Origin of the sequence: Acinetobacter oleivorans DR1 (assembly GCF_000196795.1) — a bacterium.
In the GTDB taxonomy this organism is placed as follows: Bacteria; Pseudomonadota; Gammaproteobacteria; order Pseudomonadales; family Moraxellaceae; genus Acinetobacter; species Acinetobacter oleivorans.
Genome location: NC_014259.1, coordinates 1,960,270 through 2,017,940, shown reverse-complemented (window position 1 = coordinate 2,017,940; position 57,671 = coordinate 1,960,270). Strand labels below are relative to the sequence as shown.

Annotated in this window: 57 protein-coding genes and 1 pseudogene (2 of these 58 only partly in view); 20 read left to right on the top strand and 38 right to left on the bottom strand. The window is 37.6% G+C overall.

Annotated elements, in window-relative coordinates; translation table 11 throughout:
• Positions 1–437: the start of a type II toxin-antitoxin system HipA family toxin gene (locus AOLE_RS09485; RefSeq protein ID WP_013197855.1), read on the bottom strand. Its footprint begins 895 nt before the window's first position; only the first 437 of its 1,332 coding nucleotides appear in the window; its start codon is at positions 435–437; its stop codon lies beyond the left edge, outside the window.
• A gap of 245 nt (positions 438–682) precedes the next feature.
• On the opposite strand from AOLE_RS09485, the gene adeT1 reads away from it, so the two are divergent.
• Positions 683–1,678, top strand: coding sequence for a putative multidrug efflux protein AdeT1 (adeT1, locus tag AOLE_RS09480; protein ID WP_013197854.1), 996 nt, complete (start codon positions 683–685; stop codon positions 1,676–1,678).
• A gap of 148 nt (positions 1,679–1,826) precedes the next feature.
• Here the strand turns inward: adeT1 and AOLE_RS09475 are convergent, their stop codons facing one another.
• Together AOLE_RS09475 and AOLE_RS09470 are read right to left on the bottom strand one after the other, a co-directional pair.
• The gene (locus AOLE_RS09475) at positions 1,827–3,020 is read right to left on the bottom strand and encodes a CaiB/BaiF CoA transferase family protein (RefSeq protein ID WP_013197853.1); all 1,194 of its coding nucleotides are present in this window, start codon (positions 3,018–3,020) and stop codon (positions 1,827–1,829) included.
• 1 nt (position 3,021) lies between these two features.
• Positions 3,022–3,960, bottom strand: coding sequence for a hydroxymethylglutaryl-CoA lyase (locus tag AOLE_RS09470; RefSeq protein ID WP_013197852.1), 939 nt, complete (start codon positions 3,958–3,960; stop codon positions 3,022–3,024).
• A gap of 217 nt (positions 3,961–4,177) precedes the next feature.
• On the opposite strand from AOLE_RS09470, the gene AOLE_RS20375 reads away from it, so the two are divergent.
• The 3 genes from AOLE_RS20375 to AOLE_RS09460 all read left to right on the top strand — a co-directional run bounded on the left by AOLE_RS20375 (position 4,178) and on the right by AOLE_RS09460 (position 6,582).
• Positions 4,178–4,330: a hypothetical protein gene (locus AOLE_RS20375; protein WP_013197851.1), complete on the top strand. Its 153-nt coding sequence runs from the start codon at positions 4,178–4,180 to the stop codon at positions 4,328–4,330.
• 44 nt (positions 4,331–4,374) lie between these two features.
• On the top strand, positions 4,375–5,646 hold the full coding sequence (locus AOLE_RS09465) for a CitMHS family transporter (RefSeq protein ID WP_013197850.1): 1,272 nt from the start codon (positions 4,375–4,377) through the stop codon (positions 5,644–5,646).
• Between the two features lie 165 nt (positions 5,647–5,811).
• Positions 5,812–6,582, top strand: coding sequence for an IclR family transcriptional regulator (locus AOLE_RS09460; protein WP_013197849.1), 771 nt, complete (start codon positions 5,812–5,814; stop codon positions 6,580–6,582).
• Between the two features lie 158 nt (positions 6,583–6,740).
• Here AOLE_RS09460 and AOLE_RS09455 read toward each other — a convergent pair whose 3' ends face one another.
• The gene (locus AOLE_RS09455) at positions 6,741–7,115 is read right to left on the bottom strand and encodes a hypothetical protein (protein ID WP_013197848.1); all 375 of its coding nucleotides are present in this window, start codon (positions 7,113–7,115) and stop codon (positions 6,741–6,743) included.
• Between the two features lie 155 nt (positions 7,116–7,270).
• Here AOLE_RS09455 and AOLE_RS09450 point away from each other — a divergent pair, with 155 nt between their 5' ends.
• Together AOLE_RS09450 and AOLE_RS09445 are read left to right on the top strand one after the other, a co-directional pair.
• Positions 7,271–8,110: a PAAR domain-containing protein gene (locus AOLE_RS09450; protein WP_023274233.1), complete on the top strand. Its 840-nt coding sequence runs from the start codon at positions 7,271–7,273 to the stop codon at positions 8,108–8,110.
• Positions 8,107–8,808: a hypothetical protein gene (locus AOLE_RS09445; RefSeq protein ID WP_013197846.1), complete on the top strand. Its 702-nt coding sequence runs from the start codon at positions 8,107–8,109 to the stop codon at positions 8,806–8,808. The genes AOLE_RS09450 and AOLE_RS09445 overlap by 4 nt, the downstream gene beginning before the upstream one ends.
• A 278-nt stretch (positions 8,809–9,086) precedes the next feature.
• Here the strand turns inward: AOLE_RS09445 and AOLE_RS09440 are convergent, their stop codons facing one another.
• Both AOLE_RS09440 and AOLE_RS09435 read right to left on the bottom strand, forming a co-directional pair.
• Positions 9,087–9,575 (bottom strand): hypothetical protein, encoded by a 489-nt coding sequence (locus AOLE_RS09440; protein WP_013197845.1) that lies wholly within the window; start codon positions 9,573–9,575, stop codon positions 9,087–9,089.
• Between the two features lie 10 nt (positions 9,576–9,585).
• Entirely contained in the window at positions 9,586–10,029 is a 444-nt protein-coding gene (locus AOLE_RS09435) for an Sbal_3080 family lipoprotein (protein ID WP_013197844.1), read from the bottom strand.
• A 126-nt stretch (positions 10,030–10,155) separates the two neighbouring features.
• On the opposite strand from AOLE_RS09435, the gene AOLE_RS09430 reads away from it, so the two are divergent.
• The 3 genes from AOLE_RS09430 to AOLE_RS09420 all read left to right on the top strand — a co-directional run bounded on the left by AOLE_RS09430 (position 10,156) and on the right by AOLE_RS09420 (position 11,328).
• The gene (locus tag AOLE_RS09430; RefSeq protein WP_013197843.1) at positions 10,156–10,461 is read left to right on the top strand and encodes a hypothetical protein; all 306 of its coding nucleotides are present in this window, start codon (positions 10,156–10,158) and stop codon (positions 10,459–10,461) included.
• A 46-nt stretch (positions 10,462–10,507) separates the two neighbouring features.
• Entirely contained in the window at positions 10,508–10,930 is a 423-nt protein-coding gene (locus AOLE_RS19570; RefSeq protein WP_013197842.1) for a hypothetical protein, read from the top strand.
• 95 nt (positions 10,931–11,025) lie between these two features.
• A complete protein-coding gene (locus AOLE_RS09420) occupies positions 11,026–11,328 on the top strand; it encodes a hypothetical protein (protein ID WP_013197841.1) in 303 nt (100 codons plus the stop codon).
• A 202-nt stretch (positions 11,329–11,530) separates the two neighbouring features.
• On the opposite strand, the gene AOLE_RS09415 is transcribed toward AOLE_RS09420, so the two are convergent.
• Positions 11,531–12,061: a hypothetical protein gene (locus AOLE_RS09415; RefSeq protein ID WP_013197840.1), complete on the bottom strand. Its 531-nt coding sequence runs from the start codon at positions 12,059–12,061 to the stop codon at positions 11,531–11,533.
• 95 nt (positions 12,062–12,156) lie between these two features.
• Complete coding sequence (locus AOLE_RS09410) at positions 12,157–12,711, bottom strand: TetR/AcrR family transcriptional regulator (RefSeq protein WP_013197839.1); 555 nt, start codon at positions 12,709–12,711, stop codon at positions 12,157–12,159.
• A 1,179-nt stretch (positions 12,712–13,890) separates the two neighbouring features.
• Between AOLE_RS09410 and AOLE_RS09405 the strand changes: the two genes are divergently transcribed.
• On the top strand, positions 13,891–14,367 hold the full coding sequence (locus tag AOLE_RS09405; protein WP_013197838.1) for a hypothetical protein: 477 nt from the start codon (positions 13,891–13,893) through the stop codon (positions 14,365–14,367).
• A 167-nt stretch (positions 14,368–14,534) separates the two neighbouring features.
• Positions 14,535–14,975, top strand: a complete 441-nt coding sequence (locus AOLE_RS09400; RefSeq protein WP_013197837.1) for an HD domain-containing protein — start codon at positions 14,535–14,537, stop codon at positions 14,973–14,975.
• A 35-nt stretch (positions 14,976–15,010) separates the two neighbouring features.
• On the opposite strand, the gene AOLE_RS09395 is transcribed toward AOLE_RS09400, so the two are convergent.
• From AOLE_RS09395 to AOLE_RS09315, 19 genes and pseudogenes are all read right to left on the bottom strand, one after another.
• The gene (locus AOLE_RS09395; protein WP_013197836.1) at positions 15,011–15,655 is read right to left on the bottom strand and encodes a hypothetical protein; all 645 of its coding nucleotides are present in this window, start codon (positions 15,653–15,655) and stop codon (positions 15,011–15,013) included.
• Positions 15,656–15,666: 11 nt separating this feature from the next.
• On the bottom strand, positions 15,667–16,638 hold the full coding sequence (surE, locus tag AOLE_RS09390; protein ID WP_081032055.1) for a 5'/3'-nucleotidase SurE: 972 nt from the start codon (positions 16,636–16,638) through the stop codon (positions 15,667–15,669).
• A 232-nt stretch (positions 16,639–16,870) separates the two neighbouring features.
• Positions 16,871–18,034 carry a hypothetical protein gene (locus tag AOLE_RS09385; protein WP_013197834.1) on the bottom strand — a complete coding sequence of 388 codons (1,164 nt, stop codon included), beginning with the start codon at positions 18,032–18,034 and terminating at the stop codon, positions 16,871–16,873.
• Positions 18,027–19,355, bottom strand: a complete 1,329-nt coding sequence (locus AOLE_RS09380) for a TolC family protein (RefSeq protein WP_013197833.1) — start codon at positions 19,353–19,355, stop codon at positions 18,027–18,029. Before AOLE_RS09380 ends, AOLE_RS09385 begins: the two co-directional genes overlap by 8 nt.
• Positions 19,352–20,938, bottom strand: a complete 1,587-nt coding sequence (locus AOLE_RS09375; RefSeq protein WP_013197832.1) for a GH3 family domain-containing protein — start codon at positions 20,936–20,938, stop codon at positions 19,352–19,354. Before AOLE_RS09375 ends, AOLE_RS09380 begins: the two co-directional genes overlap by 4 nt.
• Positions 20,935–21,723, bottom strand: coding sequence for a hypothetical protein (locus tag AOLE_RS09370; RefSeq protein ID WP_171056769.1), 789 nt, complete (start codon positions 21,721–21,723; stop codon positions 20,935–20,937). The genes AOLE_RS09375 and AOLE_RS09370 overlap by 4 nt, the downstream gene beginning before the upstream one ends.
• Before the next feature lie 188 nt (positions 21,724–21,911).
• Positions 21,912–23,459 (bottom strand): DHA2 family efflux MFS transporter permease subunit, encoded by a 1,548-nt coding sequence (locus AOLE_RS09365; RefSeq protein WP_013197831.1) that lies wholly within the window; start codon positions 23,457–23,459, stop codon positions 21,912–21,914.
• Positions 23,460–23,483: 24 nt separating this feature from the next.
• On the bottom strand, positions 23,484–24,545 hold the full coding sequence (locus AOLE_RS09360) for an HlyD family secretion protein (protein WP_013197830.1): 1,062 nt from the start codon (positions 24,543–24,545) through the stop codon (positions 23,484–23,486).
• A gap of 683 nt (positions 24,546–25,228) precedes the next feature.
• On the bottom strand, positions 25,229–26,689 hold the full coding sequence (iaaH, locus tag AOLE_RS09355) for an indoleacetamide hydrolase (protein ID WP_013197829.1): 1,461 nt from the start codon (positions 26,687–26,689) through the stop codon (positions 25,229–25,231).
• A gap of 92 nt (positions 26,690–26,781) precedes the next feature.
• Positions 26,782–27,501 (bottom strand): helix-turn-helix domain-containing protein, encoded by a 720-nt coding sequence (locus AOLE_RS09350; RefSeq protein ID WP_013197828.1) that lies wholly within the window; start codon positions 27,499–27,501, stop codon positions 26,782–26,784.
• 199 nt (positions 27,502–27,700) lie between these two features.
• Positions 27,701–28,129 (bottom strand): hypothetical protein, encoded by a 429-nt coding sequence (locus AOLE_RS09345; RefSeq protein WP_035331565.1) that lies wholly within the window; start codon positions 28,127–28,129, stop codon positions 27,701–27,703.
• A 174-nt stretch (positions 28,130–28,303) separates the two neighbouring features.
• Positions 28,304–28,855, bottom strand: coding sequence for a hypothetical protein (locus AOLE_RS19840; protein WP_023274231.1), 552 nt, complete (start codon positions 28,853–28,855; stop codon positions 28,304–28,306).
• A gap of 177 nt (positions 28,856–29,032) precedes the next feature.
• Positions 29,033–29,194 (bottom strand): annotated as a pseudogene (locus AOLE_RS20500) (helix-turn-helix domain-containing protein); the annotation flags it as partial.
• Between the two features lie 42 nt (positions 29,195–29,236).
• Entirely contained in the window at positions 29,237–29,359 is a 123-nt protein-coding gene (locus AOLE_RS20815; RefSeq protein ID WP_013197824.1) for a hypothetical protein, read from the bottom strand.
• Positions 29,360–29,527: 168 nt separating this feature from the next.
• Positions 29,528–30,922, bottom strand: coding sequence for a methylenetetrahydrofolate reductase C-terminal domain-containing protein (locus AOLE_RS09335; protein WP_013197823.1), 1,395 nt, complete (start codon positions 30,920–30,922; stop codon positions 29,528–29,530).
• Between the two features lie 72 nt (positions 30,923–30,994).
• The gene (gene ntrR, locus AOLE_RS09330) at positions 30,995–31,762 is read right to left on the bottom strand and encodes an ADPR responsive transcriptional repressor NtrR (protein WP_013197822.1); all 768 of its coding nucleotides are present in this window, start codon (positions 31,760–31,762) and stop codon (positions 30,995–30,997) included.
• A gap of 60 nt (positions 31,763–31,822) precedes the next feature.
• Positions 31,823–33,316: a nicotinate phosphoribosyltransferase gene (locus tag AOLE_RS09325; RefSeq protein WP_013197821.1), complete on the bottom strand. Its 1,494-nt coding sequence runs from the start codon at positions 33,314–33,316 to the stop codon at positions 31,823–31,825.
• An 11-nt stretch (positions 33,317–33,327) separates the two neighbouring features.
• Positions 33,328–34,212, bottom strand: a complete 885-nt coding sequence (locus tag AOLE_RS09320) for a phosphoribosyltransferase family protein (protein WP_013197820.1) — start codon at positions 34,210–34,212, stop codon at positions 33,328–33,330.
• Positions 34,213–34,393: 181 nt separating this feature from the next.
• Entirely contained in the window at positions 34,394–35,197 is an 804-nt protein-coding gene (locus AOLE_RS09315) for a sulfite exporter TauE/SafE family protein (protein WP_013197819.1), read from the bottom strand.
• Between the two features lie 98 nt (positions 35,198–35,295).
• On the opposite strand from AOLE_RS09315, the gene AOLE_RS09310 reads away from it, so the two are divergent.
• Positions 35,296–36,084 carry an AraC family transcriptional regulator gene (locus tag AOLE_RS09310; protein WP_013197818.1) on the top strand — a complete coding sequence of 263 codons (789 nt, stop codon included), beginning with the start codon at positions 35,296–35,298 and terminating at the stop codon, positions 36,082–36,084.
• On the opposite strand, the gene AOLE_RS09305 is transcribed toward AOLE_RS09310, so the two are convergent.
• From AOLE_RS09305 to AOLE_RS09290, 4 genes are read right to left on the bottom strand one after another with little or no spacing between them, the layout of a single operon-like run.
• Positions 36,079–36,567: a GNAT family N-acetyltransferase gene (locus AOLE_RS09305; protein WP_013197817.1), complete on the bottom strand. Its 489-nt coding sequence runs from the start codon at positions 36,565–36,567 to the stop codon at positions 36,079–36,081. The two genes, AOLE_RS09310 and AOLE_RS09305, sit on opposite strands and share 6 nt — an antisense overlap.
• A gap of 2 nt (positions 36,568–36,569) precedes the next feature.
• Entirely contained in the window at positions 36,570–37,334 is a 765-nt protein-coding gene (locus tag AOLE_RS09300) for an ABC transporter ATP-binding protein (RefSeq protein WP_013197816.1), read from the bottom strand.
• The gene (locus tag AOLE_RS09295; RefSeq protein WP_081399309.1) at positions 37,331–38,341 is read right to left on the bottom strand and encodes a FecCD family ABC transporter permease; all 1,011 of its coding nucleotides are present in this window, start codon (positions 38,339–38,341) and stop codon (positions 37,331–37,333) included. Before AOLE_RS09295 ends, AOLE_RS09300 begins: the two co-directional genes overlap by 4 nt.
• Before the next feature lie 2 nt (positions 38,342–38,343).
• Complete coding sequence (locus tag AOLE_RS09290; RefSeq protein ID WP_023274229.1) at positions 38,344–39,363, bottom strand: ABC transporter substrate-binding protein; 1,020 nt, start codon at positions 39,361–39,363, stop codon at positions 38,344–38,346.
• Between the two features lie 323 nt (positions 39,364–39,686).
• On the opposite strand from AOLE_RS09290, the gene AOLE_RS09285 reads away from it, so the two are divergent.
• Complete coding sequence (locus AOLE_RS09285; protein ID WP_013197813.1) at positions 39,687–41,030, top strand: PepSY-associated TM helix domain-containing protein; 1,344 nt, start codon at positions 39,687–39,689, stop codon at positions 41,028–41,030.
• 66 nt (positions 41,031–41,096) lie between these two features.
• Here AOLE_RS09285 and AOLE_RS09280 read toward each other — a convergent pair whose 3' ends face one another.
• Positions 41,097–41,654, bottom strand: coding sequence for a TetR/AcrR family transcriptional regulator (locus tag AOLE_RS09280; protein WP_013197812.1), 558 nt, complete (start codon positions 41,652–41,654; stop codon positions 41,097–41,099).
• A gap of 1,077 nt (positions 41,655–42,731) precedes the next feature.
• Here AOLE_RS09280 and AOLE_RS20705 point away from each other — a divergent pair.
• Positions 42,732–43,499 (top strand): hypothetical protein, encoded by a 768-nt coding sequence (locus AOLE_RS20705; protein ID WP_013197811.1) that lies wholly within the window; start codon positions 42,732–42,734, stop codon positions 43,497–43,499.
• A gap of 150 nt (positions 43,500–43,649) precedes the next feature.
• On the opposite strand, the gene AOLE_RS09270 is transcribed toward AOLE_RS20705, so the two are convergent.
• The gene (locus AOLE_RS09270) at positions 43,650–44,702 is read right to left on the bottom strand and encodes an NAD(P)-dependent alcohol dehydrogenase (RefSeq protein WP_013197810.1); all 1,053 of its coding nucleotides are present in this window, start codon (positions 44,700–44,702) and stop codon (positions 43,650–43,652) included.
• Positions 44,703–44,990: 288 nt separating this feature from the next.
• On the opposite strand from AOLE_RS09270, the gene AOLE_RS09265 reads away from it, so the two are divergent.
• Positions 44,991–45,881 carry an AraC family transcriptional regulator gene (locus tag AOLE_RS09265; RefSeq protein ID WP_013197809.1) on the top strand — a complete coding sequence of 297 codons (891 nt, stop codon included), beginning with the start codon at positions 44,991–44,993 and terminating at the stop codon, positions 45,879–45,881.
• Positions 45,882–45,988: 107 nt separating this feature from the next.
• Here the strand turns inward: AOLE_RS09265 and AOLE_RS09260 are convergent, their stop codons facing one another.
• The 4 genes from AOLE_RS09260 to AOLE_RS20285 all read right to left on the bottom strand — a co-directional run bounded on the left by AOLE_RS09260 (position 45,989) and on the right by AOLE_RS20285 (position 50,392).
• Positions 45,989–46,861, bottom strand: a complete 873-nt coding sequence (locus AOLE_RS09260; RefSeq protein ID WP_013197808.1) for an NAD(P)-dependent oxidoreductase — start codon at positions 46,859–46,861, stop codon at positions 45,989–45,991.
• Positions 46,861–48,237: an MFS transporter gene (locus AOLE_RS09255; RefSeq protein ID WP_013197807.1), complete on the bottom strand. Its 1,377-nt coding sequence runs from the start codon at positions 48,235–48,237 to the stop codon at positions 46,861–46,863. The genes AOLE_RS09260 and AOLE_RS09255 overlap by 1 nt, the downstream gene beginning before the upstream one ends.
• Positions 48,238–48,270: 33 nt before the next feature.
• A complete protein-coding gene (gene denD / locus AOLE_RS09250; RefSeq protein ID WP_013197806.1) occupies positions 48,271–49,242 on the bottom strand; it encodes a D-erythronate dehydrogenase in 972 nt (323 codons plus the stop codon).
• Between the two features lie 214 nt (positions 49,243–49,456).
• Complete coding sequence (locus AOLE_RS20285) at positions 49,457–50,392, bottom strand: LysR family transcriptional regulator (RefSeq protein ID WP_013197805.1); 936 nt, start codon at positions 50,390–50,392, stop codon at positions 49,457–49,459.
• Positions 50,393–50,503: 111 nt separating this feature from the next.
• Here AOLE_RS20285 and AOLE_RS09240 point away from each other — a divergent pair, with 111 nt between their 5' ends.
• The 3 genes from AOLE_RS09240 (at position 50,504) to AOLE_RS09230 (ending at position 55,148) form a co-directional block, all read left to right on the top strand.
• On the top strand, positions 50,504–51,679 hold the full coding sequence (locus AOLE_RS09240; protein ID WP_013197804.1) for a fumarylacetoacetate hydrolase family protein: 1,176 nt from the start codon (positions 50,504–50,506) through the stop codon (positions 51,677–51,679).
• Between the two features lie 87 nt (positions 51,680–51,766).
• Positions 51,767–53,554 carry an IlvD/Edd family dehydratase gene (locus AOLE_RS09235; protein WP_013197803.1) on the top strand — a complete coding sequence of 596 codons (1,788 nt, stop codon included), beginning with the start codon at positions 51,767–51,769 and terminating at the stop codon, positions 53,552–53,554.
• A gap of 16 nt (positions 53,555–53,570) precedes the next feature.
• Positions 53,571–55,148 carry an aldehyde dehydrogenase (NADP(+)) gene (locus AOLE_RS09230; protein WP_013197802.1) on the top strand — a complete coding sequence of 526 codons (1,578 nt, stop codon included), beginning with the start codon at positions 53,571–53,573 and terminating at the stop codon, positions 55,146–55,148.
• Between the two features lie 81 nt (positions 55,149–55,229).
• Here AOLE_RS09230 and AOLE_RS09225 read toward each other — a convergent pair whose 3' ends face one another.
• Complete coding sequence (locus tag AOLE_RS09225) at positions 55,230–55,850, bottom strand: TetR/AcrR family transcriptional regulator (protein WP_013197801.1); 621 nt, start codon at positions 55,848–55,850, stop codon at positions 55,230–55,232.
• Between the two features lie 166 nt (positions 55,851–56,016).
• Between AOLE_RS09225 and AOLE_RS09220 the strand changes: the two genes are divergently transcribed.
• Together AOLE_RS09220 and AOLE_RS09215 are read left to right on the top strand one after the other, a co-directional pair.
• Complete coding sequence (locus tag AOLE_RS09220) at positions 56,017–57,594, top strand: MFS transporter (RefSeq protein WP_013197800.1); 1,578 nt, start codon at positions 56,017–56,019, stop codon at positions 57,592–57,594.
• Positions 57,591–57,671 carry the start of an HlyD family secretion protein gene (locus AOLE_RS09215; protein WP_013197799.1) on the top strand. 1,008 nt of this gene lie beyond the right edge of the window, so 81 of the gene's 1,089 nt are visible here — the first part of the coding sequence; its start codon is at positions 57,591–57,593; the stop codon falls past the right edge of the window. Before AOLE_RS09220 ends, AOLE_RS09215 begins: the two co-directional genes overlap by 4 nt.

Below are 57,671 nucleotides of genomic sequence, written 5' to 3'. Positions count from 1 at the left end.
CGATCAGCCACATCTTCTTTACTGAAATAACGTAAGTGTAAAGTTGAGTCAGGATTTATAGGTGGAAGTGCTTCTTTAATCCGTAAATTACCAACAGGAGCAATGCCCCCTTTTTCTAATAAGATACTATCTTGCTCTGCATGAGTTAAACGTTGTAAATCTAGATAATTCACCCAGTAACGTCGTGCAGCACCTGAAGGAACGATATCATCTAAAAAACCAAACCATGTGCTCGATTCATGTTTTATAAGTATTTGCACAGGAAGTGACAAACTACAGGCGTGCTCATCGCGCTTGTCTAAATATTGAAGCGCATAATCCAATTCATACTCTAATTCACTTGCACTAGCCGAACCTTGTTTAGACTCTAACAGTTTTAGTTCTGCTATATCTAACCAGTTCGTATCAAGTAGTGCTTGTATCGTTAATTTTTTCATTGATATAAATGAGCAATTATTTTCTCAAAAATACTATAAAACAAACTTTTTGTGAATATATTTGCGCAATATTATTTAATTCATATCAATTTTGAGCAAAATTTTGCTCATATTAATATTGTCTGATATTAGCTAGTAAAGCCATCTTTTGACCTTTTCTCTTTAAATTCTTATTGAAGTGTCATATCTAATCTAACCCAGATTTATAAAATAATTTTTATAATTTAAATAATGGATAATTAAATATGGATCGTTTTAAAACTATTTTACTTATTACAAGCACATGTTTAACAACAACTCTTTATGCCAAGCAACAAGTCGTGTGTGTGTTTGACCCAATTGGTAAATCGGGAGATGCTTTCGCTTTAGCCAAAGACTATGCACTTGAAGCCAAAAATTGGGGAGCAGATCTATCTTTAAAAGCCTATGTTGATGAACGCGTTGCGGCTGAAGATTTAAAAGTTGGAAAATGTGATGGTGCAATTATTAGTGGTTTACGTGGGCGTCAGTTTAATAAATATACAGGATCTTTAGATGCGGTCGGCGCATTAACAAATATGAAAACGGCAATTAATGCCTATAAGCTGTTGTCTTCACCAATGGCCGCAAAAAACATGGTTGTAGGTCCTTATGAAATCGCAGGTTTAGGCACAATTGGCCCTGCATATTTATTTGTAAATGATAGAAGTATCAATACACTCGCTAAAGCTGCCGGTAAAAAAATTGGGGTATTTAAATATGATGAAGCGCAACCAAAGCTTGTGCAACATGTTGGCGGTCAGGCTGTATCTGTAGACGTGACCAATGCCGGTGCGAAGTTTAATAACCATGAAATTGATATTGTGCCCGCTCCTATTGTGGCATTTAAACCTTTTGAACTACACAAAGGTTTAGGTGAGAAAGGAGCAATCATTCGTTTTCCTTTAACTCAAATTTCAGCAAACTTCATTATTCGTAAAGACCAGTTTCCAGCAGGTTTTGGGCAAAAGTCTCGAACTTGGGTAGCCAGCCAATTAAATAGAACGTTTGGGATTATTGCCAAATATGAAAGTGATATTCCTTCAAAATATTGGATGGATATTCCTAAAAATGAACAAGTAAATTATATGAAAATGATGCGCGAGGCACGTATACAGCTAACCAAGGCGGGCATTTATGATCCTAAAATGATGAATTTTTTGAAAAAAGTGAGATGTAAAGAAAATCCAAGTAATTTTGAATGCGCGTTAAATGATGAATAAACACTCAAACAAAAACATATGCTCATCTTGTTTTGAGGTATTCAAGTTCGTTATTAAAAGCAAATGGGCTACATGGTTCGTAGCCCATTTCAGCAATGTTAGATTTATCTAAATTGAGCACATATTAAAAATCTTATGCTTAAAAGCATTAGTTAGATTTAATAATTTGCGAATCAGTAAGTTCTTTGATTTTCGCTTGGTCATAACCTAAAGAAGTAAGAACCTCTATAGTATCTTCACCAACTTCCGGCACGTTTTCACGTACACCAAAGCGTTGACCATCCATCGTAAATGGTAATAAAGGAACCTTTACTTGCTTACCATTTTCTAGCACTACTTTCCCCATCCCACCTGACTCATTTAAGTGAATATCTTCAAATAAATCTTCTGGACGTTGGATCGGAGAAAAAGGTAAACCAGCTTGTTCACATAGTTCCATTACTTTTGTTTTGTCTAATTGGCTAAGAGTTTCGCGAATAATTGGATGGATTTGCTCACGTGCTTTTACACGTTGGTTATTTTGAGCGAAATCTGGATTATTTTTTAGTACTTCTAAGCCAAAAGCATCACAGAATGCAATCCACTGCGAGTCAGTAACTACACCGATAAAGACTTGTTCATTATTTTTAGTGTTGAAAACATCATATACTGCCCAAGCTGAAACACGATTTGGCATTGGGGCTACAGGCTTATCTGTAACTGCTCTTTGCATCATGTGCTGCGCAACCAAAAATGCAGAGTTTTCGAATAAACCAGTTTCAACAAGTTGACCTTGGCCAGTTAATTGACGTTGATATAAAGCAGCAACGATTGAGTAAGCACAGAACATCCCGCCCATCACATCATTAACAGATGCTCCAGCACGTAATGGACGTCCCACAGGACCAGTCATATACGCAAGCCCAGTCATCATTTGTACGACTTCATCCAAGGCTGTCCGATGTTCATAAGGACCGGGTAAAAAACCTTTCATTGAACCATAAATAATATCGGGCTTAATTGATTTAACCCCTTCATAATCGAGTCCTAGTTTTTTCATCGCTCCGGGTCTAAAGTTTTCAATCACAACATCCGCAGTTTTGATTAAGTCCTTAACAAGTGACATTCCTTTTTCACTTTTAATATCAACTGACAAACTTTTTTTATTACGGTTATAAGTCATCCAGTAACCCGCACCCGACCCCATAAGTCTGCGAGTGTTATCACCTTGAGGTAATGGTTCAATCTTGATGACTTCAGCACCTAAATCTGCGAGAAGTAAACCACATGCAGGTCCCATAACCATATGTACGAATTCTAGAACTCGGATTCCAGCCAGTGGGAGTTTCTTTTCATCTTTCATGTTATTGGTCCTTTGCATATTTGAAATTTTTACCTACGCCTGCATCTGGAATAAATCCATAGAGTGGCTCTCCTGGTATCCCTTGCTTTAACCATTCGCGAGCTTCAACAAGTCGATCAATATCAATACCAGTACGTAATCCCATGCTTTCTAACAGGTAAACTAAATCTTCAGTGACAATATTGCCTGATGCACCGGGAGCATATGGACAACCGCCAATACCGCCTTGCGAGGCATCAAATGTGGTAACACCCACTTCAATTGCGGCTAAAACATTTGCCAGACCTTGCCCACGCGTATTATGGAAATGTGCGCTACCTGCTAAATTTCCGACTTCCTGTTTTAATTTTTTAAATAGACTGCGGACTTGGACAGGATTTGCATATCCAACCGTATCTGCTAGGCCAATCTCATCTACACCTAATTGGGCCATTCGTTGAGCCATCGTTAGGACTTCATTTTCCGTAACTACACCTTGAATCGTGCAGCCAAAAACTGTTGATAGACCTGCTTCTATTAATATTTCTGGATATTTTTCATTTCTCAGCTGAATGATTGAATTCACTTCTTCATAAACTTCAGCATGAGTTTTACGAATATTTGAAAGTGAATGAGGTTCACTCACTGAGACAGGGATCGTAATTTTTTGAACCCCAGCTCTAAATGCATTTTCGGCACCCTTTAGATTTGGGACTAAAGCGGTAACGAATACATCTTTTAAAGTTAAAGTGTGTTTAACCAACTCTCCGCAATCCGCCATTTGTGGCAGCAATTTTGGAGATACAAAAGATCCAACTTCTATTTCAGTTAATCCTGCTTGAGCTAAAGCTGAAATCCATTTTTTCTTCATATCGGTTGGCATGGTTTGTTTAATACTTTGCAAACCATCGCGAGGTCCAACCTCACTCACCAATATATCGATGTCCTTTGAATGGCTCATATGCTTACATTTCCTATTGCACAAGAATATTTTTACATACAACGCAGAAGCGTTCTATCTAATAGAACATAGTTCTATTTTTAATGCAAATTAAAAATTTTATCCTCCCATGACAAATTCAATTAATTTTAAAAAGACTTGACATGACTCTAAATTAGCTAAAAAATAACAATTAATAGAACATCGTTCTGTACAGTAGAACTACAAGGATGCATGTATGAATCTTTTTGTTTCCCTAAAAGAGTTACACACTAAAGATGGAAATTTGTTTGATAGAGATATCTCATCGGGTCGAATTTTTATTGCTGATTATAGAAATGGAATCATGCCATTAGAAAATTTTGGTAAGCCAATGTTTTTTCAACACTAATTTCTACTTAAAGTTTATTTCTTAAGTAAATCAAGGATTGATTTATGTTAGTCTTTTTAAGTTACAGCATGATCGCTGTATTTATGTATGCGGTAATGTCGAAACGCTTATCCGCACTTACAGCTTTAGTACTTATTCCAGTAATTTTTGCTCTTCTGACTGGTCATGTAGCAGATATGAGTAGCATGATGATTGATGGGATTAAGCTACTTGCTCCCACTGGCATCATGATTACCTTTGCAATTCTATATTTTTGCATGATGACAGATGCTGGTCTCTTTAATCCTCTCATTCAATTCATCATTAAAATCGTTAAAGGTGATCCGCTAAAGATTGTTGTGGGCACAGGTATTCTTGGAATTTGTGTCGGGTTAGATGGTGATGGTGCAACGACTTATATTATTGTCGCAACAGCATTATTGCCTTTGTACAAAAAAGTTGGAATCCGACCACAAGTCATGGCAACTGTTTTATTACTTTCAATTGGGGTAATGAATATTTTACCTTGGGCTGGCCCATTTTCTAGAGCTGCGAGCGCACTTAAAGTCGATCCGACTGGTCTCTTTTTACAAATGTTGCCCGTGATGTGTGCTGGTCTTATTTGGGTGATATTTGTCGCTTTTTATCTTGGCTTAAAAGAAAGAAAGCGCTTAGGTATTCATGAAATTAAACCAGATGACGACCTTATCCATCATGAGCAAAATACGAAAAGCTGGAAATCATGGTTCAACCTGATACTTACTATTCTTCTGGTTTTTTCAATGATTAAAGGCTATTTACCTTTAGCGCCTCTGTTCATTTTGGCATTCTGTATCGGTTTAGTGGTTAACTTCCCAGAACTTTCTGAACAGAAAAAATTAGTCGCGAAATATGCAGATAGCGTTTTAGCAGTTTCTTCTCTGATCTTTGCTGCTGGCATTTTTGTAGGAATTATGACAGGTACAGGTATGATTGAAGCTATTGCTCAGCATCTCATCTCAATTATTCCTGAATCATCTGGATCTTATTTGTCATCGATTACTGCTTTTATCAGCATGCCATTTACATACATTTTGACGAATGACGCGTTTTATTTTGGAATTTTACCTATTCTTGCTGAAACTGCCTCACATTATGGTATTAGTGCAAATGAAATGGCTATCGCAAGTTTAATCGGTCAACCTATTCATTTGTTAAGCCCAATGGTTGCCTCTACTTATCTATTATGCTCTTTAACAAATGTAGATTATGGTGAAAATCAAAAGGCATCCATACTCTGGTGTACGGGAACCTGTCTAGTGATGTATGTTGCTGCTCTAGTTATTGGTCTTATATAAATTAATAAAAGTGCTTTCAACATTTGAAGGCACTTTTTATATTCTTCTATGTTTTATATCGCCACACGCTGACATTCACTAAAAAATCTATTTCATCTTTTAAATTACAGCTATACTTATTTATTCCTAAAACACTTAAATTTAATTGAGTTTTTATATTTTTGTATGACGAAATCAACACAAGATCCTGATAGCCAAATGGATAAGCAAAATTCAGGTGTAGCTGCCGTAGATAGAGCATTACTTATTTTAGATGCTTTTGATATAGATAGCCCTGTCTTATCTCTCGCAGAAATTTCACGCCGTACAAAGCTATATAAAAGTACTATTCTTAGATTGTTAAGTTCATTAGAACGTCATGGTTATGTTGTTAGAAATGAAGATGGTCAATTTTCTTTAGGCATTACACCGTTAAAACTATCAAGAATTTATCAAAATTCTTTTAACATTAAAGATGTGCTTTACCCTGTGTTAGAAAGAATCACCAAAGAGACAGGTGAAACTTCTTCATTTTATATTTTAGATAAAGATAAGCGCGTGGTTTTATTTCGCATTGAACCAGCTCGATCTGTAAAAGTTTCAATCTCTGAAGGAGATACTTTTCCAGTGAATGTGGGAGCTTCGGGTAAAATTCTTCGTGCATTTTCTCAAACTGAAGTGGATGAAAATCTACAACAAATCCAAAATCAATTTTGGGCAAGTTCATTTGGAGAACGTGACCCAGAGACTTCTTCGTTATCTGTACCTGTATTTAGCAATGGTAGACAGTTACAAGGGGCACTTACCATTTCAGGTCCTTCTGAACGTTTAACACAAGAAAAAATTGCCGAAAATACTTCGCTTTTGCTTGAATGCAGTATCCAAGTGTCAAAGTATTTAGCAGGAAGTATTTATGGTTTAGAAGATGCTATAAAACTTTTAAAAGCTCCTCATTAAATATTTTAATATTTCAGGCAGTTCTTTTTTAAAGTAACTGCCTATTTTTTCCAAAAGCTAATTTTAAACAAGCCTTTTATAATAAATCGCTGTGCCTACTATAAGCAGAATGCACAACAAGATTAAAATTTTATAGTGAAATGTGATTTTCAGTCGGTTTAAAAGGCTAATGCGGAAAGTTTTGTATATGACTTACTATCAGTTGTTGCTAGCATTTTTCTGCCATCTTTAAGTTTTAAGATAAAGGTTATATCTTTTCCTTTTCCACCTAATAGTACGCCAGCCAATAGACCTAATGGGCCAAGTAGAGCCGCCCCAGCAATCCCCCATCCAACTGTGCCACCAATTCTTTTTACATTCTCTTCAGTGGCTAGAGAAATTTCCTCAATATTCTCAGCTGTAATAGGATGTGCTGTTGGCGCCCATTTATCACCATCACCATAAGGAGGAGTAATTGAACATTTACCAAACATAAAGCTTAGGGTTCCTTTCCCTTTATTGAAATCACCTGCATGAATTTTAATATTAGCCATATTTTTCTCTTTAAATGAATAGTTTAAATTTACAATCTAAAAAATATATCAGTATCTTAATACTAAATCTCTAATATATAAATAAAAACTAAACAGACTTGTCTATTTTAGCTTTGTTATTATCCTCGTTTTTATGAAAATAAGTAGGAATAAAATTGGCTACGCCATATATAACTATAGGCTGCCCGACCTCTGGTGGTGGCCAAGTAATTTCTGGGAATAGTATGTTCCTGATTGACGGAATTTCCGTTGCCTGTGTTGGTGACAAAGCTACATGCCCAACTCATAAAGTCGTTGCAACTATTGTATCTGGTGATCCGTGCATGCAAATCTTTGGGAAAGCTGCTGCTCGTGTAAATGATTCACTCTCTTGTGGTTGCAAATTACTGCCTCAACAAAACTTAGTTGTTCAAGATAATGGTGGTGGCGCTACATCATCGGCTGCAAAATCCTCATCAGCTCCAATTTCACAGAAACAACCAGCCACAGATAGTTTTGTTAAAGATGAATATGAGAACTACTACATAGAACAAAACACAACGAAATATGTGAAATTTACAAATGGCATTTTGCCCTATGATGAAGATAAGAAAAATCTTTTGGGGGCAATTAGCCAAGCTATATCAGGTGTATGTACCTTCGTAGTCACTTACATTCTAAAAGGGCAAGAACTTTTTGTGACAGTCTCTATGCTTCCTCCAACATTAAGCGGTGATGCTACAATTTTTCCATACGCAACACTCGATATTGTGCATAACAATCAGAGTTTAGGAAAAACACGTTTGGAAAAGGGAAAAGGCGTTTGGTCAACTGAAAACTCTAAAGAGCCTGTAGGTCAGTGTAAGGTAACTCTACCTAAACCTGATTTATCAACCATAGAAGCAACTTTAACTATGGGTTACACGGCAAAATTTGATGGCGGTACTGTTCGACCAAACCCACCTCATACTAAATTTTCTTTTACCTTAAATTCAGCATCAAGACGTAAATCATGAATAGAAAATTAATCAGTACTATTGTTCTTATTTCTGTATTTGGAGTTACTGCTTGTAGCAAGGCATCAAATGAACAAAAGCAGGTAGATACTACTGCGAAAAATAGCTCTCAAAACGTAAAAACTGAAATATCAGCAAGTGATAAAGCGATTTTAGATAGATATGACTCTATCACAAACGAAGTTGTGACCTCTGGTGAAGATGAAAAAATAAAACAAACTTTAGAGCCTTTAATTCCTGAAATAAAGAAAGTTACTGCCAAGAAACAAAGAGAAATGGCATTAATGAATATTTATATGCTGTCTGGTATGTACAAAGAGGCTTATGAGTTAAATGAGCAACAGATCAAAGAAAAACCATTGCCTCAACGGGTAATGTTTAGATGTACATTGCTTGAAAAATTAAATGAGGCCAAAGTAAAAATTCAACAGTGTCACGAAGCTTCAGCCCAACTCATACAAACCGAATTGAGTAAATCATCTAGCAAAAATGATCCCCAGTACAGAGATGCCGAATTTGTATATTTAACTGAAATGTATAAAGCTGGTCACACTGACTATAAAGCTAAAATACAGAAATTTATTGATGAAACTAAGGATGTCGCATCAAAAGATAGATATAAGTCTTTGTATGATGAAGATATTGAGTCATTTTATGGTACTGATTCGCCAAATTATGTACCAGAATCATTAAAGTAAAACTTAAATGAAAAGCCCGAATATTCAGGGCTTTTTTAAATTTTTACTAAATAGAGACATTTACTTTTCACCTCCCCCATCCCATTAAAGAATGCCCCCAAAACCATCTTCATCAACTTCATCCGAGTTTATGAGCCATGTTCTATATTTCACGGTAGTTGTATATGCAGCAGATATTCTAAAATATTGGAATAAAAGTAATATTGTTTTATTCGAATGATAAAAAAAGCACCATTGAGTGCTTTTTTATGTCTAAATCAATTGAGTAGGTTTATTACTTATATTTTATTTAGCTCGTTTTCAATTCGAGCCGAATAATAGATATTCATATCACCACCCATCAAAGAAACGGTGATTTGAGTTCTATCTTTGGTCATCCATAATTTTTCTTGCCCGATGCTCATATTATTAGTAGATGTTTCTTCACCATATTTCATGCGAAATGTCTCAACCATTTTTTTATAAACAAGTGCCTGATTTTCTGAATCCTTTGCTTTTAAAGTAACTTGTATCAGTTTTGCATCTTTAAAATAGAAAAATGCATCAAATTTGAAATTATTAATATCATAGTCTGACAACTCTAATAATCTTAGTGCCCCATCCCCTAATGTTGTTCCATCAGTGGGCTGAACACTCTGAGCTTTAGGAAAGTTTTTCTTGACTTGAGCAACAGTCATTCCTTTCTCAGCTTTTTGCCAAATAATTTGACAAAAGGTAGAAGTTGAGAACATCACGCTTAGAATAAAGGTAAAAACAATCTTTTTCATCTTAAGTAACTCACTTCGATGGTACTTTATTTAACAACTGATCAACCAACTCATTAATCTTCGTTTCAGTACTACGCCATTTATTTGGGGCTAACCCGCCATTTCCACGTAATCTAAAAGAAGCTTCAGAAACTTGTCTACCGCTTTGCAAAAGATTGAACTGAGCGGCAACCATATATGGAGCCATATCCCAAGAGCGAGTAGCTGTATAGTTCAAAGTCGTCTGACAAAGACTTAAGTTATCGGTATCCTTATAGGTTTTCGCAACAATATTATAGCGTTTAAAACTTCGCTCGATGATTTGATTAAAATCCTTAATGACAACTTTCGGATTATCAACAATACAAACTTGTTGAATAGACTCTGGATTAAATCCAGTAGCATTATTAATTTGAATTGATGTACACCCGCCTATAGCCAATCCGATTAAACTAGCAATTAATATGTTCTTCATGAGTTTTCAACGATTTTTATAAAGTTCACATAATCTAACAAATTGGTTACTTATTGTCACACAGAAAAATAGGTAGTAATCTTAAGAAATATTTACTTTAAAACTTATTTATTGGATCAAATTTTTATGTTTACTACTACTTTTAATAAAAAAATCTCGATTACAGTTTGTAGTTTTCTAATTGTAGGATGTGCTGCAAATTCAGGTATTGTTCCTATGGGCAATAATACTTATATGGTGTCACGTCAAGCTGCTACTGGTTTTAGTGGGATGGGAACACTTAAAGCAGATGCAATGAAAGAAGCATATCAAGAATGCCAAAAAACAAATAAATCTGTTAGTGTCTTAGAAACCATTGATACAAAACCACCTTATATTTTTGGTAACTTTCCTAAAACAGAAATCAGATTCAAATGTATAAATGAAGAATAATTTGAAAATAGTTAATAATTCCAGTTTTAAGAAAGGTTGGTAAGTTATGAAAATTAAAAAAGATATATTCTTAGCGATTTTATTATGGGCTATTGTCGCTTATGCGATCACTTTATTAACTTACTGTACTATGACAAATATTTATAAAGCGAGCCCTGAATCTATTTCTGCATTTGGGACTTTTTTGAGTGCTGTTGGGGCTTTCTTTGCTGCATTTGTTGCAGCCTATTTATTTACAGATTGGAAAGATCAGGCTAAATATGATTCAAATAAAGAAAGTTGCAATATGATATTAGAACATATAAGTGCTCTTAGATATAATCTATCCAGAAAAATTGACACTATAAACTCTATCAAAAGTATTGGAGATTTTGTTGTTTTAAAAGATGAATTAAAGGTATATAAATTTGAAGATGATGAAAAATTACATGAATTTTTTTTAAAAATAGACATCATGCAATTTCTCTAAAATTTAATAACAAAGAAATAGATGAAACCCCATTTAAACTATACTCGAATATTTCCAAGCACTTTATTCACATATCCATTCCATATTCAATAATTATGTTTGATTATAATAAATATCAACAGATTATTTTAGATAATATTGATTTAAAAAAACTTGATTACAACTACAATAGAATTAACAGATCATATACTTACTTTGGTTTAAAAGAAGATTTTTATTTGAAAAGTAAAATTTTAAATTCTTTAAATTCTGAAACTGGCTTTTATGAGTATGACAATGAAAACAATATAACTAAAGATGTTGTATATGAAAGCATATTAACTATGATTAATGATACTTTAAACAAAATTGATTCTATGGAAAGTGAACTAATAAGAATAATTAACTTCAAGAATTAAATTTTATTTTTGAAATCATAATGAGACTCATTTAACGACCCAACAATAAAAAAATTGTTCTTGGCTTGAGTTAATCAAAGTAGTACTGGCTTTATCCTATGAAAAAAGGTTGCTAGTTGATAGAACTGTCAACCAAAATTTATTGCTGGAATGAAAACGTGTTAAAATATTTTTTATAAAAATCTTTAAATAAGAAAGTATTTTAAGGTGTTTTCTTTAACCAAAAGTAATTTTTGAAATCTATATGTATTTTTTTTATTTTAGAAAAGAGCATAATTAGTAAGGGCTCTTTATCCAAACTATTTGTCTTATAATCTAAATGTAGAATTATATAGATTAAAATATAATAAATAATAAAAAATAAACCTAAATCAATATAAGATATTCCTTCTGAAAATTTTACTATATCTGTACCTTTTAAAGCACTCGATGCACTAAGTGAAAAGAAGTTGACTAATGGTAGAGCAATTATTATTAAGACCTTTTCCCCACTGGAAAATTTTCTACTCACTAAAAAACTTCCCAACGAAATTGCACACAATTTAAATGCTATCGTTGCAAATAAAAACTTTAAAAGGATAGTTAAATCATTAATATAATGCATGTATCCAGTATAATTTTTATTATAAAATATTACAGAGAATATTTTAGGCAAAAGATACATTGTTAAAAATGAACTTAAGGCAAAAATAGGAAGGTTTTTAATTTTTATTAATCTAAAAGCTTTAATCATAACTAATCTCCAAAACTAATTTTTGCTTACATTCAATTCAGTAGTAATATCTTCAGCAAAGATTTTCTTTTTTGCAAGCAGAAATTATTTGCACCTCACCCAAATCCCAATAAAAAATACTCAAGCAATCTCTTCCGTTCATCTGGTTTGTTCGGATCTAAAAGCTGAACCATTGCCCCATCAATCACAAACAAAAACATATGTGCATCTTGCTTTGAAGCATTTGAATTGGTCGTTAATAGCAAATTATAAATTTCATTAATCAGCCAATTTCGATAATCAACTACGGTCTGATAAGCTTTTGGATGTTTTTTAGCAATTTCAAAAATCGCTTTAAACGGCAAATGGTAAAGTCCATCTAAGTCGGCGTGTAAGTAATAAATTTTGCGGAGTTTTTCAATGAGTGTTAATTCTTTTTGAACATTGATAATCGATAGGACTTCATATTTAAGGCCGTCTTTTTGAAAGCTTAGACTCATTTCAATGAGGCGTTCTTTTGAGTGGAAGTAGTTATAAAAGGTAGCTTTAGGGATGTTTGCCGCCTCAATAATTCGGTCTACACCGACATTGTGAAAACCATATTTGTTAAATAAATATCTTGATGAATGAAGTACGCTTAAAGCACGAAAAGGAAGATCTATATGTGGCATATTTTTACCGTTATCAAAAATTATTGTTGTATATAAATGAGATATAAAAACCGCTGCCTTTTTATTGGGAGTTCTGCCAAGACATTAGAATTATGGTGGCAGAACGGAAGAGGGTTGACAGACTGGTACGACGCCAGCACACCCGAGGGTGTCCCTCTCCCGTCCTACCGCTACGGGAGGGAACGAGGAGCTTACACATAAGACTATTCCTCAGAAGAAATAATCCTGATGCGGTCGTATTGCAGTCTGTCAAAACTGCCTGGCAATGTAGGCCAGCCCGTAAATGGTAATCTTCAATATTTGAGGTGTCAATGTGAAATTGGCTAGAAATTATTTAAATAGTTATTATTTTTCATTTAATTACATAATTAAGAAAATTCTTAAGTAATATTTACCATCCACTTTTATATCATTAAGTTAAAGTTCAAAATCATTAAAACTGAACGTCTAGCTTGGCTTAAATGTTGAGCACCTATTTTCTTTTATGAGTCTATATCAACAAATAAAAAATTTTCTAGATTATTTAATCAATTAATAACCACCTCCGACCTATTAATGACATATTTTACAAAATTAAAAGATTTTATTATCACAGTACTAATATTTATAAATATTTCTATAAGGACAATTATTTCATGTAAAATATCTATTATTTTTAATGATTAATATTTATTACCACACCACCAAATTAAAACCTATGAAAATAACTTTTAAATTAAAATATTAATATAACTTAATAATAACACCATAAATTTAATCAGACTAAAATATAAAACAAATATTAATAATATCAAACACTTAAAATAATAATTAAATAACAAAGTTATTTCCATTTAGTGCTTTAATTATCAATATTGGTCATATTTTAATTAAAAATTATCTTTCTTCTTAAAAAATAAAACTCTTTCCACACCTAAAAACAACATAGTGAAAAAATACCAGTAAAATATAATTTGTATCAAAAACGGTTTATTTTTTAATAAATATAATATTAACAAATCAACTCAAATGGTATTTTAATAAAGATAAAATATAAATCCAAGGCATATAAATAAATCACACTTTAAACGCTTTATAACCAATGGTATTTAAAATACCAGACAAAGCATCCAGCGCGATTACTTTTATAAACAATAAAATAAAGCGATTGGATAAAACATAATTTAAGAGGATTTAATCATGTCAACTTCATCCAACACTGTTGTTATTACTGATGATACTGGGCTATTAACCAATATCACATATATTGATAATTCTGTTGTATATACAGATGGCGAAACCTGTGAACCGCCGCCCTCCATTACTAAAAAAGGAAATGTTTGGACTATCACTTTAGACTGTGACCGTAGCGGCTCTTCGCAGGTTGCTAATAGTTATGTTGAACTATTACAAAAAGGTAGTCACATGTTTGCTGATAGTCAAAGTAGTGGCGACACCCCTAGTAAGCTTAACTTTTACTTTGGCGTTAATTTGCAAACTTCGTCGGCTTCCATTCCTGTATATCTCGCTCAAGGTCACTATGTTGGACATAACAATTGGTGGTTTGGTAGCTTAGCCGTAACCAATATTGGTGGAAATAAACCTGTTCTATTAATCAATGGTACGAACGTAGCTTTAACAGGCGGTAATAGCTCATTCACTTTATCAAATATTTAAAGCTTATGAAGAATACGCCGAATCATCGTTCACTTAAAAATGAGCAGTCTTATTTCGAGGCTGCTTTTTATATATGCCTCATTTGAGTATTCAGTATAAACTTGTATTTAAGCGACTAATCTCCCCAATTAGGCCGTGTCATATACTTAAAGTGATAAGAGCAAAAAATGACTCAAAATAAAGTTGAATTAGCAGAGAAATTATCAAAAGAATCGCATCAAGGTCAAAAGTATGGTCCTCATGATTACTTTGGTTACCATATTAAAGGTGTGGTCAATTCATTAATTGAGCATCGATTTTCAGAAGTCTATATTATTACAGCCCTTCTACACGATAGCGTTGAAGACACACCCCTTACCCTAGACAAAATCGAAAGTTTATTTGGAAAAGAAGTCCGTGATGCCGTTGATGCATTAACTAAACGGGAAACTGAAACACGCGAAGAATATTTAATTCGTTGTAGTTCGAATCCGATCGCTCGAGTTGTGAAACTTCACGATGCAGCCTTTAATGCGCATAACTCGCATAAGGACAATAATCACTCACGTGTAGATTATTACCTTCAAACCATGTTAATTGTTTCAACGGCGCAAGATAGTTTGGAATGAAAAGACAACGAAATGAATCCGTTGCCTTTTTATTTTTAAGATTGTGCAAATGCCCAAATATCTTTTGATGCAACTGTGTCAGATACGAGTCTAAAACTCATAGGTTCTAAGTCTTCATCTACCACAACATAACCTTTCGAGTTATTTTTTAGCGCATCACACTTGTTATCGGTCAGTTGATAGTTTGCTGTATTGGCTAATGCACTTTCAGTAATAACACCTGTAAACACACAATTTGGGTCTTTCGAGACAATTTTGCCTTGTGCATTCACCTCGGCATTTACCGTTGTTCCATTCGGAAAAGATAAATCATAGCTACCGACCAATTGATTAATCGAAATTTTCTGATCATCAATTTTTTCATAATGTGCTAATTCAACGGTCATCGCTTGGTTAGACTGATTGCTCTGCCAAGCTTTGGTTTTTGCGTCATAGCTCATCACAATTTTGGCACGGTTTTCGTCATCATCTAAAACCAATAATTTAGAACCATCTGCCCCAGAATAGTATTTACCCGCCATTGGTAACTCTTCATCAGTTTCAGTACTAATAATATAAGTACCGACATCTAAGCTCGGAGCTAGTGCAGGTTTTTCAGTGGAGACTTGGTCATCATGATCATTGTCATTACAAGCCGCCAATCCAAGCCCAAGAAGTAAAACCAACAAACAACGTTTCATGGTCTTTCTCCTTACTTGTTAAATAGGCTTTTTAAACGAATTTTGAGCCATTCTTGAGCTGCTGGTCGCTGATCGTAAGCAACTTGCATTGCAGTTACAGCAATTTTGCTTTGCATTACGGCACTTTCATCCGACATTTGCGCGGCTGTTGGAGCCGAAGGTGCCGCATCAATTCCTAAACCAAATTGGTTATTACCTTTATTGTCTTTAGTTACTTGGAATTTCAGCTTATATAAGTCATACGTCCCAATTTTTGAAAAAGCAAACGGCGTGCTGGTTGTTAAATTTTTAGGGAAATTAACATTTAGCGTGATGCCTTTTGGCAACAATTGGCCTTTGCCTGCCTTAGCTTGTAATTCTTTTAATAACACTACGGTTTGTTTTGCCACAATTGCAGAGTTAGGGTTGTTTAAAGTCTTATCATCCACCGTGTTGGTATCGGCGCTTAAGGCAATTGATGGAATGCCACGTCCTGCCGAAAACTGTACATTGCCAATCGTGCCAGAGTGTACAACGACTTTTCCGACATTTTGTCCTTCATTCGGACCGGATAAAACTAAGTCTGGCGCTTTACCCCAGCGTTTTGGTGCAACCACATCTAGTCCATAAACGGTTGCCATGACTGGTGTGCCATGCGTGTAATTCCAGTCACCATTGGTATAACCCGCTTTGGTAAAGGTTCCAGCCGCAGGTGCGCCAACGGGTGCTGCGCCATTGTGACAACCATTTTCAGCCGCAATTTGCTTATCGTTATCCGCGGTAATCGTTGTTGAGCTGTACATCACAATTGCACCACCGCGGCCACTTTGTGGTGAACAAGGTACAGACACAAGCACATTATGACCATTTGCTTTTAATTCATCATAAAGCGCTTTGACATTGCTGGTTAGACCGTCATCGTTAACCAATAAAATATTTAGTGCAAAAGCTGGAGTTGTACACAAAGACAGAATAAGGCCGCCCAATAAACTTTTTTTCATCACTTAACTACCATGTTCTTAAATTTCGATTTGTATAGTAGTTGCGCTATATGTACGTTTAGTGACTACGCATCAATAAAAATTAAAATAATTTTCCATTAAAAATTAAATAATTATATTATAAATTATTGCTAAGTTTTCTTTTATAAACTGATCTTCAAATTTAGCACTCATATTCAAAATGACAAAACCCACGTTTGTGGGCTTCATTCAAAGGATCAATTCAAGCTCTAAATTAAATACGTCCAACCTCTAAGTATGGAATCAAGTTTTTATCAAAATGTGGTCTTGGGTCGCCTTCATAACTAATAAAACCATGCATTCCTGTTAAGCGTTCACCTTTATAAAACTGGTTTAACTGATAACGCGGGTCTTTATGGGAAAGCGTAAAGCTCACCACACCAACACCCTGCTGTTTTGACTTGTTATAGGCATCTTCAAGCATTTTATGATGCAAAGCTAAATCTTCTGGATGGCACATAAGCGTATGTAGCACATGGTATTTAATAGAATCACCGAGTTTAGGCAAACGCATACCTTTAGTTAGCGGAGTCAACAAGTTATAAACGGGTCTAAAAATTCCAATCGCTGAGCTGTAATTTAAAATTTTAGTTTGCTTAATACTATGTTGATCCCACAAACCAAACATACCCATCAGTTTTTCACCCTTAAAGTAAAGTGAAAAGTCTGAGAGTTTTATCCCTGAAAAATACTGATGGCCTTGGGCCAGTTCTTTAAAGTTATAGGCTGGAATAAAGTTATAAAACTCTGCCATGTCGGCAATAAACCGATTCATGGCTTCAACATGGTGAGCTTCAGCAATACATGTGCGAATCTCTTGAAGATCACTCTGTTTATCAACCTGCTTTAAAAAAGCCGTGATTTTTCTTTTTGTGCCTAAGTCAGTCAGACTTAATGTCTCGATGAGTCCTTCATCATAATAATCGGGCATTCCCGTTTTGCCCGTTTGGATGGCAGCGCGCGCCGCGTGGTTATCATCAAAAATAATCATTTGGCTATAGTTCGGTTCATGCATGGTCTGTTTTACATGTTTTGCTAAAACCTTCACCAGTGATTTACCACGGTAGTTGTGATCTACCCGTAAATCCCCCGCATAGCGTAAGTTTTGAATGTTCCGATCGACATAACACGGGCGATAACCGTTGCTATAACAAGCGACATTCTTTTGGCTTTCAGTGTCTTCAATCACGACATGTAGTTTATGTCGATAGACAATGTCAGACGCTCTAAAATAACTCGGTTCGCGCTGAAAGCTAATTTGTATACCTTTGGTGGTCATGGGCACCGCAATTAAGTCTCGTAAAGCTTCGTCATCTGCCAAAGTTGCTTCTCGGGTAATCAGCGTATTGTCAGCAAGTGGTGTATTTGTTTTATTCATTATTCACCTGTTGTGCGGTCTGTGTGGGAACCAAGCTGTTTAGACGTCCCATTTGGTCGAGTAGCTGATAGACAAACACCACTTCGTCTTGGTCATTCACGGTTTTTTGGGTTTGTACATCAAGTAACTTTTGCTCGGTATTGAGCAAATCAAACGTGGTTTTGGTGCCAACATCAAACTCTTTACGTGTGTAGACAAAGGCAATAGATGCTGCCTCTATGGCATTTGCCAATGCTTCTTTATTTTGTCGAATGGTTTGAAGCTGTGCATAGGTTGTGCGTGTACGCTTATTTAAATCCAGTTCAAGACTTCGCGTTTTTTGGTTAGCCAAATCTATATCGGCCTGTGCTTTTTTAACGTTAGCGCGATTTAAACCATCGTCATAGAGCGGTACATTAAGCTGTACCCCAACCATGTAGTTATTACTTTCAGAACCAATATAGCTTGCTTCATCTTGTTTTCCGGCACGGCTGGTGAGCATGACCGTTGGCCACAGTTCCCGTTTGGTTAGAGCATATTGTTTCTCGGCAGCCTGCTTTTCGTATTTACTGCGCATTAAAGCTGGATGGTTTTTGGTTTGTGCCAAAATTTCATCTAAGCTCGTGGGAATAGCGGGTAGCTGTTTAATCGCAACAAGGTTATCAGGCGTTTCACCTGTCACTTGATAAAACTGCGCTTCGCTTACAGTTAAGTTAGATTGAGCTTGTGTGATATCGGCTTGGCCTTGAGCAACTTGCGCCAAAACCTGAGCCAAGTCTGCACGAGTAATCATACCCACATCAAAACGGCGCTTTGACTCATATAAAGACCGTTGCAGATTTGCCATGGTCTTTTGTCTAAGTTCTAAAATGGCTTTCTTCTTTAATACATCGGTATAAACCATCACCGTATTTAAAATAGTTTCAGATCGTTGATCTGACAAACCTTGGTTTTGGGCAGAAAGCTGACTTTCGGCAATATCTATTCCTAAACGGTGTCGTCCAGAGGTATAAATCGGATAATCAGCCTGCAATTGCAAACTTCGACCTTTACGGTTTCCTTCGGTTGGAAACAGGACGTGTGAAGGCGTATCTATTCTTTCATAGTCGAGTTGCCCGACTAAATTGACTTTAAGTCCATCACGTTGTTTGGCCTGTTCAAGCATAGCGGTAGATTGATTTACGCTTAAACGGCTGACCTCAAGCTGACTTTCATGTCTTAAACTGGCTGACAAAGCTTCATCTAAAGTCATGGCTTGTACATTCGACACCAACAACACGCCTAAATACAAGGCGTGTCGAAGTGTTAAAAAATGAGTATTAAATGGCTTCATCCCTTTCATAGTTGTTCCAAACTATTCAGGGTGACTTTTTTGAGTGGCTCAGGCTTGATATTGCCTTCGATAATGCCATCAAACATGACCAGTTTTTTGTAGGCATTCCAACCATTATTGGCTTGGCGAATTTGAGGTTGGTCGAGCTGCCCTAAGTTTCGAGCAAGTTCGTAATGGAAGTTTTGACGCAAAATACTGTCGATATATTCATTGTTAATGCTGTGATGAATGTCGCCTTCAAAAAGCACGCAATAAAATGGTTTAACCTGTTGCTGGGTATCAATCGCGAGTAAAGAAATCGCTTTCGATTCGGTTTCATTTAACTGCGATAATAACTGATGAGCTGTTTCAGGCGCGAGTTTTTCACCGACCAGATCTACCCCAAAACGACGACCTTGGAACTCAAAACACGGAATTTGCTCTATAAAGCCAGTGACGCGTAAGCAATCATCCAAACAATAACGAAGTAAGCCATTACCCGAAGTAATCAGTGGGCTGACCACATCACCTTGTTTAAGCTGCCATGATGGAATGATTTGACCTTGCTTCTCACCTTCTAAATATTCAAATTCGTAGAAGTGACTTTGATACGCCAGCGGGTATTGGTCGTTGTAGGGAATCGTGACGACACCTTCAGTCGCCCATAGACCTTTTCCTTCAAACTGAACACTGGGTAATTTCTCTTGTAATTTTTCTGCCCAAGCTTTTGAACCTGCGGTATCCCAACTCGACACTAAACTTAACTTAGGCCATAGCTGTTTGAAGTCGATCTGTTCGCCGTTTGAACTGTCAATTAAGGCTTGAGCGCTTTCAGGACTATGCAGTGCAGTCACTTCTTTTAATGAAGCCTGACGATTACCCCATGAACCACTTTGTAAAACTTCAATCACGTCTTGTTGTAGTAACTCCAAACGCTCAAGCAATTGCAACGCAAAAGTTGGACTCCACACCGAAATCATGGCTAAGTTACGGTTTGCCACCAAATAGCAAATCGTTGCAAAGAGTGCATCGTCGGCATTGGCTGCAAATGCAACATTACTTGGAACCGCTTGGGTAAACTTAGATAAAATTCGCTTACCTACACCCAGTAGCGCACTATCATCATTTAGATTTTTATCTTTTAAAACCTCACGCTGGCTTTCTGGTAACCATGACACCGACCAGTAATGTGTTCCCGAACTAAGCTGCGGACATTTGCGGTATAAACTCGCCATCCACGGCGCAATCGCATGGTCAAGCTCATCTAAAAACAGTTTGGTGTATGGAATAAACTTGATTTGTTCACTCGAGCCACTGGTTGGCTGGAAACGAACCAGCTTACTACTAGAGAGTGACAGCTTTTGTTCACGGTAACGTTGAATGTCTTCTCGCCATGCGCCATAACGTGTCGCAGGAAATGATTTTACAAACTGCTCATAGCTTTGAACTTTTTTGTCTTTAGCAAATGTAGAGGTCTGTAAAATCGAATGCAGAATTTGACGTTGTGTCGCTTCTAAAGCATTAAACTGTTTTTGAAAATTACGATCGGATGCATCACACCATTTTTTTAAAATCAGATGCGAACCCAAAGTTAGCCATTCATTAGATTTCATTGGATGGCCTCTCTACGTTTTGTTTTATGCGTTACACAGGCTTCAAATTTTCCCTTACTCGTGGGTTTGGTGATGAGCTTTACTGGGAAACGCGCAAGATCTTTCCAGCCTAATCGACCAATACACGGTAATTCTGTACCCGCACTCCATGTTGGATTCATTTGCTCAAAGAAATGAATATTTGGGTTCTTTTGTCTCATTTCGGCAGTAATCGGTGCGACTTCACCTTTTAATGGTTGATAGTCATCACCAAAGTTTAATAAGCCAGCTTCACGGTCGTAGTATTCCCCAAAGAATTTCTCACAGTAGTGCTCAACCACTTCCGAGAGATGCTGATTTTCATCTTTAATATTTGGGTAATACACATAATAGTTATTGGCAAGTAAGAGATAGGTTTTATAGCCTTTAGAAATGAGAAGCCAATAGAGCTCGTTAAATGGATATTTGATTCGAAGCTTGATCATGAGTTTGAGCATGGTACTTTGCAGACTACGCGTGCCCCAAAACTTCTTCAAAATGACCGTATCACCGCTAAATAACACGGTGTAGTCTTTACCGTTTAAATAGAAGTGCTGCACAACAACGGTTGAGAACCCCACAATCTCATCTGTTTCCGAGTCAAAAATTAAGATCGCACCACTTTTATTTTTAAAATCATCTACGAAAATAGAAAATCTCGTATTTTCATAATACTGTTCGTAAATGGAATACATCACTTTTAATCGCTCTGTATCGATTTGCTCTTTTTCAAAATATTGACCATAAGTCGTGTTTTTCAGGTTCAATTTTGAAATCAATTTATACGTTGTATTAATCATAATCCTTTAACCTTCCACCTCTAATTTGCGAGTTTTCCGATCTCATCTACCGATATAAGAAAACTCATAAAAATGTTCTTTTTCTATGAAGGGATACGTTTTGATATGCCCTATTGTTTTTCATTCTTTGAAAGCTGCCCTTTATTTCTAAATCGCTACATATTCATTTTCTTCCCCCGATCCATAAAGATGGTTAAAAAGGCGGTCACAAACATGATGATTGCGAGCATGCGTAATAAATCATTAAAACTAGATGTAAGCGCCTGAAAATGAATGTCACGATAGATCACGCTGAGCGCAATTTGCTGTGCATTTGAGCCGACTTCCTGATATTGCGCCGTGAGTTGGTCAAGTCGTTCTGTAAAAATCCAGTTTTGCGGTGTCATCGACTGATTAATCTGGGTAACATGAAGCGCAGTCAGCCAATCTAAAGATGAGTTAATGAGAGCTAGCCCAACCGCTCCGCCAATATTACGCATCAGGTTATAAATACCGCTGGCATCGGCAACTTTACTGAGTGGCAAAGTGCTCATGGCTAAATGCGAAACCACAATCAGACAGATCATGAGGCCAATGCCACGATAGATTTGCGGCCAGAACATAAAGTCATAATCGCTGTGAATGCTGAGGTGAGAATTGAGCCATACACCAAAACCAGCCAGAATCATTCCGACAAATACAGTTTTGCGGGTATCAAAATTGGGAATGAGCCACGCAAGGAACGGTGCAAAGCAGAACATGACAATGCCTGTCACCATCATGACGTGACCAATTTGGCTACTGTTCATTTCACGGACTTGCCCAAGAAACACAGGAATCATGTAACCCAAGCCATAGAGCGCCATGCCAATCACAAAAGTTGTGATGGCACTTAAGGTAAAGTTTTTGTTTTTAAATACGGACAAATCGAGCAAAGGCTTAGGCTGGGTAAAACTTCTAGAGAAGAAAATCATGCCACCCACAACGCAAATCATGAAAGCAAGCCGAACGCCTGTGTCTGCAAGCCAGTCATGCCGTGCACCTTCATCAAGGAAATATTCAAGCCCACCCAAAAACATGGCCATACCAACGAGGCTGAACCAGTCCATACTTTTAATGAGTGAATAGTTTGCACGATCAATATTTGGACCCGAGTAGATGACCGTAGCAATGATAATGCCCGGGATAATATTAATCAGGAACATCCAGTGCCATGAGAAGTTATTGGTTAACCAGCCGCCAATGGTTGGGCCAATCGCTGGGCCCAAAGTACTGATCATTCCAAACATGACTAACGGCAATGAGCGTTTTGCTTCAGGGAAAAGTAGATACAACGCGGTCATGGAGGTCGGAATCATGCCGCCGCCCATAAAACCTTGAATGCCACGGAAAACTAATAAACTTTCTAAGTTCCATGCCAAGGCACAAAGTAACGAACTGACCGTAAAACCAATTGCACAGATGGTGTAATACACCCGTGTTGAAAGTACCCGCGAGACAATACTCGACATGGGAATTGCAATAATCTCGGCAATTAAATAAACCGTTTGCACCCAAGTGACCTCGTAACGACTTGCACTCATACCAGCTTGAACCTCGTTTAGAGAACTCGCCACAATCTGAATATCAAGAATCGCCATGAAGTTACCAAAAATCATGGCAGCAAAAATTGCCCATGCAGTTTTTGCTGGGAATCCCCACTCGGCCTCAAGGTGCTTATTCATGTCTTATTACCTAAAATTTTATTATTAAGTTCTTAGGTCAACGGTGGCACTCACCGACATTCCGGGTTTTATCAAATCAATATGTGGGCTTGAATCTATGGCAATACGCACAGGAATACGCTGAACAACCTTGTTAAAGTTGCCTGTGGCATTGTCTGGTGGCATGAGTGAGAAAGTTGCGCCTGAAGCTGGTGAAAAGCTCTCAATTTTTCCGCTATAGGTTAGGCTTGGATAGGCATCAAGTTTGAGTTCAACTTTCTGACCAATATGCATTTTTTCAATTTGGGTTTCTTTGAAATTCGCTTGTACATACAAACTGTTTTCAGGAATGATCGCCATTAAGCGAGTTTGCGGAGAAACACGTGAGCCTTTCTGGATTGCAAGGCTACCGATTTTGCCATCTACAGGACTCACCACTTTTGATGATGCCAGATCGACCTGATATAGGTTTAAGTTTGCATGAGCACTTTGAATATCTGCTAAAAGCTGCGCTCGACTGGCTTTTAAGCTCCCCAACTGAGCTTCTGCTGCATTGACGGCGGCTTGTGCCTTGCTGAGTTGTGCCTGAGCTGTTAAATATTGAGACTGAATGCCTTCAAAGTTTTGACGGGTAATCACGCCATCTTTCAGTAAATCTTGATAACGTTCAAAATCTTTTCTTAAACGAGTTAAATCTGCTTGCGCTGCCACTACACCACTCTTTGCTTCAGTAATGGAAGATTTAGCAGACTTTTCATTTTGCTGTTGTACACCAAGCGCCGCTTCTTTTAAGCTGACGACAGAACTCGCCTGATCATAACGAGCTTGGTAATCGCGGTGGTCTAATACCGCCAAAGTTTCCCCTTTCTTTACAAACTGATTATCGTTAATTAATAACTCAATCACTTCGCCTGAAATCTTTGGCATGACCCAAGTAACATCTGCCTGAACATAAGCATTATCAGTAGATTGATAAAATCGGTATACAAAAAAATAATATATAATGCCTGCGATTAAAAATAACAGCAGGACACTAAAAACACCCCAAGTTATTTTCTTTCGACTTTGGAAATTAGTGTCAGTTTCTAGCTGAGCTACGTTATCCATATTCATTCCGTTTATTTGTAATATTCGATTTTTTATTTACACCAATAAACTATTAGCGTCTTTTTTACGTAACTTTTCACTTGGTTTATTCAATGAATCGTGACAGCGTAAAATTTGGTGCAAATTATGGTTCTTAAATCGATTAAATATCATTGACCGTTTTGACATATATTTTTTCTATTTACGCCAATACACGGCATGCTATAAAAAATATGTTTAAAAATTATGTAATTTTATATTTTTTAAAAAATGCAATTATAAAACCTTTCTTTAAAAATTAATTTAAACAAATAAAATCAACAACTTGTAAATATAATTATTTATGTAAAAGTGATTAATTGGTAGAAAAATTTATTGCATCAATATTAAAAATTAGCTTTTACTTTGTATAACTTATGTTGATTTACTTAGAGCAATATGTAATTTAAATAAATTCTTCGAGAATTTTTATAATATTTATAGAAGCATAAAATATAAATATGCAGATTTATCAAGCATAGTAAAGCACAGCTTATTAAATATGTATTTATGATTAACAATATTAAATAAAATAATATAAAAACTTTCCGACCAAATCCAACTTATTTTTGAGAAACCAAGCATTATTCAAAAACAAAATTAATCTAAAAAAGAGTTACTTTTAACTCTTTTTTATTTAGAAAATAGAGAATTATCGGTTTTTTTTACTTATTTAAAACCTTAAATATTTCTTCTAAAGTCATCCCAATCGCAATTATTTCACTATCATGATGAGGTAAACCATCAATTTCTAATCCAACGGCTAGTTTCGATTTCGCTCCCTTTCCAATCGGCAAACTCAGCCCTGGTAATCCGATATTACTGCCGGGGTCTGTATTTCGAATGAGTGTCTGGAAATTTTCAATTGAACTGACTTGTTCATTTGCTAGCGGTGCAACAATCGGTGATGTCGGAAATAATAAAGCATGTAAGTTATGCGCTTTAAAAGTGTTTTGGTAGAGTTCAAGCAATTGAGGCCGAGCTTCACTGATGGCCTTTTCATAGAAAGGTAGAACAGGAACAAGTTGCCCCGTCTGATCTTGAATTAATTGAGGAACGATATTCTGTTTAAAAATTGCCTGAACATCTGGGCTTGAGATCTGATCAACTACATTCTCAATAGTCAAATTTACATGATGATGTTTTAAATATTGAATAAGGTCATATTTGCCTTCATAGACAACTACAGGAAATGAAATAGCGTGATTGAGTTGTTCTAAATTCGGCATATCGACATTAATAATTTCAACTCCTGCTTCTTTTAAAAGACCAAGTGCAATATGCGCCTGTTCATGAACATCTTCATCTAAATGATTCCAAAAATATGGATTGATACCGAGCCTAATTTGATGAGGCTGTAATGGTTTTTTCTTTGGCTTTTGGGTGATGAGCTGATCAATTAAAATAATGTCAGATACTGTGTGTGCAATAGGACCAGCCGTATCCCGCGTATGTGAAATTGGGGTAATACTGTTTTGTGAATATCGTCCTACCGTTGGACGAAAGCCGGCACAACCATTTAAGGCACTCGGTAATCTAACCGAAGCGCCAGTATCTGTACCAATCGCAATCGGAACCATTCCCGCGGCAACAGCCACAGCACTACCTGAAGAAGACCCGCCAGCAATATGTAATGGGTTTACCGCATTTCGTGTACCCACAACACCTTCAATATGCATGGCTGTATTATAACCCGTTACCCCAAAGGCCAATTCATGCATATTGGTTTTACCAACAATGATCGCACCGTGATCAATGAGCTTTTGAATAATCGGTGCAGAGCTTTGAGGCTTAAAGTTGGCTAAAGCTGGTGTGCCTGCACTGTTAGGGAAACCTTCAACATGAATATTATCTTTAACCGCAATTAAAATGCCCATCAAAACCGGACATGGTTTTCCACTCAGTAGATATTTATCCCAATATTGAGCTTGTTGAATTGCAGAATTTTTATCTGTACTAATAAATGCATTTAAAGATTGCTGTTTTTCAATAGTGGCGAAGTAATGATGAACAAGTTCTTCGCAAGATACTTTTCTCTCTTGAATCAGTTTAGTAATGATATCTACTGAAGCATTGGCTAAATCGAGTGTTTCAATCCAATTATTTTTTTCCACTGCATTTGACATGATGACTTAAAATCCATTTAAGTTGTGATCTTAAGAACTTAGTACAAATTGCTCGATAATTCGTATCCTCAAAATTGAGGATTGCTTTTGCTTTAATGTTGAACGAGTAAAGCCATTTCAGTGCGATTATTGCAGCCTATTTTTCTCATAGCATTATTCAGATGGGTTCTTAAAGTAGTAAAACCAATACCAAGTAAACTTGCCACCTCTTTATCACTCAAACCTTTAGAGACCAAATGAACCACTTCTTGTTCTCGTGGAGTCAAACCATATTGTGTTGATAAATCTAGTGGTAAGGCTTGGGTAAAATAAGGTTCAAGCAGATTTAATATTCTTTTTTCACGCTCGCCAAACATGTCAGCGTCTTGTGCACGCCAAATGCGTAAATCACCAATATCCATACCATTTCGGACAAAATAAATATTTATACCGTGATACAAACCATACGTTTTTAAAAACTCATTGTAATAGCCTGTTTTTTTCAGGTCTGCGAGAGGCATGACCTCGTTTACAAATGTCGGTTTCTGGAGTTTATGAAGCTGTGCAGTAATGGGGTCATCAAATTGCCAAATACACTCATAGTCTTCCATCGCTTTTGGGTCGATTTTCCATATCACACCATCTTTCGATAAGTTATGCCTTGAATCCCAAATATAAGACGCAGCAAAATCAGCCCGTAACAAGATGGCAATATCTGCAATGATATTTTCACGTAAATTATATTGCCCTTTTCCTGAGCCAAGTTTCCATAATATTTCAGAAAACAATGTAAACTCAGACGGGCTGAAATCCTTTTCTAAAAGTGCGGTCATCATCTACCTATTTAACGAAATCCATCGAACTTTAAGAAGATCGGTTAAGTGCTTCCTTTGAACTTAATACTCATCCCATCCTTTTCTATAACATATCTATTTTTTGATTTGGTAGGCAATAGCTATATTTTGTTCGTAAAAATATTAATTTTCTAGTTTTACTATGCCACTTTTAACTATTGAAATTTATCTTCTGAAATTACTTATCTAATAGGTACCAAAGGCTTCGATCAACTTTTCTCTCTTTTCTTTTTTGCTCCATTAGCTGTTCATATTCTTTTTCTGAAATTACTTTTCTATTAGGTGTAGATTCAATGTATGGTGAATAACCTCTATAATTAGCAAACTTATTTTCTCTGTAATATTGTGATTTATCATAATCAGTCATATTTGACGTTTGGAATAGAACATCTTTATCTCGCTCAGCCCTTCTAAAAAGTTGATTTGTACGATCTATTTTTTGTTGCATTGCTGACTCAAAAAAAACAACACTCTCACCACTTTTAGTATTTTGAGCCTCTTCATCTTTAGCAATTAAAATAGAAGGTTTTTTTTCGAAAAAATCATCAGCACTGTACACTGGACTAATAATTAATAAACTTATAAAAGATAATAATATTCTATTCATAAAATTAATGCGCTCATTACAAAATAGTGGAAAAGGCTTATCCATTTTTATAACCTTTGATATTTTCATGAATTATATCAAATAGACCTAGTTTTTAAATGCAAATAACCTGTATATAAAATAAAAAAACGATAATAATCGTTATTTAGCAGGGTTTTCCAAAGTTTGCTCTATCTATCTTGGAAGATATCTTTTAGAACCCGTGCTATTAAGGCAATAATGTCCACCTCTAGGCCCAACACAATATGTACCAGAAGTACAATAACAAGAATTATTAGTAGTTTGACTATAGGTTCTTGAAGTATGAGTAGTAGAGGTACTTCTAGTTTTAGTATTGCTATACCTTTTAGGCTCACGTTGTTGAATTGAGTAAATAGATTCCCTGTTATTAAAACTACTTTTAGCATTTCTAAAAATAATTGGAGGAGTATAACAACCAGAAAAACTACATAAATACTTAGTATCAATCCACTGTTGTGTATGAGAATTTGGATTTATTAATGCCCATTCGTCTTGATATCTGAACACATAAACTTCGCTCCCCCCTTTCAACTTAAAGATTTCATTACCATTAGGTATATCTTTAACTGAAGCAGAATCTACACTAATCCAATTCTTAACTGGATTAAACCGTTCAACTTTTTGCTGTGAATAGTCGATGTTTGGTAATGCCACACATCCAGTTAAACCTAAAGCAGTAACTAACCCTATTAAATAATTTTTCATTTTATTAACTTCTAAGAAAGAATATTTTCCTAATGAAGTAAACAATAAGCTAGCTTATAAATACAATATATACTTTCAGCTAATTCAAATAAATAAACAAGGAGTTAAAAAACCTATTTCTAAAAACTGCCCCCCGCAATAAGCCTTTGAATCCAAATTACTTGGATATGGTTCCCGTTATTTGACCTGAGCTGGATTGCTAAGTTTTACAGCTATACATGCTGCGAGTTGATCGTAACTTTCACCTTTGACTGCAAACTGGCTTGCTAAATCAGGATGTTGTGAGAGTTTTTGTGCGAAGGTATGAATCTGTTTGTCACTCAAATGGTGCAGTGCGCTTTTTAAAAACTAAAACCCACTCATTGAGTGGGCTTTTTATTACTAACCGTTTTGCCTGAGGTGGTCTTGGAACTCTTGGTCGTGTATTTTGTCGTAATTAACAGGGTCGTAAACGCATCCAGTTAAAACAACAATTACAGCAAGTACAGCAACCAACTTTTTCATTGAGACAGCTTTCCTTTTAACGCAAAAGATTCGCTTTAATTATACTCCTCGGTAGTCATCTTGATTGAACATAATTAAGCCAAACAATTGTTATTTTTAAATTATTGCCGTGCTTTAGCATGTGAATTAGTTTTTTAACAAAATCAAATCAAGGAAGTTATACAAAACTTAAGCCTCAGTCACTAAATACCAATTTTTCCAAGAACTGGTTCCCCTAGTTTCAATAGGCACAGTTGGAATCAGTTTTTCTTTTAATATTTCAGTTTGTTCAACAGCTTTAGCAAGTCTTGCTTTGACTGAATGAATGCATTCACGGTCACCAAATTCACAGCGGTCTAAAGTTGTACCGCCACAAGGCCCGTTGGCTAAACCTTTTGGACACGTTTCAGGGCAAATATATAAAGTATCGCTTAGGCGACACTGACCACAGCTTTCACAACCGACTAGGCTATGTTTACTCAGCACTTCTGTTTTAATTAATACTTTAGCTACTAAAGAGTTTTCCCAAAAGGACGCTTTAAAAATAAACCGTCCAACGCCTTTAGCAATTTTTGATCCAAACATTGCTTCATGCATAACATGCAATTGGCGATATTTAATTAATTGTTTAGACGTTGGCTGACGTGAAAACCGAGAAATTTCAGGTGAAAACTCTTTGCCTGTCGTGACTTGCCAAAGTGAATTCCAAAGCTCTTCTAAAGCTTTAAGTTCCAAATGTCTGTATTGCTCAATGTAGCTTTCAAGCAGCATTTGCTCTTCTGGCTTATGGCAGGCAGATAAGTGAATTCCTGCAAACCCTAAATGTTTACATATCAAAATCTGTAAAGCACAGCGCAAATAAACTCGGTCTGTATGCCCTGCCTGTTTTTCATCTGCCAAAACTTTTAACATGTGTGGGGTAATTACAATACCCGCGACTTTATGCTTCACCATAAAATTGGCTCGGCCCAAAGTCAGTGGCATTACACAAGCCAGTATTTGCTGCGAATAAGCATGCTTCATTAAAAATGATTTGGCTTGTTTTAAGGCTTCAATGTCATAGCCCAATTGGGTAATGATAAAGTCAGCACCTGCTTTAATCTTCTTATGTAGTTTTAAATACTGTGCATCACGCTCAGCTTCAACATATTTAAATGGGTTAAAAGCAACCCCAATACGAAACCCGCCATGCTGCTTGGCAGCCATTACGGCGTTTACCGACTCTAAGTAGCGACTACGAGGTTGTCCATCTCGACCATTATGGTGTTCTTTGAGTTTATCGCCTGTAAGCAATAACAAGTTTTGAATATTGGCTGCTTGAGCTTGTTCTAAAAAGCTCTCAAAGTCTTGTATGTCTCGGGCCTTACCTGAAAAGTGTAAAACTTTATCGATTGAGTCAGGGTAACTTTTGCTGGCTTCAAGCGGCGCGATATCATGATCTGAATGTACGCGATCTGCCAATGTCATTGCAGCCGGATATCCTGCAAACTCATGTTTCACAGGATAAATTTCATGCAGTGAAGTGAGATATTCCACCAACACAAAAAACTGGTTTTGCTGGAAGCAGGGAGAAACGTGTGACATAGGCAAAGTGCTGATCAAAACATGACATCAATCATAAGCGCGGCATTATAAATCAAAGTGCATCAAGATGCGCTAGTCAGAAAGCTCATTGTTTTGCTTATCTTCACCCTCTTTATTTCTGGGTAATTCGAGTGAGCGAGGAAATATAAAATCGAAAGAATCGAGTGCATAGCGATAAAGCTGAGCTGGTCGTTTGCCCACAATTTTACTGTGGTTGGTTTCTTCAACTGCACCCGCTTCTATCATACGGCGTCTAAATGCTTTTTTATCTAAGGATTGTCCAAGAATAATTTCATAAATAGTCTGTAGCTCGGTCAGTGTAAATAACTCGGGCATGAGACTAGCTGGCAAAGCGGTATAGCGAGTTTTACTGGTTAAACGCTCTAAAGCTAAACTGAGCAATTCATTATGATCAAACGCCAATGCTAAATCTTTTGCTTTTGCTACAGGCACCCATTCGCTGTACTCAGCCAAAGCTTGGTGTTGATAGGCATTAAAATCGATTAATGCAAAATACAAAATGGTTACTGCCCAGCCACGCGGGTCACGTTTAGCATTACCGACAGAAGCAACTTGTTCCAAGTAAGGTGAAGCAATTCCTGTTTTTTCGACCAGCTTACGATATGCCGTGGCCATCAAGTCTTGATCATGGGTTAAATCGGCAAAACCACCCGGTAAAGCCCATTGGCCTTTGGCTGGAAAGTTGGGGCGCTTAATGAGTAATACCTGCAACTGACCATTAAATACCGAGAAAATAGCCATATCTACTGTGAGTAAAGGTGCGTCATAATCTCGGCGATCATAACTGGCAAGGAATTCTTGTTCAGTTTGAATAGTCACGTTCAGCCTCTTAATAAAAACGATGAGCCGATACACTTGCAACGACTCATCTAAACTCAGTTATGCGATGGATAAACGCTCACGAATTTGATCCAAAGTACACTCATATTGAAGTTTACCATTTTCAAAGACGGTTTTTAGTACTCCGCCTTGTTCTTGTTCAGCTGTTTGCTGATCAAACAAGGTAAAACCATTTTCACTTTCTTCAATGCGTAATAGACCTTTCGCAGATTTTTTCACACCTGAGTCAGTAATTGGGTCTTTGAACAGCTCTCGACCTACTCCATTTACCTGACCCCAAGTCGCTTTAACAGCAAACCCAAAAGTATCGCGAGTTAAGTAGTTATAGGTAAAGCTACCGATCCCAAACACCAAGTTGTTTGAAGCAAAACCTTTGGCTTCTAGCCCTTCTAAAATGCGCTGTGCGCGGTCTAAGGTAATCGAATCACCATAAATTAAGCCGACACGCTCATTAAGTACTTTATAGCCTTGCTCAGTTGTTGTACCGCCAAACACTTCCCATAAACATTCAACTGCGCCTTTATAAGCTGGGCTGCCAACTCCAGCGTCTGGGTCGCCGCAAATAATTTTAACAGGGTCACCAGAGTCTGGACGGAAAACCAATTTAGCCAAGCCTAAAGCATTGGGTTGTCTCGCCAAAATTTCAGGTTTTAAAGCCACCGTAAACTCGGTAATCACTCGCCAAAAGTCCCAAGTGTCAGATACAACACTGACAACACCCGACGGATAAAGCTCGCAAATTAAACGCTTAAAGGTTTCTAGCTCACTGTTTTCTGTGCCCATACACATCACACTGTGTTCGGTCGCTGGTACAGATACCCCAATCACACCTGTTGCATTGTAATATTCTTCTGCGTAGTCGATTGAAGCAACCGAATCTGTTCCAATAAAACTGGTTAAGTGACCTACTCCTGATTGTGCAGCATCATAAATTCCACTCATACCACGGCTACTAAAATCGTGTCCTTGCACAGGTACAAAATCGAGTGGTGCGCCAGTTTTTACAGCATATTGAGTTAATAAGCGTTTGTACTCATAGGCAATCGTGGCGGTAGTACAGCTTTTCCAAAGCTCAGCACTTAATACCGTTTCGATATAGTTAGTTAACCAAAAGAAACGTGGATCGGTATTAATGACGGTGAGTACAGGTACACGCATATTGACGCGGCTACCTTCTGGCAATGCTTTAATGCGTAATGGTAAATATCCCAAATCGTGTAATGCTTCAACGTGATCAACAGGTACAGCACCTTCACCTAATGAACTATCCATACGGCGTTTATATGCAGCCACCACTTTATTTTTAGGTTGCTTGAAAAAGCCTTCATTCCACGTATCGATTAAAAAGTGTTTAATAAAACCTTGAAGCCCAAAGAACACAACTTTATCGTCAAAGTCAGGCAACATTTTAGCAAGTCGAGATGAACGCGGCGTAAAGTTGGCGTATACATACTCTGTGCCTTTCGGATACTGACGTCTGTGATCAGCTTTATAAAAATCGATAGCGTTTAATGGATTAAGTTTAATAGTCATCTTTATTCTCTTTATTTTGCTGCAAAAGCAATTACTGAAATTTTGTCTGATGGTTGTTGTGGAAAGCTGTCCGAGGTAAATAGCTGGTCAAGCAATCCATCAAAAACCTCTATTCCTTTACTGAAAATACCGTGGGTCACATATAGAACGACCTTAGTGCAATTGAGACGACGAAGTTCTTTGGCAATACCAATAAAGGTTGCACCGCCATCACAAATGTCATCGGTAATGACCGCTGTTAGACCTGATAAATCAGTCGCATGTACATGCGTACCTAAAATTTTGCCAGTCACTGGGTCACGTTTTTTATCACACTGAACAATAGTGATTGGTTGTTTACGCTCAAGATTAAAAGCGTCTGCAACCATTTGTGTACGTGCTTTCGCCCCTTTGTCTGGGCAAATCAGTACTGTTTTTTCATCTTTTAACAATGTGCTCAGTGCTTCACTCTTTGCGATGATGTCGACTGAACTAACATTCACAACTTCTCTAAAAGAAGTATTTGCAGCGAGTAAGGCTGTAGTGACTTCACTATGGCAATCCCAAACAGTCACCTTGCCTTGTTTGCCTGCTTTCTTATCCGCATTGATATTAAGTAGCTTCGTCATCACATCAAGTGAAAATGCTTGGCCTACTGCACAAATACGGTCCTGACGTGCGTATGGAAAATATGGAATTTCTAGGTCAACGGTTAAGCCTTGAGTCAGCAATATATTTTCAAGTAACAAATAGTCCATCACATCGTGACTTGAGGTCATTTTGGCGCGGACCAATACCTTACCAGATAGTGAACCCAACGTTGTCTCATCAATTTGAACATGACGCTCTCCACCAGAAAACTGCGTGAATTTCACTGGAATTTCATTTCTTGCCGCATCTAAAAGCTGGATAGCCATATCATCCTCTTTTTGTCTGATGACCTTCGATGAACATATAGTGGCATAAAGCCACTATATATTGCAAGTCTAATTTTTAAACTTTTTCCAAAGCTATTTAAAACATAAAATTTACAATTTTAGAGCATTTTAAGATTCGATTTTTAAGAGAGATTATTCTTCAAGTAATTGAAATAAAAAATTAATTTACAAAAAGCATTACGAGTAAAACTATTATTAAAAGTAATGGATACAACTTTGCACGCCATAAATCAGGTAGTTTTGAAATAAATTTTTCTGAAAAATATAGTCCGATCCATGTTCCAGCAACCAAGAATAAAGCAGCTTCAAACCAGATTAGACCGATAAATCCGTTGGGTGTAGATTGCCAAAGTGACAATACACAATAGGTCAGTGTTGCAGTTAAAGACAAAGGCAGCGTGAGAATGTTTGCGATAGCCGCGGCCTCTGCCATAGAACTACCCCGCCGCCGTAATAAAGGAACCGTCATTACACTGCCACCCACACCTAAAAGTGCTGCAACCCAACCAATAATTCCGCCTTTAATAAGTTCGCTGTTTTCACTATAGTTTTGCTTTTGCCTTGAGGTCACCATAAACCCATCTCGGTAATAACAATCTAGAATGGTTATGAAAACATAACCCATAAATATCCAGCGAAGCCAGTTTCCATTAAACAATGAGGCCATGACCGCACCGACAACTCCACCAAATGCGATACCACTCCATAAAAAGCGGATTTTTTGCCAATCAATCTGTCCGGACCGATAGTGTCGAAAAGTTGCAAAACTTGCCGAGCACAACATTACAAATGCCGAGGTGGCAACTGCAATTTGCATGGCATTTATGCCGACACTGCTTTCATTGCCCCACTTTTGAATAATGACTGTATAAAGCAAAGGCACAGCAACAAAACCGCCGCCAAAACCAAATAACCAAGTGGTGACTCCTGAAAGTAGTCCAAATAAAAATAGCTCATATAGCATCATCATCTTCCTCACGTTTATAGAGGCATGATATAAAATAGCTCCATGGCAAACTAACGTAGAAAAGCCATATTTTTATTTTTTTCAGCCAAAAATATATGCGTAATATTCCAATTAATGATGTAGACCATCTACCGCAAGCGGTTCTAGCGTTAGGATCAGATTATCCTGCTGATACTTTGTTAGATACGCATAGCCATCGCCGTGCTCAGTTCTTATATGCACCCGAAGGACTCATGAAAGTTGAAACTGAAGATGGACAATGGCTCGTGTTACCGTACAGCGGTGTATGGATACCCGCAGGCAAACCACATCGGGTATGGCTATCTAAAGTCAGTACTTATAGTTTGTATATAGAAGCGAATACTGCACCAAGACAAGCAAACTATTGCGAGGTTATACAAGTCTCGCCTTTGTTACATCAACTGCTCATTCAGGCAAATCAGCTACCTGTTGACTACCAACATGCAGGCCGTGACGGCGCTCTTATCGATTTGTTGTTATATGAGTTAGAAGCTGCACCAGCCCTACCTCTGTTTATTCCATTGCCTCACAACACATTACTATCTCAACAATGCGCTGAGTTTATGCAGCATCCCGATATTCATAGCAGTCCTAAAAATTGGGCACATGACCACAATAAAAGTGAGCGGACTTTTCACCGCTGGTTTAAGTCAGAAACTGGCATGTCCTTTCAGGCTTGGCGTAATCGGGTCTGCATCATCTATGCTTTAAATGCCCTAAAAGAAAATATCTCAATTACGGAAATTGCTTTTAGTTTGGGCTATGAACACTCGGCAGCTTTTACAGCAATGTTCAGTAAAATTATGGGTTATCCGCCTACCCATTTTCAAAAAAGATTTCATACGCATGATAAAGCGCTATAAAGATTTACTCATGTGAATGGTGTCATAGGTCTCGATCCATTCTCTTTTAATAACATCAAAACCTTGTAGACGCCAAAACTCTTCAGCCGCAGGTAAAAATGGATGGGTATGCAAATACAAAGTCGTAATTTCATTCTTCTGTGCATGGCTAAACAACATTTTACATAGCATGGTTGCGATGCCATTGCGGCGGTATTCAGGCAATACAAACAACTTAACCACTTCCACTGTCTTAGATGGCAAATTTAAATCAAAACGATGGTCATATGCCCGATATGCAATAGTGCCAATAATACGGTTTTTATCTTTTACCGTAATAAAGCAACCTAATGGATCATTAACATAATATTGTCCAAAATTTTTTAAATCTTTGGGAACTTGCCCATGATAGATTTCTGGAAATAATAAATGTCTTGTATAAAGTGCAAACTCTACCGCAGATGCATAGTCTGATTTGTCTGCTAGATGATAGTGAAAAGTCATATTTATAGCCAAGAATGATCAGGGATAACAATGGTTTTGTCTTGAATCATGGCTTCATGGAACTCAACATCATAGACACTTTTTAAAAACTTCGGATCGGTTATTCGTGTTTTTGACTCAGGCTTAACGACTTCGTGTTGGCGCATAAAAAACAAATGATCTGCAAATAAAAAAGCCAAGTTGGGATCATGCATAATTGCAATCACCGTAAAATTTTGCCGCGACAACTGACGCAATTTTTTCATTAAATAAGACTGGTAATAAACATCGAGATGATTGGTTGGTTCATCGAGCAAAATAACTTTTGGGGCTTGTACTAGAATGCGGGCGATCATAACCAATTGCCTTTCACCTCCCGATAGTTCTGTATAAGGACGGTCACGCAAATGCTCGATGTCTAAATCAAGCAAAGCTTGGTCTACACGTTCCCAGTCTGATTTTGAAGGTCTATATCGGCTAAAAGCAGCACGTCCCGTAATCACCACATCTTTAACTAAAAATGGAAATACGGTTTTATGAAACTGCGGTAAAAAGCCGAGTAAGTCTGCCCGATCTTTGCCTTTAAAGTCTGATAGTGGTTTTCCAGAGTAACGAATCAAGCCATCTTTTACAGGTTCTAGGCCCGCCATCAATTTAAAAAGTGTCGATTTTCCGCAACCATTACGCCCTAAAATCACTGAAAACTGATTTTCAGGAAACTCCAGATGAATATTTTTAAGGACCTGTTTGTGCCCATAGGCATAATTTAACTGATCAATTTGAATCATGCCCAATGAGTCCTCTGTGTTTTCATTAATAATAAGAAAAATGGCGCACCAAGTAGCATGGTAAAAATACCAATCGGTATTTCAAACGTCAGTAAAACCCGCGAAAAGTTATCAATCAACAGTAGAAAACTGCCGCCCAACACCATATTGGCAGGAATACTGTAGCGGTGATCTGGCCCAACCAACATTCTCACAATATGCGGCATAAATAGCCCATATAAACTAATAATTCCCGCCGCTGCCACAGAAGTTGACGTACATACAGTCACCAGAGCAATTAAAAGAAGCTGTTCCCACCTTGGGTTAACACCAACCGCCTGCGCTTCTTCAGCACCGAGTGCCATTAAGTTTAAGCGCCAACGCATTGCAAATAATCCAGCAAGACCAATACAAATCGGTAGCACGGCGTATTGAACTTTTTGCCAAGACGCCTGATGTAAGTTACCCATGGTCCATTGCACAATGGCTTGTAATTTAAATGGATCACTTAAGTATTGAATGACTGTAAGTCCTGCCAAAAACAGTCCCGAAACAATCATGCCCGATAAAATGACCATCACTAACGACGTCTGGCTTTCATGTTTTTGATGCGCAAATAAATACGTTAAGGCAACAGCACAAACACCAAAAATAAAGGCTGATAGATTTGGCGAAAGCCAACTTAAAGAAAGTGCTAAAGCTGCACCAAACGCCGCACCAGATGAAATACCGAGTACATATGAGTCAACTAAAGGATTACGAAACAATGCCTGTAAACCATTTCCCGCAGTTGCTAACGCAGCACCCACCATAAAGGTCAGTAGAATTCTGGGTAATCTGACATTTACGAGAATGTTTTGCATCAGTCTAAATTGCTCAGCATCAAAATATGGTGTACCAAACACCGCTTGCACACCCCACCGCAAATAATCCCATGCACTCAATGTCTGCGTTGGCCCTATGAGCAACGAGATAAAAATCATCACGAACGGTAACGGGTAAAACCAATAATATTTCAGCTTTTGCATATTCATTGCACCAACGCTTTGGCAAGGTGCCCACCATACAACTTGGTTAAAATACGCTGTTGTAAAGCACTTACTGATAAATCAGACTGTTCCGGATAAATACTATGATTCAAATAAATCGCCGTAATAATGATTTTGATGGTATGGGGGTTATATATAAATGCAGGGCTTAAATTAAAAACCTTACGGTTTTGTACAGCGCTTAAACCTTGTAATTCTTTTCGTTCATAAATCAGTTTTGGGTTGGTATTCCAAAGCACAATATTGTCAGGGTTCCATTCAATGAGGGTCTCGGGATTTACATTGGGCTGGTTAGCATCGGTCTGAACAATGTTGTAAGCACCTGCCAGCTCAATAAAGTCATTGGTAATCGACTGACGTCCAGAGGTAGAAAAAATACGTCCTCCTGACCACGCATAGTAAATCGATTGCTTATTTGGCTGACGTGCAGTTTTGGCTGCGACCTCCGCCACAATTTCATCAGAGAAATTTAAAATTTCTTGAGCACGCTTTTGTGCACCGCTCAAAATGGCAATTTCTGATAGCTCTTCTTTTACTTGCTGGTAAGTACCTGACTCCATCACATATACAGCAATGCCAAACTGCCGTAACAGTTCAATCGTTTGGGTTTGCCCGCTCCCCAAAATCACAAGATCAGGTTTTAACAATACGAGACTTTCAATATTGGTTGCATTTGCCCCTTGTGATGGCGTCGCAAGCTGTTTATTAGCAATACGCTTATCTATTTTTGAATAGGCATTAAATAATAAAGGCTGGATGTATACTTCGGCTGGTATACCAATCACTTTGTGACCTTGCCCTAGCATATATAAGCCATCTAGACCCGACTCAAATAGAGAAACTATTCTTTGGGCTGGTTTGGCTACACAAACTTTTGTATTTGTACTATCAAAAACACATATCGAATGGGCTACCAAGTTTTCTTTAGTTTTTCTACTTTGTTCAGATGAAGAGCATCCACATAGAATGAGTAAAGTGAGTATTGAAACCAATGACTTCATTACAGCATCCAACGCACAAATACAGTGCAAAATAAAAAGACGTGTCTATTTGGTGCATTTTTCATATGAAAAAGACACCATAAGAGAGCAAGACGGTTTGAATCATGGTTAATACAGCGGTCAAATTAAATGAAATAGCTAAGATATTAAAGAGTAAGCAAAAAAAACGCCAAATTTACCAAGTAATAAAAACTATTTAATTATTAGGCCAAAAAGTTTACAAGGTGGCTAATCAAATAATTTAATACTGGTTACAGCTCAATCAGCATCAAGATAAATAAGTCGTTATAATCCGCCCAACACCTGACAAACATTCTCTTCTGATGCTGACCCAATCATCCTTCTGGCGTAGTCTTTACCGTTTAATTCATATTTATGCTGGTATTTTTATTGCGCCATTTATCTTGTTCGCAGCAATCACTGGTTTACTCTATGCAATTACGCCTCAAATAGAGCAAGCAATTTATAAAGATGTTCTATATGTTGAGCCACTGAAGCAACCGCCACATAAGCTGAGCCAGCAAATTGAAGCTGCAAAGCAAGTAATGCCTAAGTCTGCACAGGTGATTGAAGTTAGACCAGCTCCAAGTGCTGACCAAACAACTCGTGTAATTTTCTCAGATCCTATACATGATTTTACGAGTGAAGCCGTTTTTATTGATCCTTTTACGCTTCAAGCCAAAGGTCATCTAGCAGTTTATGGTACCAGTGGGGTTCTGCCATTTCGGACTACACTCGACCAACTACATAGCAATTTATTACTAGGAAAATGGGGTCGCTTTTATAGTGAACTGGCAGCAAGCTGGTTAGCCATTTTGACTTTAACTGGACTATATAATTGGTGGAAACGCCGTCAAAATCTTAAAATCAGACAAACACAAAAAAATAGATTACTAAAATGGCATAGCACGTTGGGTTTAGCGTTATTCCCTCTCTTATTAATAATCGCCATTACGGGTCTTACATGGTCCGAATGGGCCGGAGATAATATTCGAGTTGCTCGTCAATGGCTTAACTGGCAAACCCCAACATTGGCAACTTCGCTTCAAGAAGATAATTTACCTACAGTGATGCACCATGAGCATCACGAAATGCCACATAGTGAAAACCTGAATTTAAATATTATTTCAAATGAATACGATAGCGCTCTTTCAATAGCCAGAGCACATGGTATTGATGCAGCACAAATACAAATCAAGCCACCAACCAGTGGAAATCAAGCTTGGACGATAGCCGAGATTCAGCGCAAATGGCCAACTCAAGCAGACAGTATCGCAATTGATATGGAACAACATAAAGTCATCGACCAACTTGCGTTTAAAGACTATTCACTGGTGGCAAAGCTCACTCGTTGGGGAGTTGATGCGCATATTGGTGTTTTATTTGGCTGGATAAATCAATTGGTACTAGCACTTTATGCTTTCGTGCTGTGCATTATGATTGTTTATGCATATAGGGCTGCGTTTAAAAACTCGAATTTAAAACTCATGACGAGCCACTTTGTTGGGCAAAGCCTATTAGTTTGGAACCGTGCAACTAACTCACAAAAAATAGGATTAATATTGGTGGGTCTCGTATTAGGGCTAAGCTTACCTGTTTTTGGTTTCAGTATTTTATTTACGCTATTTATCTTTGCTTTGCGTAAATACATTCCTTCTAAACTATAGTTTTTCATTCTAATAAGGAGTTAAGCTCAAACTAGTTTAACTCCTTTTTTTAACAAAAATTGCAAATTAAAGAGAAAAACTTACCAAAAAATAATCTAACAATCTTTCCCTTTCATCAGGTTTACTCGGATCTAAAAGCTGAACCATTGCTCCATCAATCACAAACAAAAACATGTGTGCATCTTGTTTTAAAGCATTTGGGTTGGTTGTTAAAAGCAATTTATAGATTTCATTAATAAACCAGTTTCGATAGTCAACTACAGTCTGATAGGCCTTTGGGTGTGTTTTCGCAATTTCAAAAATAGCTTTAAACGGCAAATGATAAAGCCCTTCTAAATCTGCATGTAAAAAGTAAATCTTGCGGAGTTTTACAACTAAGGTTAATTCTTTTTGAGTATGGATAATTGAAATGACTTCATGTTTAAGTCCATCTTTTTGAAAAGTCAGACTCATTTCAATTAGACGTTCTTTTGAGTGAAAATAGTTATAAAAAGTCGCTTTTGGGATTTTTGCCGACTCAACAATTCGGTCTACCCCGACATTGTGAAAGCCGTATTTATTGAAAAGATGGCGGGAAGTGTGTAGTACGCTTAAAGCACGAAATGGGAGATCTGAATGTGGCATATTTTTACCGTTATAAAAAATTATTGTTGTATATAAATGAGATATAAAAAACCGCTGCCGTTTTTTGGGAGAAAAAAAGGCATAGCAAAGTCCATAAAGACTGTGCTTGGCACATCTCAAGTTTTATTGTTGATTAAGTTTTTTGGGTCGTGACGAATTAAAGCCTGAAAAGCCTATTGGCGATCAAACCTTTAAAAAATTTAAGTGGTGTCGATATAGACTTTGGCAAAGGCTGCCAAGAAATAATGAATATGCAAAGCCAACTCCTTTTTATTGGGAGTTCTGCCAGAGCATAAAATTATGGTGGCAGAACGGAAGAGGGTTGACAGACTAGCATGAACTTAAACTAGCACACCCGAAGGTGTCCCTCTCCCGTCCTACCGCTACGGGAGGGAACGAGTGTTTCACCACACAAGGCTATTCCTCAGATGGAATAACTCTGATGTGAAAGTTCATGAGCAGTCTGTCAAAACTGCCTGGCAATGTGGCCAGCCTGCAAATGGTAATCTTCAATATTTGAGGTGTCAATGTGATATTGGCTAGAAATTATTTAATTAATTATTGTTTTTCATTTAATTACATAATTAAGGAAATTCTTCAGTGAAAAATAAACAGAAATAATAGTAAAGACAGCGCCTTCAACTCAAGTTACGCTATACAGTAGGAAAATAATCTGGCCAGATCTACTTACTTCGCAGATTTGCCCCAGAAAATTTTGGGGTTTATGAATTGAATTTTTATTAAAAAATATGCGTGTCTTGCTTATTGATTAAAATATACAAAAGGCCTAAATCTGAACAGATTAAGCCTTTTTGTTTTAAAATAAAGAATAAATAATTTTATTTATCCATAGCTTATTGATTAGTTTTGAGTTTAATTTTATTAGCTGAAAAAATTGCAGTCGAACTACTAGAAAAATACCTAACTTGATACTACTTATATAGTATTCCTCCCTTCTGAATTTAATTCATTTTTTATCTGCAAGGAAGGGCTTAGTTTATTTTCAGATTTATTCTACCTTTTCATTTATGTAAAATATCGCAAATTTTTATAACAACTTACTTTGCGGAAAATTATATGAAAACATCTATCTATAAGAATGTAGGTATTCCTATTCTTCTGAGTGTGGTTGGGAGTATTGTGTGGACGATACTGAGTGACTATATAGTCCCTGCATTTACTTCATATTATATTAAGTTCTCAGTAGCCTATAGTAAGAAAGTCTACGCCAGCATTTCTGCTCATGACCTCATTGCTTTACAGCAATCTACTTATTCCCTGTTATCCCTATTATTAGTAATCGTGTCGATATTAGTATGTGCTTGGTCTTACATTAACATGAGTAAATACCGTGAAGAATACGAGAGTGCCAAGGCTAGGTTAAAAGCTTTAATACCTAAAGAAACCGAAGAAGAAACCAGTGAAGAATTTACTACAGAAGCTATTAAAGAGCTTCTTGAATCTTCTGAAAAGACAGATAAATTCTACAATAAAGTCTATATATTAAATAAGATTTTATTACCTACATTACTGATATTTAGTATTTTAATATCCTTTAAGTCAGTAGCAACAGCAAAATATGTCTATGAATCTGTTTCTTATTTTGATTATCTAATGGGGGTTAACTCAATCCTCCTAGATGAAAAAAAGGAAAGAAACTATAAAAGTAGATTTTCTCAAATCCGTAATGGCCAAGATTACCGTAATATAGTCGTTGAACTTGAAAAGTTGGCTCTTTCAAATGGTCTGTCTATCCTTCCGAATACAACAGTGAGAAAAGATAAGGATCTAAAAAAAGATCATCCAAGTATTAAAGCAGCTGATGTGACCGCTAGTGATGAATAACCACTCTTTACGCCTTATTATCGAAGTTTCTTCAAATAAATAAGAAATAAAAATCATAATACTTTTTAGATAAATACCTACACTCACATTATTATAGCTATGAGCTGTGCACCTTTCTAAAAAGATGCACAGCAAAGATCAAACCCCAGATTAATAATCAGATAAAGTTTTCATATCAATCACAAAACGATACTTCACGTCGCTCTTTAGCATACGTTCAAAAGCTTCATTAATGTTTTGCATATCAATCATCTCTATTTCAGAAACAATATTATGCTCACCACAAAAATCGAGTAGCTCTTGTGTTTCCTTAATTCCGCCAATGACCGACCCTGCAATTGATTTTCTTCCTAAAATCATAGGTACTGAATTTGCGCTAATTTCACCTAAATATCCAACTAACACAATTGTTCCATTTAAAGCTAGTGTTGGAATATAAGGCTTCAAGTCATGGTTATAAGGCACGGTATCAATAATCAAATCAAATTGATTTAACACTGATTTCATTTGAGCTTCATCTGTTGATAACACAATATGATGCGCTCCGAGTTGTTTTGCATCCTGTTCTTTATTTGCTGAGCGGGTGAATAATGTCACTTCAGCGCCTAGAGCATTGGCAAGTTTAATCGCCATATGCCCTAAACCACCTAAACCGACTACAGCGACTTTACTGCCCTTTCCAACATTCCAATGACGCAGCGGTGACCAAGTCGTAATACCAGCACACAGTAGTGGTGGTACAGCTCGAGCATCCAGATTTTCAGGTACTTTTAATACAAAATCTTGGCTACATGTAATGCTTTGTGAATATCCACCATAAGTTGGTCGTTGATCATGGCGATCTACGCCGCCATAAGTTTGTATGTTACCTTCCTCACAATATTGCTCTAGTCCTGAATGACAAGCCGAACAAGTACGGCATGAATCGACCATACAGCCAATTCCCACTAAATCACCGACCTTATATTTTGTGACTTTAGGACCAATTGAGGTGACACGCCCTACAATTTCATGGCCCGGAACTATCGGATAAGCACTAAATCCCCAATCATTTTTAGCTTGATGTAGATCGGAATGACAAACACCACAATATTCAATTTGAATGACAACATCATCTTCACGTGGGGTTCTACGTTCAAACTTAAACGGAACTAAAGGAGTTTCTGATGACAGCGCGGCATAACCTAAAACTTCAATTGTCATATTTTTTCTCTCATGTTTAATGTTTAAATAAAGACGAATTCTTCGCTGGACATTCATTGATGGCTATAGATTTTGAAAATCCATAAATAGGTTTTGGAACATTTTGGTTCACTAAGTTCCAACTCATCGACTTTGTGCCATGTTGATCAGTATAAAAATGAAAATCGTAAGCTGTTGTTCAATTCCTCTCACAGATTTGCCTAATCCTCCGAATTGTTGCACTTCTCACTATTTTTCTTATTTGAAATGCCTACAATAAAAATACAGAGAGTAATCGGTGGAATCTGAATGGCGAATAGGTCTTCTCTAGACAGTAATCAAGAATTAGCTCAACTTGTCGATCAATGGACCCGAGAAAAAGGTACATTCGAAACAGCTATTACGGGGCTGACTTTATATCGTGCAGAAACATTGACACAACCAAGTAGCAGCATGATGGATGCAAGTCTATGTATGATTGCTCAAGGGAAAAAACAGGTGATTCTTAGCGAAGAAACCTATACGTACGACTCTAACCATTTCCTTTTTACTGCAATTGACCTGCCTGTCATTGCTCAAGTTCTTGAAGCTTCAGTTGAACGCCCCTATCTTTCGATAGTGCTACGGCTAGACCCGTATGTACTCGCCCAAATCATGCTTGAGGCCCATATTCCTTTTAAAGACGTAAATACTGAGAAAAAAGGAATGGCTGTTGGAGTAGTCAATTCAGAGTTGAATGATGCTTTTATACGGTTAATAAAACTACTAGATACACCACAAGACATCCCCATCTTGTCTCCTCTTATTATTAAGGAAATTTTTTATCGTTTATTGATGAGTCCACAAGGCGATCGACTTAAACGTATTGTGGCGGCCGGAACTACTGGCCATCGAATTGTGAAAGCGATTGAATGGCTAAAAACAAATTTTGCAAAATCCTTTAGCGTTGAAGAACTGGCAAGCACAATGGGGATGAGTGCTTCTAGTTTTCATCAACATTTTAGGGATATCACTTCAATGAGTCCCTTACAGTATCAAAAGAGAATGAAGTTAACCGAAGCACGGCGTTTATTAATAACCGAAGAATATGATATTTCAACGACCAGTATTCAAGTCGGATATGAAAGTTTGTCGCAATTTTCCCGAGAATATAAACGTTTTTTTGGGGTTTCTCCGTCAGTAGATATTAAGAATATATAAAAGACTCGTACGGACTATTAAGGTTATTTCAAGGTATTAGTATTAACCATAAAAAAAGCGGTACCTTATTATGTCTGTCATCAAATACCGCTAAATTTAAAGCAATATTACATTGGATTCATTCGCTCAAGTTCACGAATTAAACCAGAATGATCCAGCTCCCCGTCTCCGGCAGCAAGCATATTTTCAAATAATTGGCTGACTTGTTGAGCAATTGGCAAATTTAACTCTAGTGATTTGGCATAGCTAACGGCTGTATGAATATCTTTATGCTGGTTTCGAGCAGTGCCACCTGGTTTAAAATCTCGATTTAGCATACGTTCACCATGCTGCTGTAAAATTGGAGAATCGGCAAAGCCTCCTGTGAGTGCTTGTTTTAGTTTAATAGGATCAGCGCCTGCTTTACTGGCCAGTAATAAGCCCTCGCTTACAGTTGCAATGGTAGTTGCTACAATCATTTGATTCACAAGTTTTGCGAGCATTCCACAGCCAACACCACCAACTAAAATTGGGCGCCCCATTGCACGTAAAATAGTTTCAGCCTGTGAAAATGTTTTAGCGTCACCGCCCACCATAATGGCGAGACTTGCATTTTGAGCACCTTTTTCACCGCCAGAAACAGGAGCATCTAAATATTTAAGCCCTCGTTCTCTGCATTTGTCACCTTGTACTTTTGCAACTTCAACTGGTATTGAACTCATGACAATAACCGTACTTTCAGGTTTTAACTGAGAGATTGCACCGTGTTCTTTAAATAGAATTTCATCAGAGGTTTTTCCATCGCTGAGCATACAAATCAAAAAATCTACATCTTTTCCAACTTGTTCAAGTTCAAAGCAAAGATGAGCACCCGCGTCTTTTAAGCTATCTGCTTTAGAAGAAGTTCTATTCCAAACCTTAATTTGATGGCCTGCTTTTAGTAAATGCATAGCCATCGGTAGTCCCATAATACCTGTACCCACAAACCCGATAGTCGCCATTATTTTATCTCCGCAGCAGTTCGAACTTTAAGTTGCTGCTGTTCTACTTTTAAACTATTCGATTTTAACCTTGCTAATAGCAGTAGTCCTAAGCCGCCCATCGCCACAAAGCCTGCAATGGCAAGGAATGCGACTGTATAAGTGCCTGTGGTCGTATATAAATATCCAGTTAAATATGGGCCAGTAAAGCCACTTAAATTACCCACCGAGTTAATTAATCCAATTCCAGCAGCGGCTCCCACCCCCGTTAGAGTTTGCCCAGGAATAGTCCAGAAAATGTTAATTGCGCTAAATACACCAATCGCGAGCAGAATAAAGCCCACAATAATTGCCCAAGGTTGATTTACAATTAGTGCAATCGCAATTGCAAAAGCCGCCATAAGTGCAGCACAAGCACCGTGTTTATACCGCTCTTGTTTACGGTCAGAACGGCGGCTCCATAAAACCATACCAACAGCTGCAAATGCATATGGAATTGCTGTAAGTAAACCATTTTGAATAAGGCTAATTTGCATACCAAATGTATTACGGAATGACTCTAAAACACTTGGTAAGAAGAAAAACATTGCATTTGAACCAGAGGTGATTCCAAAGTAAACAATTGCCATAATCCACACTAAAGGATTTTTAAACACTTGTTTGATCATTTCTCCTTTTGTTAAAGCAGCTTCACTCGACTGCTCTTTTTCTCTTTCTTCGCGCTCTAGTGTAGACATTAACCATTGGCGCTGCTCAGCTGTTAACCACTCAGCTTCTTTTGGGTTATTGGTTAAATATTTTAGACAGATTAATCCCAAAATAATGGATGGAATACCTTCTAGGATATACATTAAACGCCAACCTTCATAACCAATGGTATTGCCCCATTGCATAAGACCGACTGAAATTGGTGCTCCAATAATTTGAGCAATTGGTAATCCTAGATAGAACGTGGCAAAAACACGAGCGCGATATTTTGCAGGAAACCACAAGGTTAAATAAAAGATCACACCCGGAAAGAAGCCCGCTTCAGCAATTCCAAGTAAAAACCGTAAAACAATAAACTGCGTACCGCTATGAATAAAACCCATGAGTCCAGCAATAATTCCCCAAGTAATCATGATTCGAGCAATCCAAATTCGTGCTCCAAAACGATGAAGCAAGATATTACTTGGCACTTCGGCAATAAAATAACCTAGAAAAAAAACTCCCGCACCTAGACCAAAAATGGTTTGAGTAATTCCAAGTGCATCATTCATGTGTAATGCAGCAAAACCAATATTGGTTCTGTCTAGGAATGCCATAATGAATAGAATAATGAGAAACGGGATAATTCGATTCGAAATACGTTTGATTGTCTGCTCTTCGAGAGCACTTACATTTTTGATATCTTCCATAATAACTCTCACATCAATTGGCGATCACTGCCATTAATTTTGGGTATCTTCTATATGTGCCTGAATCACGCTTTCAAAATTTTCGTCTGCTTGGAAACCTAAAGATTCAGCATATTCAGCTTTCACCTGAACAGGCCAACTTTGAACAATACGTTGAATGGTTTTGTCTTCTTGCCATTGCACTAAATCAGTTGCTTTTTTGCCTGCGACTTTTTCAAGCGCCTCAAGCATTTGTTTAACGGTGACTGTTAATCCCGGTAGAGGAATAATTCGGTTATCTTGAAGTACATCTGAAGAAATTGATGCAGCTTTAATCATTGATTCAACACAACGTCGTGGTGAAGTAACAAAAACAGGTGTATCTGACTGGACTGGGCAAACAGCCATTTCACCTTTTAACGGTTCGCGGATGATTGAACTAAAAAATGTTGATGCAGCTTTATTAGGTTTACCTGGACGAACCACAATAGTCGGTAATCTTAAAATACGGCCATCAATAAAGCCTTTTCTTGAGTAATCTGAGACCAGCAATTCTCCTACTGCTTTTTGCATGCCGTAAGAAGACTTTGGTGTAACCACTGTCTCATCTGTCACAACTTCTGGTAATTGGCCACCAAATACAGCACAGCCGCTAGCAAAAATAACTCGAGGCGTGGTTTGTTTCTTTCTTAATTCTTCTAATAAATTTAAGAGTCCATACAAATTAACATCCATACCTAAATCAAAATCGGCCTCTGCTGCTGAGCTCACCACAGCAGCCAAATGCCAGACGACATCAATATTTTCTGTAATATGAGCAACTGTAGTTTTATCGGTAATATCACCGACAATCACTTCAACTCTTGGATCTTGCGGTAAATCATCACCAGCAAATGCATCAAACAGAATAATTTTATCGATGGGTTCAGGTTTATTGTCATCTAAAGTCAAACTGCCAGATTTTAAGATCTCTTTAGCAATTTGTTTTCCAATAAAACCTGTTCCACCAGTGATTAGCACATTCATACAGAGGTCCTTTCCTAGTTTTTATTCACTTAAAAACTTTTGTAATTGTCGTGAATTAAACGATAAGGACTCCTTTCAATAATTTCCAATGAATAATTTCTAAATATTGATAACTTTTTAATATCAGTTTTATATTTATAAATTTACTAAACAAAGTAGGTTTTTCTTTTAATTTTAAAGCCTCAAATCTCATCATGGTTTGAGGCTGAGTCGTTTATTTACGTTTCGCATTTTTAAGCAAGATATTAATAAATGCCGATGCAATATCAGAAACTGGTTCATTTTTACGCGTCAAAATACCATAATCCTGTGCATCTAAAATTAGATCTGTTTCTAAAATCTGTAATTGCCCTTCTTTTACCTGATCAATCACCATCGCTTCGGGCAACATCCCCACCATAGGTGCCCCTTTTAATATCTGTAAGAAGGTCTGCATCGACATGGTATTAACCGTATTTAAAGGAATTTTGACTTTTGCTCGGGCAAATGCGCCTTCCATACGTTGTCGAATTGGCGTGCCTTTAGGATAGAGTACCCATGGCCAATTTAATAATTCTTCTAATGTACAAAACTTTTTCTTGGCACATGGATGAGCATTATTAACAACAATACAAAACGGCTCCGGGCCTAAAGGTTGGAAATCAAAAAACTGGCTTTGCGTCACATCTGTAAAACGGCCAATAGCTAAATCTAAAGTGTGTTCACTTAGCATTTCCATTAAATGGTCGCTGGTCTGTTCAACAACATCAATAGAAAGTAACGGCCATTGTTTTTTAATCTCAATAATTGAATTTGGTATCACCACCGCGGTTGCTGCAAAAATACCACCAACTTTTAAAAAACCGTGACCACCTAATCGTAAAATTTCAATATCTTCAACAAAATGCTTTGCATCATTTAACACACGCTGCGCATATCGAATTACATGTTCGCCTAAAGCCGTTACTGGCATATTTCGAGGTAGTCGTTCAAAAACAGGAAAGCCCAGTAATCCTTCTATTTCCTTTAGCATTTTACTCACCGCGGGCTGACTCAGGTTCATCTGCTCGGCTGCCAAATGCATGTTATTGGTCCTCGCCAAAGTTTCTAATAGCACCAAATGTTTAAATTTCAACCAATTATTTAAGCTTGTGTAAGTCAAATCAGCCATTTTCAAAAATCCTTTTCGATAACTTTTCGTTATTAATAATTAAATTATTACGATTGGTGTTTATTAAATAAGAAACATATCATGGTTTCAAGTAAAAGAAGGATGCTTTAAATGAACTTTACGTTAAATTCCCAGAACTCATTACCAGAAGACGCTACCCAAGGATATTTAATTGGTCGTGCATGGATTCCAAATCAAATTTCTGGCCCATCTCCGATTCTTTTAAAAGGCGATCAGGTTTTTGATATTTCTGAAAAGTTCCACACTATTTCTCAGTTACTTGAAAGTTCGGATCCTTTAAAAGCTTTAATTGAAATTGAAGGAAAATTAGTTGGGTCAATTGATGAGTTATTTGCTAACACAGTCGCTGAGCCAGATACAAACAAGGCATATTTTTTAGCTCCTATTGATTTACAAGTGATTAAAGCAGCTGGTGTGACCTTTGCAGCAAGCATGTTAGAGCGTGTGATTGAAGAACAAGCGGGCGGCGATGCACAAAAAGCCCAATCCATCCGTGAAATTGTACAAGGGGTAATCGGCGATAATTTAAAAACAATTGAACCCGGTTCTGAAAAAGCGCTGCAACTCAAAGAATATTTAATTGAACAAAATATGTGGTCTCAATATCTTGAGGTGGGTATTGGTACCGACGCTGAAATTTTTACCAAAGCACCTGTCTTAGCAGCCGTAGGAACGGGGCAAAATATTGGTATTCACCCAAAGTCTGAGTGGAATAATCCAGAACCGGAAGTTGTATTGGTTGCAAATAGCCACGGTAAAATTTTAGGTGCGACTTTAGGTAATGATGTGAATTTACGGGACTTTGAAGGCCGTAGTGCCTTACTGTTGAGTAAAGCAAAAGATAACAATGCATCTTGTGCAATTGGACCATTTATTCGCCTTTTTGATCATACTTTTACTTTAAATGATATCCGTGCTTGTGATGTTGAACTGCAAATTCAGGGTACAGATAACTTTGTGCTCAATGGCATTAGCTCTATGTCTCAAATTAGCCGTGATCCCGAAGATTTAATTCAACAAACACTGAATGAAAATCACCAATATCCAGATGGTTTTGTTTTGTTTTTGGGTACTTTATTTGCACCTACCCAAGACCGTGAGCAAGCTGGTGCAGGGTTTACCCATAAAGTGGGAGATGTCGTTCGTATTCATTCACCAAAGCTCGGCACTCTATACAACACGGTCATGACCAGTGATAAAGCGATGCCGTGGAATTTTGGCATAAATGCTTTGATGCACAATTTAAAACAACGCGAATTACTATAAATTTCACGTATTATCGACCAGTTCAATCGTAATATTCATCACTTGAAAAATTAAATTGCTGAGCGAGATCAGTAGAAGGATCTAAAAATGAATGATCAAGATAAACGGATTTTTTTACGCAGCCAAGAATGGTTTGATGATCCTACACATGCTGACATGACAGCACTCTATGTTGAGCGTTACATGAATTATGGCCTGACCCGTGCCGAGCTACAATCAGGCCGCCCTATTATTGGTATCGCACAAACTGGTAGTGATTTGACCCCGTGTAACCGTCACCACAAAGAGCTTGCTGAACGTGTGAAAGCAGGCATTCGTGATGCGGGCGGTATCCCGATGGAGTTTCCTGTTCACCCGATTGCTGAACAGTCTCGCCGACCTACTGCTGCACTCGATAGAAATTTAGCTTACTTAGGTTTAGTTGAAATCTTACATGGCTATCCACTTGATGGTGTGGTACTAACAACAGGCTGTGATAAAACGACACCTGCTTGTTTAATGGCAGCCGCAACAACAGATATACCGGCAATCGTGTTATCTGGTGGGCCAATGTTAGATGGTCATTTTAAAGGTGAGTTAATTGGCTCAGGTACAGTACTTTGGCATGCAAGAAATTTACTTGCCACAGGTGAAATCGACTATGAAGGCTTCATGGAAATGACGACTTCCGCTTCCCCTTCGGTCGGACATTGCAACACCATGGGTACTGCACTTTCAATGAATGCATTAGCAGAAGCTTTAGGTATGTCTTTACCGACATGTGCAAGCATTCCAGCACCTTATCGCGAACGCGGGCAAATGGCCTATATGACCGGCAAAAGAATATGTGAAATGGTTTTAGAAGATTTACGACCATCTAAAATCATGAATAAACAATCATTTGAAAACGCCATTGCTGTAGCCTCAGCATTAGGTGCATCAAGTAACTGCCCTCCTCATTTAATTGCAATTGCTCGTCATATGGGGATTGAGCTGAGTTTAGAAGACTGGCAACGTGTTGGAGAAAACATTCCGCTCATTGTGAACTGTATGCCTGCGGGTAAATATTTGGGTGAAGGTTTTCACCGTGCTGGCGGTGTTCCTGCTGTTTTGCATGAATTACAAAAGGCCGGCGCTTTACATGAAGACTGTGCATCAGTCAGCGGTAAAACGATGGGAGAAATTGCTAAAAATGCAAAAACCTCCAATGCAGATGTCATTTTTCCATATGAACAACCATTAAAACATGGTGCAGGTTTTATTGTGCTTAGTGGCAATTTCTTTGATAGCGCCATTATGAAAATGTCTGTTGTGGGTGAAGCATTTAAGAAAACCTATTTATCTGACCCAAATGGTGAAAATAGCTTTGAAGCTCGGGCGATCGTTTTTGAAGGACCAGAGGATTACCACGCACGAATTAATGACCCTGCCTTAGACATTGATGAACATTGTATTTTGGTCATTCGTGGCGCTGGCACTGTTGGTTATCCGGGCAGCGCAGAAGTTGTAAATATGGCTCCTCCCGCAGAATTAATTAAAAAAGGAATTGACTCTCTGCCTTGCCTAGGCGACGGCCGTCAAAGTGGAACATCTGCTAGCCCTTCTATCTTAAATATGTCACCTGAAGCGGCGGTAGGTGGTGGCATTGCTTTATTAAAAACAAATGATCGTTTGCGCATTGATCTCAATAAACGTTCCGTAAATGTCCTCATTTCAGACGAAGAGTTAGACAAACGCCGTCAGGAATGGAAACCCACTGTCTCTACATCTCAAACGCCTTGGCAAGAAATGTATCGCAACATGGTTGGCCAATTATCAACGGGTGGCTGTTTAGAGCCTGCAACTTTATATATGCGAGTCGTAAATCAAGACAACCTTCCAAGACACTCTCATTAATTTCAGGATATTTGTTATGACCATTATCGGACACAACTTTATTGGCGGTTTACGTAGTGCACAAAGTTCCACTTTACTAAAAAGTGTCAATGCAACGACTGGCGAAACTTTGCCTTATGAGTTTCACCATGCAACCGAACAGGAAATCAATCAGGCTTGTGATGCAGCAAGCCAAGCTTTTAAGACTTACCGCCATACTTCACCTGAACAGCGTGCTACCTTTTTAGAAAATATTGCCGATGAGCTCGATGCTTTGGGTACAGATTTTCTAGAAATCGTCTCACAGGAAACGGCTTTACCGCTTGCACGTTTGCAAGGTGAACGTGGCCGTACCAGTGGACAAATGCGCCTGTTTGCCAAAGTGTTACGCCGTGGTGATTTTTTAGGTGCCCGTATTGATACCGCTTTACCTGAGCGTCAGCCTTTACCTCGCCCAGACTTGCGTCAGATTAAAATCGGTGTTGGTCCTGTGGCAGTCTTTGGGGCAAGTAACTTTCCTTTAGCATTCTCAACTGCGGGTGGTGACACGGCTTCGGCACTGGCAACTGGTTGTTCGGTGGTAGTCAAAGCGCATAGCGGACATATGGCGACAGCGGACTTCGTAGCTCAGGCAATCGAACGTGCTGTAGAAAAATCAAATATGCCTAAAGGCGTATTTAACATGATCTATGGTAATGGCGTGGGTGAACCTTTAGTGAAGCATCCTTTTATTCAGGCAGTTGGTTTTACAGGTTCACTGCGTGGTGGTCGCGCTTTATGTGACATGGCAGCAGCCCGCCTCCAACCGATTCCAGTGTTCGCTGAAATGAGCAGTATTAACCCAATGCTGATGTTGCCAGAAGCCTTAAAAAACCGTGGTAAAAAAATTGCACAGGACTTAGCAGATTCAGTCGTTTTAGGCTGTGGTCAGTTCTGTACCAATCCGGGTTTAGTCTTGGGAATTAAATCAGCCGAGTTTACTCAGCTTATTAGCAACCTAACCGAAATTATGGATGGCAAACCTCCACAAACTATGCTGAATGCCGGAACATTAAAAAGCTATACCGCTGGTCTTGAGCACTTAACCCAGCATCAAGGCATTAAACATTTGGCAGGTCAAACCCACCAAGGCAATCAGGCACAGCCACAACTGTTTAAAGCGGATGTTGAGTTGTTACTGGCAGGCGACCAACTTCTGCAAGAAGAAATCTTTGGGCCAACCACAGTCATCATTGAAGTGGCAGATAAAGCCCAACTCATTCGGGCATTACAAAGCATGAATGGTCAGCTGACTGCGACTTTAATTGCTGATGAAGCAGACTTAACTGAATTTGCAGATGTGGTTCCGGTGTTAGAAGAGAAAGCTGGACGATTACTCATAAATGGCTATCCAACAGGTGTTGAAGTGTGTGATGCCATGGTACACGGTGGACCATATCCAGCCACTTCAGATGCCCGAGGAACTTCTGTTGGAACCTTGGCAATTGACCGTTACTTAAGACCTGTGTGTTACCAAAACTATCCGCAGAGTTTATTGCCAGAAGCTTTAAAAGACAGCAATCCATTGCAAATTTTAAGGTTGGTGAATGGTGAGATGACCAGAGAGGCTATCTAATCAATTTAAAAAAGAGACCTCAAACTGGTCTCTTTTTAACTTCTACATCTAGAGCTTATAGATAGAATAAAATTTCCTAAATTAACTTGGCTTGTAATTGATATTTTTCATAAATAGATCAACAGCATATTCAACCCAAGTACTAATTTCACTATCAGAAATTGCATAATTAGGATGTGTCAGACACTTTAGATGGGCATCACTTCGTAATAATGCCAAGAAGATATTTGCTGCTATATCAGCAGAAGAATTTAACTCAATCTCATTATTTTTTTGAGATTTTTCAAGATAACCCGCAATAATATTTGCAAGCTTTTGTGGACCTACTTCAAAGAATTTTTCAGATAACTCTGGAAATCTAACTGCTTCTGCAATACAAACTCTAAAAAATGCCAATCCTGAATGCGACAATATAAAACACAGGTAAGTTTTCCCAATCTCGGTTAAAGCTGAGCGTAAATTTTCAGCTTTTGTCTCGACTAAAATAATTTGCTCTTGCATGTTCCTGCATTGACGTTCAATCACCGCAGCGAACATCGCTTCTTTATTTTTATAGCACCCATACATCGTTGCTTTTGAAACACCCGCTTCCTTTTGAATCATGTCTGTCGTTGTTCCACTAAAACCGTGAATCAAAAAAAACTTGGTTGCTGCATCCAGAATTTTTTGATCTTTTTCATTAGCTTTAGTTGAAACTGACATATTGACCTTATAAAAATTTTAGCGATTTCATTCTAAGTGTAACTCATCGAAAAGTTCAAAATCGAGAATTGACGGAAATTTAATTAGAGAGTAGAGTACCGATCGGTACAGTACAGTAAATATCTACTCCTTGCAATGAATGGATGTTTAAGATTTAAGGTAAAAAATGAATACAAAGCCACTCATCGGTTTAGCAGGTGCAATATTTGCTGCAATGACTGTTGAATTTAACAACCGAATCACCAGCATTACCTTAGTCGACATTCGTGGCGCGATGGGAATTAGTGTTGACTCTGGCTATTGGGTCAACAGTATTTACGCGAGTGCCATGATTATTGGCATGATTCTGTCTACCAGTTGGGCAGTCATTTTTTCTATGCGCAGAGTTCTGCTTTTTGCTATAGGACTTTGCCTCTTTTCTAGCGTTTTAATTCCTTTTAGTCCAAATATCGAAATCTTTTACTTATTGCGAGGCTTACAAGGTCTTGCCAATGGTCTAACCATTCCTTTGCTCATGGCCTGTGCGCTTAGATTTTTAGGACCTGACATTCGGCTATGGGGTCTCGCCTGCTACGCATTAACTGCAACATTCTTTCCTAACCTAAGTGCTGCACTCTCTGCTTTTTATTTAGATGTGATTGGCTGGAAAATGATATTTTTCCAAACCATTCCTTTTTGTGCGCTAAGTGCTGCACTAGTGTATTTTGGTATTCCCCAAGATCCATTGAATTATTCAAGAATAAAAACTTACGATTGGATGGGTGCCATTTTAGCGATTATTAGCTTAGCCAGCCTGAGCACCATGTTGTTGCATGGCAACCATTTAGACTGGTTCCATTCTCAATTAATTTGTGTATTAGCCTTAATTAGTGCAATTACTTTACCTTGGTTTTTCATACATGAATGGCGTTATCCGTCACCACTCATTAAACCGCAAATGCTCGAAATCAGAAATTTTGCTTATGCTGTTTTCGCACTCTTTTGCTTTGTCATTATTGGTATGTCAACCAGCACATTACCACTCAATTACTTAAGTGCAGTGCATGGCTATAAACCCACTCAGACCATGTGGATTGGCTTACAAATTGCGGCATTGCAATTTATCTATATTCCTATTGTTGTGAAGCTTTTAAATCAAGCTTGGGTGGATAGCCGATATGTGCATGGGTTTGGTTTACTTCTGGTCATTGCGGGTTGCCTAGGTGCAAGTCAACTTGATACCACATGGAATCAAGATCAATTTTATTTTTGGCATGCAATCTCATGTTTGGGACAAACCTGTGTCGTGCTCTCGCTCTTAATGATGGGAACAAACAGCGTTCACCCAACCATGGCAATTTATGCATCACCAATGATTAATACTCCGCGTGCGATTAGCGGTGTACTGGGTGTATGTATTTTGGATTGGATCAATCGAGTGCGCGGTGAATACCATTCAACACGGCTGATTGAAAACACCGCCCAACATGTTTTCCAAAATATTCAAGGTCCTGTCATTAATCCACTTACTCCACCTGTGCTCACCGCAAATGGTGCAGATCGTGTTTCAGGTGGTTTATCTGCCCTAAATTCTGCGATTCAAGCGCAACAATCTGTTTTAGTTATTAGCGATCAATATCTCATCTTAGCTGGCCTTACCGCTATTTTGTTCATCGTGATGTTGATTTTGCCAGTTCGAACTTATCCGCCACGTATTGCTCTCATTAAGTTAATGAATAGTCATAACTCAGGAAAATCTTTATGAGTACTCTAGAAGCCCAAGATCACTCTGCGACCGAGTCAGCCAAATTAACAAAGGTGCAATATCTCAAAAAGCATTGG

What these genes read in the sequence shown, in the direction of transcription:
- AOLE_RS09385 (WP_013197834.1), bottom strand. Translation starts at nt 18,034, where the DNA reads ATGAATAAAACAAATACACCACTTGCTGACAATACGCTGATTACCCGA.
- AOLE_RS09420 (WP_013197841.1), top strand. Translation starts at nt 11,026, where the DNA reads ATGTTTGATTATAATAAATATCAACAGATTATTTTAGATAATATTGAT.
- AOLE_RS09315 (WP_013197819.1), bottom strand. Translation starts at nt 35,197, where the DNA reads ATGCTATATGAGCTATTTTTATTTGGACTACTTTCAGGAGTCACCACT.
- AOLE_RS09265 (WP_013197809.1), top strand. Translation starts at nt 44,991, where the DNA reads ATGGCGAATAGGTCTTCTCTAGACAGTAATCAAGAATTAGCTCAACTT.
- AOLE_RS09430 (WP_013197843.1), top strand. Translation starts at nt 10,156, where the DNA reads ATGTTTACTACTACTTTTAATAAAAAAATCTCGATTACAGTTTGTAGT.
- AOLE_RS09325 (WP_013197821.1), bottom strand. Translation starts at nt 33,316, where the DNA reads ATGACTATTAAACTTAATCCATTAAACGCTATCGATTTTTATAAAGCT.
- AOLE_RS09400 (WP_013197837.1), top strand. Translation starts at nt 14,535, where the DNA reads ATGACTCAAAATAAAGTTGAATTAGCAGAGAAATTATCAAAAGAATCG.
- AOLE_RS20705 (WP_013197811.1), top strand. Translation starts at nt 42,732, where the DNA reads ATGAAAACATCTATCTATAAGAATGTAGGTATTCCTATTCTTCTGAGT.
- AOLE_RS09380 (WP_013197833.1), bottom strand. Translation starts at nt 19,355, where the DNA reads ATGAAAGGGATGAAGCCATTTAATACTCATTTTTTAACACTTCGACAC.
- AOLE_RS09465 (WP_013197850.1), top strand. Translation starts at nt 4,375, where the DNA reads ATGTTAGTCTTTTTAAGTTACAGCATGATCGCTGTATTTATGTATGCG.
- AOLE_RS09440 (WP_013197845.1), bottom strand. Translation starts at nt 9,575, where the DNA reads ATGAAAAAGATTGTTTTTACCTTTATTCTAAGCGTGATGTTCTCAACT.
- AOLE_RS09260 (WP_013197808.1), bottom strand. Translation starts at nt 46,861, where the DNA reads ATGGCGACTATCGGGTTTGTGGGTACAGGTATTATGGGACTACCGATG.
- AOLE_RS09375 (WP_013197832.1), bottom strand. Translation starts at nt 20,938, where the DNA reads ATGAAATCTAATGAATGGCTAACTTTGGGTTCGCATCTGATTTTAAAA.
- AOLE_RS09410 (WP_013197839.1), bottom strand. Translation starts at nt 12,711, where the DNA reads ATGCCACATATAGATCTTCCTTTTCGTGCTTTAAGCGTACTTCATTCA.
- AOLE_RS09470 (WP_013197852.1), bottom strand. Translation starts at nt 3,960, where the DNA reads ATGAGCCATTCAAAGGACATCGATATATTGGTGAGTGAGGTTGGACCT.
- AOLE_RS09335 (WP_013197823.1), bottom strand. Translation starts at nt 30,922, where the DNA reads ATGTCACACGTTTCTCCCTGCTTCCAGCAAAACCAGTTTTTTGTGTTG.
- AOLE_RS09455 (WP_013197848.1), bottom strand. Translation starts at nt 7,115, where the DNA reads ATGGCTAATATTAAAATTCATGCAGGTGATTTCAATAAAGGGAAAGGA.
- AOLE_RS09475 (WP_013197853.1), bottom strand. Translation starts at nt 3,020, where the DNA reads ATGAAAGATGAAAAGAAACTCCCACTGGCTGGAATCCGAGTTCTAGAA.
- AOLE_RS09280 (WP_013197812.1), bottom strand. Translation starts at nt 41,654, where the DNA reads ATGCCACATTCAGATCTCCCATTTCGTGCTTTAAGCGTACTACACACT.
- AOLE_RS20815 (WP_013197824.1), bottom strand. Translation starts at nt 29,359, where the DNA reads ATGAAAAAGTTGGTTGCTGTACTTGCTGTAATTGTTGTTTTAACTGGA.
- AOLE_RS09230 (WP_013197802.1), top strand. Translation starts at nt 53,571, where the DNA reads ATGACCATTATCGGACACAACTTTATTGGCGGTTTACGTAGTGCACAA.
- AOLE_RS20375 (WP_013197851.1), top strand. Translation starts at nt 4,178, where the DNA reads ATGAATCTTTTTGTTTCCCTAAAAGAGTTACACACTAAAGATGGAAAT.
- AOLE_RS09445 (WP_013197846.1), top strand. Translation starts at nt 8,107, where the DNA reads ATGAATAGAAAATTAATCAGTACTATTGTTCTTATTTCTGTATTTGGA.
- AOLE_RS09270 (WP_013197810.1), bottom strand. Translation starts at nt 44,702, where the DNA reads ATGACAATTGAAGTTTTAGGTTATGCCGCGCTGTCATCAGAAACTCCT.
- AOLE_RS09345 (WP_035331565.1), bottom strand. Translation starts at nt 28,129, where the DNA reads ATGAATAGAATATTATTATCTTTTATAAGTTTATTAATTATTAGTCCA.
- AOLE_RS09405 (WP_013197838.1), top strand. Translation starts at nt 13,891, where the DNA reads ATGTCAACTTCATCCAACACTGTTGTTATTACTGATGATACTGGGCTA.
- AOLE_RS09395 (WP_013197836.1), bottom strand. Translation starts at nt 15,655, where the DNA reads ATGAAACGTTGTTTGTTGGTTTTACTTCTTGGGCTTGGATTGGCGGCT.
- AOLE_RS09460 (WP_013197849.1), top strand. Translation starts at nt 5,812, where the DNA reads ATGACGAAATCAACACAAGATCCTGATAGCCAAATGGATAAGCAAAAT.
- AOLE_RS09290 (WP_023274229.1), bottom strand. Translation starts at nt 39,363, where the DNA reads ATGAAGTCATTGGTTTCAATACTCACTTTACTCATTCTATGTGGATGC.
- AOLE_RS09360 (WP_013197830.1), bottom strand. Translation starts at nt 24,545, where the DNA reads ATGGATAACGTAGCTCAGCTAGAAACTGACACTAATTTCCAAAGTCGA.
- AOLE_RS09350 (WP_013197828.1), bottom strand. Translation starts at nt 27,501, where the DNA reads ATGACCGCACTTTTAGAAAAGGATTTCAGCCCGTCTGAGTTTACATTG.
- AOLE_RS09435 (WP_013197844.1), bottom strand. Translation starts at nt 10,029, where the DNA reads ATGAAGAACATATTAATTGCTAGTTTAATCGGATTGGCTATAGGCGGG.
- denD (WP_013197806.1), bottom strand. Translation starts at nt 49,242, where the DNA reads ATGAATGTGCTAATCACTGGTGGAACAGGTTTTATTGGAAAACAAATT.
- AOLE_RS09255 (WP_013197807.1), bottom strand. Translation starts at nt 48,237, where the DNA reads ATGGAAGATATCAAAAATGTAAGTGCTCTCGAAGAGCAGACAATCAAA.
- AOLE_RS09295 (WP_081399309.1), bottom strand. Translation starts at nt 38,341, where the DNA reads ATGCAAAAGCTGAAATATTATTGGTTTTACCCGTTACCGTTCGTGATG.
- AOLE_RS09225 (WP_013197801.1), bottom strand. Translation starts at nt 55,850, where the DNA reads ATGTCAGTTTCAACTAAAGCTAATGAAAAAGATCAAAAAATTCTGGAT.
- iaaH (WP_013197829.1), bottom strand. Translation starts at nt 26,689, where the DNA reads ATGTCAAATGCAGTGGAAAAAAATAATTGGATTGAAACACTCGATTTA.
- AOLE_RS09305 (WP_013197817.1), bottom strand. Translation starts at nt 36,567, where the DNA reads ATGACTTTTCACTATCATCTAGCAGACAAATCAGACTATGCATCTGCG.
- AOLE_RS19570 (WP_013197842.1), top strand. Translation starts at nt 10,508, where the DNA reads ATGAAAATTAAAAAAGATATATTCTTAGCGATTTTATTATGGGCTATT.
- AOLE_RS09365 (WP_013197831.1), bottom strand. Translation starts at nt 23,459, where the DNA reads ATGAATAAGCACCTTGAGGCCGAGTGGGGATTCCCAGCAAAAACTGCA.
- AOLE_RS09285 (WP_013197813.1), top strand. Translation starts at nt 39,687, where the DNA reads ATGCTGACCCAATCATCCTTCTGGCGTAGTCTTTACCGTTTAATTCAT.
- AOLE_RS09220 (WP_013197800.1), top strand. Translation starts at nt 56,017, where the DNA reads ATGAATACAAAGCCACTCATCGGTTTAGCAGGTGCAATATTTGCTGCA.
- AOLE_RS09320 (WP_013197820.1), bottom strand. Translation starts at nt 34,212, where the DNA reads ATGGCTATCCAGCTTTTAGATGCGGCAAGAAATGAAATTCCAGTGAAA.
- AOLE_RS09415 (WP_013197840.1), bottom strand. Translation starts at nt 12,061, where the DNA reads ATGATTAAAGCTTTTAGATTAATAAAAATTAAAAACCTTCCTATTTTT.
- AOLE_RS19840 (WP_023274231.1), bottom strand. Translation starts at nt 28,855, where the DNA reads ATGAAAAATTATTTAATAGGGTTAGTTACTGCTTTAGGTTTAACTGGA.
- AOLE_RS20285 (WP_013197805.1), bottom strand. Translation starts at nt 50,392, where the DNA reads ATGGCTGATTTGACTTACACAAGCTTAAATAATTGGTTGAAATTTAAA.
- adeT1 (WP_013197854.1), top strand. Translation starts at nt 683, where the DNA reads ATGGATCGTTTTAAAACTATTTTACTTATTACAAGCACATGTTTAACA.
- AOLE_RS09235 (WP_013197803.1), top strand. Translation starts at nt 51,767, where the DNA reads ATGAATGATCAAGATAAACGGATTTTTTTACGCAGCCAAGAATGGTTT.
- AOLE_RS09300 (WP_013197816.1), bottom strand. Translation starts at nt 37,334, where the DNA reads ATGATTCAAATTGATCAGTTAAATTATGCCTATGGGCACAAACAGGTC.
- AOLE_RS09240 (WP_013197804.1), top strand. Translation starts at nt 50,504, where the DNA reads ATGAACTTTACGTTAAATTCCCAGAACTCATTACCAGAAGACGCTACC.
- AOLE_RS09310 (WP_013197818.1), top strand. Translation starts at nt 35,296, where the DNA reads ATGCGTAATATTCCAATTAATGATGTAGACCATCTACCGCAAGCGGTT.